This is a genomic window from Cupriavidus sp. 09_S30 (assembly GCF_056930435.1).
Window position 1 is genome coordinate 2,181,509 of record NZ_JBXOWI010000001.1, and the last position, 56,879, is coordinate 2,238,387.

General features: G+C 68.7%; 48 protein-coding genes (2 of these 48 running past the window's edge). 16 read left to right on the forward strand and 32 right to left on the reverse strand.

Features of this window, described 5'->3' with window-relative positions:
• Nucleotides 1–483, forward strand: the end of a protein-coding gene (locus tag AC1Z3O_RS10370; RefSeq protein ID WP_483517573.1) for a [protein-PII] uridylyltransferase. It extends 2,121 nt beyond the left edge of the window; the window shows 483 of its 2,604 coding nt (coding positions 2,122–2,604); the start codon falls outside the window, past its left edge; its stop codon occupies nt 481–483.
• Between the two features lie 23 nt (nt 484–506).
• Entirely contained in the window at nt 507–2,303 is a 1,797-nt protein-coding gene (locus tag AC1Z3O_RS10375) for a pseudouridine synthase (protein WP_483515637.1), read from the forward strand.
• Between the two features lie 42 nt (nt 2,304–2,345).
• On the opposite strand, the gene AC1Z3O_RS10380 is transcribed toward AC1Z3O_RS10375, so the two are convergent.
• From AC1Z3O_RS10380 to AC1Z3O_RS10390, 3 genes are all read right to left on the reverse strand, one after another.
• Entirely contained in the window at nt 2,346–3,896 is a 1,551-nt protein-coding gene (locus AC1Z3O_RS10380) for an AMP-binding protein (RefSeq protein ID WP_483515638.1), read from the reverse strand.
• A gap of 84 nt (nt 3,897–3,980) precedes the next feature.
• Nucleotides 3,981–5,102, reverse strand: a complete 1,122-nt coding sequence (locus AC1Z3O_RS10385) for a DUF5938 domain-containing protein (protein ID WP_483515639.1) — start codon at nt 5,100–5,102, stop codon at nt 3,981–3,983.
• 99 nt (nt 5,103–5,201) lie between these two features.
• Nucleotides 5,202–6,005: an SDR family NAD(P)-dependent oxidoreductase gene (locus AC1Z3O_RS10390; RefSeq protein WP_483515640.1), complete on the reverse strand. Its 804-nt coding sequence runs from the start codon at nt 6,003–6,005 to the stop codon at nt 5,202–5,204.
• A gap of 194 nt (nt 6,006–6,199) precedes the next feature.
• Between AC1Z3O_RS10390 and AC1Z3O_RS10395 the strand changes: the two genes are divergently transcribed.
• The 3 genes from AC1Z3O_RS10395 to AC1Z3O_RS10405 all read left to right on the forward strand — a co-directional run bounded on the left by AC1Z3O_RS10395 (nt 6,200) and on the right by AC1Z3O_RS10405 (nt 10,825).
• On the forward strand, nt 6,200–6,856 hold the full coding sequence (locus AC1Z3O_RS10395) for a TetR/AcrR family transcriptional regulator (protein WP_483515641.1): 657 nt from the start codon (nt 6,200–6,202) through the stop codon (nt 6,854–6,856).
• A gap of 132 nt (nt 6,857–6,988) precedes the next feature.
• Complete coding sequence (locus AC1Z3O_RS10400; protein WP_483515642.1) at nt 6,989–9,364, forward strand: DNA polymerase II; 2,376 nt, start codon at nt 6,989–6,991, stop codon at nt 9,362–9,364.
• Nucleotides 9,365–9,610: 246 nt separating this feature from the next.
• Complete coding sequence (locus AC1Z3O_RS10405; protein ID WP_483515643.1) at nt 9,611–10,825, forward strand: MFS transporter; 1,215 nt, start codon at nt 9,611–9,613, stop codon at nt 10,823–10,825.
• A 77-nt stretch (nt 10,826–10,902) separates the two neighbouring features.
• On the opposite strand, the gene AC1Z3O_RS10410 is transcribed toward AC1Z3O_RS10405, so the two are convergent.
• Together AC1Z3O_RS10410 and AC1Z3O_RS10415 are read right to left on the reverse strand one after the other, a co-directional pair.
• The gene (locus tag AC1Z3O_RS10410) at nt 10,903–11,358 is read right to left on the reverse strand and encodes a winged helix-turn-helix transcriptional regulator (protein ID WP_483515644.1); all 456 of its coding nucleotides are present in this window, start codon (nt 11,356–11,358) and stop codon (nt 10,903–10,905) included.
• Between the two features lie 121 nt (nt 11,359–11,479).
• Nucleotides 11,480–12,097, reverse strand: a complete 618-nt coding sequence (locus AC1Z3O_RS10415) for a class I SAM-dependent methyltransferase (RefSeq protein ID WP_483515645.1) — start codon at nt 12,095–12,097, stop codon at nt 11,480–11,482.
• A 412-nt stretch (nt 12,098–12,509) separates the two neighbouring features.
• Here AC1Z3O_RS10415 and AC1Z3O_RS10420 point away from each other — a divergent pair, with 412 nt between their 5' ends.
• Nucleotides 12,510–14,378, forward strand: coding sequence for an ABC transporter ATP-binding protein (locus tag AC1Z3O_RS10420; RefSeq protein WP_483515646.1), 1,869 nt, complete (start codon nt 12,510–12,512; stop codon nt 14,376–14,378).
• Nucleotides 14,379–14,412: 34 nt separating this feature from the next.
• On the opposite strand, the gene AC1Z3O_RS10425 is transcribed toward AC1Z3O_RS10420, so the two are convergent.
• From AC1Z3O_RS10425 to AC1Z3O_RS10435, 3 genes are all read right to left on the reverse strand, one after another.
• Nucleotides 14,413–15,057: a VC0807 family protein gene (locus AC1Z3O_RS10425; RefSeq protein WP_483515647.1), complete on the reverse strand. Its 645-nt coding sequence runs from the start codon at nt 15,055–15,057 to the stop codon at nt 14,413–14,415.
• A gap of 164 nt (nt 15,058–15,221) precedes the next feature.
• Nucleotides 15,222–15,500, reverse strand: a complete 279-nt coding sequence (locus tag AC1Z3O_RS10430) for a hypothetical protein (protein ID WP_483515648.1) — start codon at nt 15,498–15,500, stop codon at nt 15,222–15,224.
• A 143-nt stretch (nt 15,501–15,643) separates the two neighbouring features.
• Nucleotides 15,644–16,036: an ion channel gene (locus AC1Z3O_RS10435; protein WP_483515649.1), complete on the reverse strand. Its 393-nt coding sequence runs from the start codon at nt 16,034–16,036 to the stop codon at nt 15,644–15,646.
• A 149-nt stretch (nt 16,037–16,185) separates the two neighbouring features.
• On the opposite strand from AC1Z3O_RS10435, the gene AC1Z3O_RS10440 reads away from it, so the two are divergent.
• A complete protein-coding gene (locus tag AC1Z3O_RS10440; protein WP_483515650.1) occupies nt 16,186–16,440 on the forward strand; it encodes an RNA-binding protein in 255 nt (84 codons plus the stop codon).
• Nucleotides 16,441–16,444: 4 nt separating this feature from the next.
• Here AC1Z3O_RS10440 and AC1Z3O_RS10445 read toward each other — a convergent pair whose 3' ends face one another.
• The 8 genes from AC1Z3O_RS10445 to smc all read right to left on the reverse strand — a co-directional run bounded on the left by AC1Z3O_RS10445 (nt 16,445) and on the right by smc (nt 28,005).
• Entirely contained in the window at nt 16,445–17,065 is a 621-nt protein-coding gene (locus tag AC1Z3O_RS10445) for a hypothetical protein (RefSeq protein ID WP_483515651.1), read from the reverse strand.
• 2 nt (nt 17,066–17,067) lie between these two features.
• Entirely contained in the window at nt 17,068–17,958 is an 891-nt protein-coding gene (locus AC1Z3O_RS10450; protein WP_483515652.1) for an MlaD family protein, read from the reverse strand.
• Between the two features lie 44 nt (nt 17,959–18,002).
• Entirely contained in the window at nt 18,003–18,755 is a 753-nt protein-coding gene (locus AC1Z3O_RS10455; RefSeq protein ID WP_483515653.1) for an ABC transporter ATP-binding protein, read from the reverse strand.
• A gap of 2 nt (nt 18,756–18,757) precedes the next feature.
• Entirely contained in the window at nt 18,758–19,897 is a 1,140-nt protein-coding gene (locus tag AC1Z3O_RS10460) for an ABC transporter permease (protein ID WP_483515654.1), read from the reverse strand.
• 417 nt (nt 19,898–20,314) lie between these two features.
• The gene (gene def, locus AC1Z3O_RS10465; RefSeq protein WP_483515655.1) at nt 20,315–20,848 is read right to left on the reverse strand and encodes a peptide deformylase; all 534 of its coding nucleotides are present in this window, start codon (nt 20,846–20,848) and stop codon (nt 20,315–20,317) included.
• Nucleotides 20,845–22,977, reverse strand: a complete 2,133-nt coding sequence (ligA, locus tag AC1Z3O_RS10470) for an NAD-dependent DNA ligase LigA (protein WP_483515656.1) — start codon at nt 22,975–22,977, stop codon at nt 20,845–20,847. Before ligA ends, def begins: the two co-directional genes overlap by 4 nt.
• 14 nt (nt 22,978–22,991) lie before the next feature.
• On the reverse strand, nt 22,992–24,395 hold the full coding sequence (locus AC1Z3O_RS10475; protein ID WP_483515657.1) for a cell division protein ZipA C-terminal FtsZ-binding domain-containing protein: 1,404 nt from the start codon (nt 24,393–24,395) through the stop codon (nt 22,992–22,994).
• Nucleotides 24,396–24,486: 91 nt separating this feature from the next.
• Nucleotides 24,487–28,005, reverse strand: a complete 3,519-nt coding sequence (gene smc, locus AC1Z3O_RS10480) for a chromosome segregation protein SMC (RefSeq protein ID WP_483515658.1) — start codon at nt 28,003–28,005, stop codon at nt 24,487–24,489.
• Between the two features lie 418 nt (nt 28,006–28,423).
• Between smc and AC1Z3O_RS10485 the strand changes: the two genes are divergently transcribed.
• On the forward strand, nt 28,424–29,251 hold the full coding sequence (locus tag AC1Z3O_RS10485; RefSeq protein ID WP_483515659.1) for a ferritin-like domain-containing protein: 828 nt from the start codon (nt 28,424–28,426) through the stop codon (nt 29,249–29,251).
• Here the strand turns inward: AC1Z3O_RS10485 and AC1Z3O_RS10490 are convergent.
• On the reverse strand, nt 29,245–30,255 hold the full coding sequence (locus AC1Z3O_RS10490; RefSeq protein ID WP_483515660.1) for a DMT family transporter: 1,011 nt from the start codon (nt 30,253–30,255) through the stop codon (nt 29,245–29,247). The two genes, AC1Z3O_RS10485 and AC1Z3O_RS10490, sit on opposite strands and share 7 nt — an antisense overlap.
• 252 nt (nt 30,256–30,507) lie before the next feature.
• On the opposite strand from AC1Z3O_RS10490, the gene dapC reads away from it, so the two are divergent.
• The 6 genes from dapC to prmB all read left to right on the forward strand — a co-directional run bounded on the left by dapC (nt 30,508) and on the right by prmB (nt 35,734).
• Nucleotides 30,508–31,710, forward strand: a complete 1,203-nt coding sequence (gene dapC, locus AC1Z3O_RS10495) for a succinyldiaminopimelate transaminase (RefSeq protein WP_483515661.1) — start codon at nt 30,508–30,510, stop codon at nt 31,708–31,710.
• Between the two features lie 63 nt (nt 31,711–31,773).
• Nucleotides 31,774–32,601 (forward strand): 2,3,4,5-tetrahydropyridine-2,6-dicarboxylate N-succinyltransferase, encoded by an 828-nt coding sequence (gene dapD, locus AC1Z3O_RS10500; protein WP_483515662.1) that lies wholly within the window; start codon nt 31,774–31,776, stop codon nt 32,599–32,601.
• Nucleotides 32,602–32,692: 91 nt separating this feature from the next.
• On the forward strand, nt 32,693–33,049 hold the full coding sequence (locus AC1Z3O_RS10505) for a hypothetical protein (protein WP_483517574.1): 357 nt from the start codon (nt 32,693–32,695) through the stop codon (nt 33,047–33,049).
• A gap of 111 nt (nt 33,050–33,160) precedes the next feature.
• Nucleotides 33,161–33,508: an ArsC family reductase gene (locus AC1Z3O_RS10510; protein WP_483515663.1), complete on the forward strand. Its 348-nt coding sequence runs from the start codon at nt 33,161–33,163 to the stop codon at nt 33,506–33,508.
• A gap of 127 nt (nt 33,509–33,635) precedes the next feature.
• The gene (dapE, locus tag AC1Z3O_RS10515) at nt 33,636–34,787 is read left to right on the forward strand and encodes a succinyl-diaminopimelate desuccinylase (RefSeq protein WP_483515664.1); all 1,152 of its coding nucleotides are present in this window, start codon (nt 33,636–33,638) and stop codon (nt 34,785–34,787) included.
• Nucleotides 34,788–34,840: 53 nt separating this feature from the next.
• Entirely contained in the window at nt 34,841–35,734 is an 894-nt protein-coding gene (gene prmB, locus AC1Z3O_RS10520) for a 50S ribosomal protein L3 N(5)-glutamine methyltransferase (RefSeq protein WP_483515665.1), read from the forward strand.
• 48 nt (nt 35,735–35,782) lie between these two features.
• On the opposite strand, the gene AC1Z3O_RS10525 is transcribed toward prmB, so the two are convergent.
• From AC1Z3O_RS10525 to AC1Z3O_RS10570, 10 genes are all read right to left on the reverse strand, one after another.
• Nucleotides 35,783–36,853, reverse strand: coding sequence for a M14 family metallopeptidase (locus AC1Z3O_RS10525; RefSeq protein WP_483517575.1), 1,071 nt, complete (start codon nt 36,851–36,853; stop codon nt 35,783–35,785).
• Nucleotides 36,854–36,980: 127 nt separating this feature from the next.
• Entirely contained in the window at nt 36,981–37,778 is a 798-nt protein-coding gene (locus tag AC1Z3O_RS10530; protein ID WP_483515666.1) for a hypothetical protein, read from the reverse strand.
• Nucleotides 37,779–37,910: 132 nt separating this feature from the next.
• On the reverse strand, nt 37,911–38,744 hold the full coding sequence (locus AC1Z3O_RS10535; RefSeq protein WP_483515667.1) for a M55 family metallopeptidase: 834 nt from the start codon (nt 38,742–38,744) through the stop codon (nt 37,911–37,913).
• Between the two features lie 5 nt (nt 38,745–38,749).
• Nucleotides 38,750–39,850, reverse strand: coding sequence for a DmpA family aminopeptidase (locus tag AC1Z3O_RS10540; RefSeq protein WP_483515668.1), 1,101 nt, complete (start codon nt 39,848–39,850; stop codon nt 38,750–38,752).
• Nucleotides 39,847–40,758: a glutathione ABC transporter permease GsiD gene (gene gsiD / locus AC1Z3O_RS10545; protein WP_483515669.1), complete on the reverse strand. Its 912-nt coding sequence runs from the start codon at nt 40,756–40,758 to the stop codon at nt 39,847–39,849. Before gsiD ends, AC1Z3O_RS10540 begins: the two co-directional genes overlap by 4 nt.
• Nucleotides 40,759–40,769: 11 nt before the next feature.
• Entirely contained in the window at nt 40,770–41,690 is a 921-nt protein-coding gene (gsiC, locus tag AC1Z3O_RS10550; protein ID WP_483515670.1) for a glutathione ABC transporter permease GsiC, read from the reverse strand.
• Between the two features lie 84 nt (nt 41,691–41,774).
• Complete coding sequence (gsiB, locus tag AC1Z3O_RS10555) at nt 41,775–43,334, reverse strand: glutathione ABC transporter substrate-binding protein GsiB (RefSeq protein ID WP_483515671.1); 1,560 nt, start codon at nt 43,332–43,334, stop codon at nt 41,775–41,777.
• 85 nt (nt 43,335–43,419) lie between these two features.
• Nucleotides 43,420–45,318, reverse strand: a complete 1,899-nt coding sequence (locus AC1Z3O_RS10560) for a dipeptide ABC transporter ATP-binding protein (protein WP_483515672.1) — start codon at nt 45,316–45,318, stop codon at nt 43,420–43,422.
• A gap of 64 nt (nt 45,319–45,382) precedes the next feature.
• Nucleotides 45,383–46,384, reverse strand: a complete 1,002-nt coding sequence (locus tag AC1Z3O_RS10565; RefSeq protein ID WP_483515673.1) for an isoaspartyl peptidase/L-asparaginase family protein — start codon at nt 46,382–46,384, stop codon at nt 45,383–45,385.
• A 5-nt stretch (nt 46,385–46,389) separates the two neighbouring features.
• Nucleotides 46,390–47,451 carry a MurR/RpiR family transcriptional regulator gene (locus tag AC1Z3O_RS10570; RefSeq protein ID WP_483517576.1) on the reverse strand — a complete coding sequence of 354 codons (1,062 nt, stop codon included), beginning with the start codon at nt 47,449–47,451 and terminating at the stop codon, nt 46,390–46,392.
• Between the two features lie 326 nt (nt 47,452–47,777).
• Here AC1Z3O_RS10570 and AC1Z3O_RS10575 point away from each other — a divergent pair, with 326 nt between their 5' ends.
• Nucleotides 47,778–49,721 carry an ATP-binding cassette domain-containing protein gene (locus AC1Z3O_RS10575; RefSeq protein WP_483515674.1) on the forward strand — a complete coding sequence of 648 codons (1,944 nt, stop codon included), beginning with the start codon at nt 47,778–47,780 and terminating at the stop codon, nt 49,719–49,721.
• Nucleotides 49,722–49,816: 95 nt separating this feature from the next.
• Here AC1Z3O_RS10575 and AC1Z3O_RS10580 read toward each other — a convergent pair whose 3' ends face one another.
• The 4 genes from AC1Z3O_RS10580 to alr all read right to left on the reverse strand — a co-directional run bounded on the left by AC1Z3O_RS10580 (nt 49,817) and on the right by alr (nt 53,818).
• Nucleotides 49,817–50,302, reverse strand: a complete 486-nt coding sequence (locus tag AC1Z3O_RS10580) for a disulfide bond formation protein B (RefSeq protein WP_483515675.1) — start codon at nt 50,300–50,302, stop codon at nt 49,817–49,819.
• A gap of 239 nt (nt 50,303–50,541) precedes the next feature.
• Entirely contained in the window at nt 50,542–51,195 is a 654-nt protein-coding gene (locus AC1Z3O_RS10585; RefSeq protein WP_483515676.1) for a GNAT family N-acetyltransferase, read from the reverse strand.
• Entirely contained in the window at nt 51,192–52,553 is a 1,362-nt protein-coding gene (radA, locus tag AC1Z3O_RS10590) for a DNA repair protein RadA (RefSeq protein ID WP_483515677.1), read from the reverse strand. The genes AC1Z3O_RS10585 and radA overlap by 4 nt, the downstream gene beginning before the upstream one ends.
• Nucleotides 52,554–52,696: 143 nt before the next feature.
• Nucleotides 52,697–53,818 carry an alanine racemase gene (gene alr / locus AC1Z3O_RS10595; protein WP_483515678.1) on the reverse strand — a complete coding sequence of 374 codons (1,122 nt, stop codon included), beginning with the start codon at nt 53,816–53,818 and terminating at the stop codon, nt 52,697–52,699.
• Nucleotides 53,819–54,279: 461 nt separating this feature from the next.
• On the opposite strand from alr, the gene lplT reads away from it, so the two are divergent.
• Nucleotides 54,280–55,599, forward strand: a complete 1,320-nt coding sequence (gene lplT / locus AC1Z3O_RS10600) for a lysophospholipid transporter LplT (RefSeq protein ID WP_483515679.1) — start codon at nt 54,280–54,282, stop codon at nt 55,597–55,599.
• 99 nt (nt 55,600–55,698) lie between these two features.
• Here lplT and AC1Z3O_RS10605 read toward each other — a convergent pair whose 3' ends face one another.
• Nucleotides 55,699–56,879, reverse strand: the 3' portion of a protein-coding gene (locus AC1Z3O_RS10605) for a DUF1853 family protein (RefSeq protein ID WP_483515680.1). The gene runs 67 nt beyond the window's last position; only the last 1,181 of its 1,248 coding nucleotides appear in the window; its start codon lies off the right edge, out of view — the gene reads right to left on this strand; it ends in the stop codon at nt 55,699–55,701.

The window sequence follows — 56,879 nt, forward strand, 5'->3', positions numbered from 1 at the left end:
GACGCCAAGATCCACACGACGCGCCACGGCTACGCGCTCGACACCTTCCAGTTGATCGACCCGCGCATCGCGGGCACGCAGGCGGGCCAGCACGCCGGCGGCCAGGGCTACCGCGACATCGCCACGCTGGTCGAGCACGAGCTTACGGAGCGCCTGCATACGCTGACGGCTCTGCCGGAGCCGACACAGGGACGGTTGTCGCGCCAGTCGCGCAGCTTCCCGATCAAGCCGCGCGTGGATCTGCGCCCGGACGAACGCGGCCAGTACTACCTGCTGGCGCTGTCCGCCAACGACCGCACCGGCCTCCTCTACGCCATTGCGCGCGTGCTGGCGCAGCACCGCGTGTCGGTCCATACCGCACGCATCAACACCCTCGGCGAGCGTGTCGAAGACATGTTCCTGGTCGACGGCAGCCGTCTCACCGCCGACAACAAATTGCAGTTACAGCTTGAAAAGGACCTGCTGGCAGCGCTCGCCGTCTGAACGCTGCCACAGGCACCCACCCCATGACCGATAGCCATTCGCCCAAGCGCAAGACGCTGGGCCTGAAATCCACGGGCGCCGACGGCGCCCAAGCCGCCCCGCGCAAGCCTGGCGGCAACCGCCCTGTGCGCATCTCCGACCTGAACCGCCAGCGCGTGCGCGAGGTGGCCGAGGGCATCAAGCGTGTCCGCGAGGCAAAGGAAGCCGCCAAGCCTCGCAAACCGGCCGGTGAGGCCGACAGGGCCGCCGGCACGGCAAGACCCCAGCGCGCCGCCACCGCAGGCGGCCGCCCGCCGCGGCCGGCGGAAGACCGGCGCAGCGGCGAAGACAGGCGCGACACCCGGCCTCGCCGTTTCGGCGACGACGAGCGTGCCTCGCCTCCGCGCCGTTTCGGCGACGACGAGCGCGCCCAGCGCCCGCGCCGTTTCGGCGACGACGAGCGCGCCCAGCGCCCGCGCCGCTTCGGCGACGACGAGCGTGCCTCGCCTCCGCGCCGTTTCAGCGACGACGAGCGCGCCCAGCGCCCGCGTCGTTTCGGCGATGACGAGCGTGCCTCGCCTCCGCGCCGTTTCGGCGATGACGAGCGTGCCTCGCGTCCGCGCCGCTTCGGCGACGACGAGCGCGCCCAGCGCCCGCAAGGCGAGCGACGCCGCCCCGCACCGGGCGAGTATCGCGGCGAGCAAGCACGCCAGCCCGGCCCGCGCCGCTTCGGCAGCGATGACGCCGCGGCGCCACGCCGCCCCGCCTATGGAGACCGGGGCGACCGGCGCGACAGCGGCGAGCGCGCGCCGCGCCCACGCCGCGCCGGCAGTGAGGAAGCCGGCGGCCGCGCTTACGGCGAAGGCCGCCGCCCCGGCGCCGCGCCGCGCCGTAGCGAAGCCGAGTCTGGCGCACGCCCGCGCCGCTTCGGCGACGCTCCGGCCCGCCCGCGCGATGCGGCCAGCGAAACCCGCGCGCGCCGCTTCAGCGACAGCGCCGACCGTGCCAAACGCGTACGTGCCGCCGCGCCCGCACCAGCAAGCGCCTCCGACACGGCCGCCACGGACGCCAGCGGCCTGGTCCGTCTCTCCAAGCGCATGTCCGAACTGGGCCTGTGCTCGCGCCGCGAGGCCGATGAGTGGATCCCGCGCGGCTGGGTACTGGTCGACGGCGAGCCGGTGACCGAACTCGGCACGCGCGTGCGCCCGGACGCCGAGATCGAGATCCTGCAGGCGGCACGCTCCGAGCAGGGCGAGCGCGTAACCGTGCTGCTGCACAAGCCGGTCGGCTTTGTATCGGGACAGGCGGAGGACGGTTACGAGCCGGCAGCCGTGCTGTTCACCGAAGAAAATCACTGGCAGGACGATCCGACCCGCAAGCGCTTCGCCCCCTGGCAGCGCAAGAACCTGGCGCCCGCCGGCCGCCTGGACATCGACTCCACCGGCCTGTTGGTGCTGACCCAGGACGGTAGAGTGGCGCGCCAGCTGATCGGCGATGACTCGACCATCGAAAAGGAATACCTGGTGCGCGTGGTGTGGCACTCGCCGCAAGGAAGAGTCGAGCGCAACGTCGCCGAGGTGTTCCCCGCCGACGCGCTCGACAAGCTGCGCCACGGCCTGTCGCTGGACGGCGTCGAGCTCAAGCCGGCCAAGGTCAGCTGGCAGAACGAGGAACAGCTGCGCTTCGTGCTGCGCGAAGGCCGCAAGCGCCAGATCCGCCGCATGTGCGAGCAGGTCGGCCTGGAAGTGGTCGGCCTCAAGCGCGTGCGCATGGGCCGCATCGTGCTGGGCGACCTGCCGGCCGGCCAGTGGCGCTTCCTGGGGCCGTTCGAGAAGTTCTAAACGCTGCCCCGGGCCAGCGGGCCGCTCGCGGCGGCCCGCTCCTCAGGAACCCGCTTCCTTGCCGCGCGCCAGCAGCGCCGCGCGGATCTCCTTCTTCAGCACCTTGCCCACCTTGGAGCGCGGCAGGTCGGGCCAGATGTCCACCTGCTTGGGTGTCTTGACGCTGCCCAGGCGCGCCTTGACGAAAGCCTGGATCTCGTCAGCGGAGCACTGCTGCCCGGCATGCAACTGCAGCACCGCGACGACGCGCTCGCCCCACTTGTCATCGGGCAGCCCCACCACCGCGCTGTCCTGCACGGCCGGATGCTGCATCAGGGCCTGCTCGACCTCGACCGAATAGACGTTGAAGCCGCCGCTGATGATCATGTCCTTGGCGCGGTCGACGATGTAGAGGTAGCCGTCGGCATCCAGGTAGCCGATGTCACCGGTATGGTGCCAGCCATGGCGGGACGCCTCGCGCGTGGCCGCCTCATCCTTGTAGTAGCCCAGCATCACCAGCGAGCCCCGCACCACGACCTCACCGGTCTCGCCCGGCGGCAGCATCCGTCCCGCGTCATCCATGACACCCACCTGCACCAGCGGCCCCGGCCGGCCGGCGCTGGCCAGGCGCGCGTGCGCGATGCTGCCATCTGCGAGGAAATGCTCGCGCGGCGGCAGGCTTGAGATCATCATCGGCGCCTCGGTCTGCCCGAACAGCTGCGCCATCACCGGTCCGATCTTGTGCAGCGCCTCCTCCAGCCGGGCCACGGCAATCGGGGCTGCCCCATACCAGAAGCACTGCAGCGAATCCAGCCGCGTCGACGGCAGCGCCGGATGCTGCAGCAGCATGTAGATCAGCGTCGGCGGCAGGAAGGTGTGGGTGATCTGCTGCGCCGCGATCAGCCGCAGGAACTCGGCAGGGTCGGGCCGCGGCACGATCACGATGCACCCGCCCAGCGTCATCACCGGCAGGCACAGCACGCCCGCGGCATGCGTCAGCGGCGCCATGGCCAGGTAGCGCGGACGCCCCGCGAAGGGATAGCCCATCAAGGTCAGCGCCGTCATGCACTCCAGGTTGCGGCCCGAGAGCATCACGCCCTTTGGCTTGCCCGTGGTGCCGCCAGTGCCGGCGATCATCGCCACATCGTTCACGGCGGGCACCTCCAGCGGCGCATCGCTGTGCGGCGCCAGGCAGTCCCGCAGCGCGGGCGCGAACGGCAGCGCCTGGTCGAGGCAGATCAGCGCCGCGAGCTTGGGCAGGTCCGGGCGGATGCGCTCCACCAGTCCGGCGTAGTCGCTGTGGAACAGCAGGCAGCGGCAATCGAAGGCATCGAGCACGTAACGGTTCTCGGCGGCCTCGTTGCGCGGATTGATCGGGCACCACACTGCCGCCGCGCGCGCGATGCCGAATACGCAGGCGAAGGCGTGGGGATCGTTGCCCGCAAGGATCGCCACCTTGTCGCCGGGCTGGATGCCGGCGGCCTGCAGGGCGCGGGCCAGCTGGTAACTGAACTGCTGCACCTGCGCATAGCTCAGCTCGGTGTCGCCCATGGCCAGGCAGGGCGCGGCCGCTCCCAGCGTGGCTCCCTTGTCCAGGTAATCGGTCAAACGCATGTCTTGCTCCGCATGGCGCGGGCACAGGCGCACGCCCATGCCCGCAGGATGCCGCCGGACAGCGCCCGGCGGTGGCCCCGGGTCTCAGCGCTGGACGGTCAGCACGGGATCCATCACCAGGCCGAAGCTCCTGAGCGTGCCCAGCAGCTCGCGGTGGCCGAAGGCCTGGCAGGCCGATGCCAGGCCCACCCGCCGGGGCTTCTGCTGCAGCAGTGAATGCGCCGCATAGGCCTGCAGCAGTCCGGTCTGCTTGTAGTTGCAGTTGCCGTGGATCACGCAGTGCACGCGCGCCAGCGGGCCCGTTGCATGAACCGAGTCCAGCGAGATGTTCACGCGCGGATTCTCCCGTGGCGGCATGCCGGCCTGCACCGATGCGGCAACCTCGGCCAGCGCGGCCTCCTGCTGCTCGGGCGGCAAGGGCTTGATCTTCTCCTCGAACATTTTCTGCGTGGCGATCACCCCTTCCATCACCTCGCGCGAAAACACGCCGCCGACGACCTTGCAGTTCGACACACGCGGGTCGTCCTTGAACCAGACCGGATGGCTGGTGCCGCCCCAGGGCAGCGCCAGCGCCAGCGCGTGCTGGCCAGGCACGCTAACCTCGAAGGCCGCCCCCGGCGCCCATTCCACATAATTGTTCTGCTCCAGGTAGTACCACTTCGCCTTCAGGATGGTGAAGATGGTCTGGGTGGATGCAAAGGTGGGAAAGCCCTTCCACAGCACCAGGATGTCCAGCGTGTCCACGCCGGGCGTCTCCAGGCACAGGTTGGCCGCGATCTCGCCGGTGGTGTACATCTGTGCCACGCCGGGCGACAGCAGCAGTCCCTTCTCCGCGAACTTGGCACCCCAGCGCGCCTGCGCCTCGAGCACCCAGTCCTGCTCGCCGGTGGTATCGAGGTAATGGCAGCCGGCCGCCAGGCAGGCCTGCGCCACCTCATGCCCGTACTTGACGAAGGGGCCCACCATATTGCTGACGACGCTGGCGCCGTTGAACAGCTCGGCCAGCGCCTCTGCCTTGTGCTCGACGCCGACGACCTCGTAATCCGCCGTCTCGATGCCGGGGATCCTGTCCATCACCGACTGCACGCGGGCGGCATCGCGGCCCGCGGCAATGAAAGGGATATTGAATTCGCGCAGGTACTCGCACACGAGCCGCCCGGTATAGCCCGAGGCGCCGTAGACAACGACGGGTTTCTTCTTGCTCATCCTGGTTCTCCTGGAATGCTCCGATGCTCAGATGCTCAGATGCTCCGATGCCCCGATGCCCCGATGCTCCGATGCTGCGGTCGAGCCGGTGGCCCGCGCCTACATGCCCATGCCGCCATCGACCGGCACGCCCGCGCCGGTGATGAAGCGCGCTGCGTCGGAGCACAGGAAGACCGTGACGTCGGCCATGTCGCGCACTTCGCCCAGGCGCCCCAGCGGCGTCTGGCCGACCACCTCGCCGATGGCGGCCGCGGTGTCCGGCCACAGCCCGGCCTCCACCACGTCGCTGGCGAGCCGCATTCCCATATCGGTCGGCACCAGGCCCGGATAGATGCAGTTGACCCGCACGCCATAGCCGAGCTTGCCGGACTCCAGCGCGCCGACACGGGTCAGCCTGTCCACCGCCGACTTGGTGGCGGAATAGCCGGCGATGGCCGGAAAGGCGATGGTGGCCGCCACCGAGGAAATATTGACGACGGCCCCGCCCTGCCCGGCCCGGCCGCCGGGGCGCATCGCCGCGAAGGCGTGCTTGAGGCCCAGCAGGGTGCCCACCACGTTGACGTCCAGCATGCGCCGCAGGTCCGCCGCATCCTGGTCGATCACCAGGGACGAGATCTCGATGCCGGCATTGTTGACGAGGATGTCGAAGCCGCCGAACTCGGCCACGGTGGCACCAACGGCTTCGGCCCAGGCATCGTCGCGCGTGACGTCCAGCGGCACGAAGGCCGCCCTGGCGCCGTTGTCGCGCAGGCGCGCGGCGGTGCTCTCGCCGGCGTCGACCAGCACGTCGCTGATCATCACCGCGGCACCGGCCTGCGCCAGCGCCTGCGCGATGCCAGCGCCGATCCCGCGCGCGGAGCCCGTCACCAGGGCCTTGCGGCCGCTCAGCTGGAAGGGTGTCATCAATGTCTCCTTTATTGGTTTGTGCGTTGATGAACGAGGTTCATGCTAGGAATCGACTTGACAGGTGTCAAGATTATTTATGACAGCCGTCAAGATTTTCCTGGGCACTCGTCAAGATTTTGCGCAGCAGCTAGAATCCAGCTGTGATCCAACCGCCGGACAACGGCCCGCACCGGGCCGCCAGCCTTGCCAAGATGACGTCAGTCCTGCCGAAAACGCCGCGGCGCCCCGCCGGCGCGCCGCGCTCCAGCGTGGACAAGTTCGCCGAGCGCCGCGCCGAGCTGGGCGAGGCCGCCCTGCAGACGCTGGCCACCCTGGGCTATGCACGCACCAGCCTGCGCGAGATCGCGCAGAACTCCGAGTTCTCGCACGGGGTGCTGCACTACTACTTCCGCGACAAGACCGACCTGATCGTCTGCAGCGTGCGCCAGTACAAGGCGCGCTGCGTCACCCGCTATGACGAGGTCACGGCTTCGGCAAGCAGTTACGACGCCTTTATGCCGGCCTTTCTGGCGGTGCTGGGCGAGACGCTGCGCCATGAGGCGCACATGCACCGGCTGTGGTACGACCTGCGCGCGCAGGCACTGTTCGAGGAGGCCTTCCGCGCGGATGTGGCCGAGATCGACAAGCAGCTCGAGGACATGGTCTGGCGCATCATGTGCCGCTTCGCCGAACTGGCCGGCGTGCCGCTACGCCCATCGCCGGCGGTGATCTACGCATTGTTCGACGGACTGTTCCAGCAGGCCCTGCTCAAGCACCTGTCGGGCCAGGCTGACGCCATTGCCCGGCTGCAGGCGGACCTGCAGGCCACCATCGAGCAGATCACCGGCGTCGCCGCCCGCGCGGGCTGAGACCCCGCGGGCCGCGGCGGCGGCATCCTGACAAGACCTGTCAGGATGAACGCTCGCCGGCGCACCGGGCCAGCGCCCGTGCCGGCGCCAGGCAGTAAAATCGTGCTTTGCCCCGCTTCACTCGACTGCGCCTTGCTCCCCCCACAACCGGGCTTCATCCTCACGCGGCATTGGCGCGACACGCCATCCGGCACAGACGTGGAATTCTGGCTGGCCACCGACGCGGGGCCGCGCCACGTCCGGCTGCCGCCGCAGCCCTCGGTGGCCTTTATCCCCGCCGAGCAATCGGCGCGCGCCGAACAGTTGCTGAGCGCCGAGCGGCAGTTCGAACTGCGTGAGCTGCCGCTGCGCGATTTCCACCAGCGGCCGGTATGCGGCCTCTACTGCCAGCAGCACAATCAGTTGATCCGGCTCGAGCGGCTGCTGCGCGACGGCGGCATCGACGTCTACGAGGCCGATATCCGGCCACCCGAGCGCTACCTGATGGAGCGCTTCATCACCGCACCGGTCTGGTTCACAGGGGAGCCCGCGGGCGAAGGGCCGCTGCTCGACTGCCAGCTCAAACCCGCGCCGGACTACCGCCCTCGTCTGCAATGCGTGTCGATGGACATCGAGACCAGCGCCGACGGCGAGCTGTACTCCATCGCGCTGCACGGCTGCGGACAGCGCCAGGTCTTCATGCTCGGGCAGGCGCCCGATGACGCCGCCGCGGCAGCGGCATGCGACTTCGACCTCGACTACTGCGCCGACCACCCCGAGATGCTGGCGCGGCTGAACCAGTGGTTCGCCCGCCATGACCCGGACGCCATCATCGGCTGGAACATCGTGCAGTTCGACCTGCGCGTGCTCCACGCCCACGCCGAACGCTACCGGGTACCGCTGCGGCTGGGACGCGACGGCAGCGTGCTCGAATGGCGCGAGCACCGGCTCAGGCAAGGCCATCTGTTCGCCGGCGCGGCCGGACGGCTGATCATCGACGGCATCGAGGCGCTGCGCTCGGCCACCTGGAATTTCGCCTCGTTCAGCCTGGAATTCGTCGCGCAGGCCCTGCTCGGCGAGGGCAAGGCCATCGACAACCCTTACGACCGGATGGATGCCATCGACCGCATGTTCGCCAAGGACAAGCCGGCGCTGGCGCGCTACAACCTGAAGGACTGCGAACTCGTCACGCGCATCTTCGACAAGACGGAACTGCTGCCCTTCCTGCTGGAACGCGCCACCGTGACCGGCCTCGCGGCCGACCGCAGCGGTGGTTCGGTGGCAGCATTCACCCATCTGTACATGCCGCGCATGCACCGGCTGGGCTATGTGGCACCGAACCTGGGCGAGCTGCCTGCCGCGGCCAGCCCGGGCGGCTTCGTGATGGATTCGCGCCCAGGCCTGTACGACTCGGTCCTGGTGCTCGACTACAAGAGCCTCTATCCGTCCATCATCCGCACCTTCCTGATCGATCCGGTCGGCCTCATTGAAGGCATGCAGGCTGCCGATGCCGCCGGGACGGTGCCGGGATTCCTCGGCGCGCGCTTCTCGCGCGACAGGCATTGCCTGCCCGCCATCGTCGACCAGGTCTGGCAGGGACGCGAGGCTGCCAAGCGCGAGCAGAACAAGCCGCTGTCGCAGGCGCTGAAGATCATCATGAATTCGTTCTACGGCGTGCTGGGCTCCAGCGGCTGCCGCTTCTTCGATCCGCGCCTGGCATCGTCCATCACCATGCGCGGCCACGAGATCATGCGGCAGACCCGGGCACTGGTGGAGGCAAAGGGCTACACCGTGATCTACGGCGATACCGACTCCACCTTCGTCTGGCTCAAGCGTGAACATGCGGAGGAAGACGCCGCGCACATCGGACGCGCGCTGGTGGCGCATGTGAACCAGTGGTGGCGTGAGCACCTGGCCCAGGCATTCGGGCTGGAAAGCGCGCTGGAGCTGCAGTTCGAGACCCATTACCACCGCTTCCTGATGCCGACCATCCGCGGCGCCGAGCTGGGCAGCAAGAAGCGTTACGCCGGCCTGGTACGCCGTGCGGATGGCAGCGAGGAGATCATCTTCAAGGGGCTCGAGACGGTGCGCACCGACTGGTCGCCGCTGGCGCAGTCCTTCCAGCAGGAACTCTACCGGCGCATCTTCCGCCGCGAGCCGTATCGCGACTATGTGCGCGACTACGTCCGCCGCACGCTGGCCGGCGAGCTCGATGGGCAACTGGTGTATCGCAAACGGCTGCGACGCCAGCTTGGCGACTACCAGCGCAACGTGCCGCCGCACGTTCGCGCCGCGCGCATCGCCGATGACTACAATCGCCGCCAGGGCCGCCCGCCGCAGTATCAGAATGGGGGGTGGATCAGCTACGTGATGACCGTGGCGGGCCCCGAACCGCTCGAGCTGCGGCGCTCCGCCATCGACTACGAGCACTACCTGAGCCGGCAACTGCAGCCGGTGGCCGACGCCATCCTGCCCTTCACCGGCGACAGCTTCGACAAGGTGGTCAGCCGGCAACTGACGCTGTTCTAGTGCTGTTCTAACGCGCGTCTGGCGTGCCGCCCGCGGCCAAGCGCGCGTAGAATGTCGGCTCGCCGAACAGAACGACAACAACAACCTCCACTCCCCTCGCATCGCCCTGGCCCGGCCCCGTGCCTGCCGCGCTTGTGCGCATGTCATGGCAGGCCCGCCGCTTCCGGGGTCCCGCTATCGTGACGACAATTCGCTTTGCATCTACCGGCCGGCTTGCGCCCGGCCCGCGGCGCCAGGGGGCATACCTTGCCTGACGACCGCACCAGGCGCGCCTCCCACGGCATCGCCCTGCTGACCTTCGCCTTTGCCCTGAGCCAGTTCTACCGGAGCTGCCTGGCTGTGATGGCGCCCGAGCTGCAGCATGACTTCGGCTTGTCCGCCGCTGGCTTCGGCACCTTGTCTTCCTGCTTCTTCCTGGCCTTCGCCGCCGCGCAGATTCCCATCGGCATCGCCTTCGACCGCTATGGCGTGGGCAGGCCAACCGCCAGCCTGCTTGCGGTCGGGGCGGTTTCGTCCTTTCTCTTTGCCGGCGCGCCGAGCGGGGCCGCTGCCATGCTGGCGCAGATCGGCCTGGGCCTCGCCTGCGCGCCGGTCTTCATGGGGCTGATGCACTTTGCCTCGGAGCAGCTGCCCGAGACGCGGTACACCAAGGTCGTCAGCCGTTCCAATGCCACCGGCATGATCGGCGCATTGTGCGCGACGGCGCCGTTGGGCTGGGCCTCCGAACGGCTCGGCTGGCGCGTGGCGATGTCGTTCGCCGCCATCGGCATGGTCGCCGCCTGCTACGGCGTCTGGCGCTTTGTCCGCGATGAAGGGCACGCCGACGCCCGCCACGCACCGCTGGGTGCCATGCTGGCCCAAAGCGCGCGCCTGCTGGCATTGCGGCCCTTGTGGGCCCTGATCCCGATGTGCGTGGCCATGGCCGCAGGCACGACCTTCCGCAACGCCTGGGGCGGCCCCTATCTGGCAGACGTCTTCGGCCTGGATGCCGTTCACCGCGGTATCGCGCTCACGCTCGTCAGCCTCGCCGGCTTCCTGACCGCCTTCATGCTGCCGGTGCTGGTGTGGCGCAGCTCGCTCAGGACGACCGTCGCGGGCTGGTCCTGCCTGTCGCTGGCGGGTGGCGCCCTGTTGGCGCTATGGCCCGCGTTCGGGGTGGCCACCGGCGTGGGCCTGATGGCCCTGCTTTCCACCATCGGCATGCTGCATCCGCTGGTGATGGCGCAGGGCCGAGGCATGATCCCGCCCGCCGCCCGCGGCCGCGGGCTCGGCCTGCTGAACACCTTCGTCTTCCTCGGCTCCGCCGTGGCGTCCTCGGCCTTCGGCCTGATCGCCGACCACGGCCACCGGAACGGCTGGGCCGTCTCGCGGACCTATGCTGCCATCTTCCTGTCGGCCGTGGTCCTGGTGGCGCTGGCCGTGGGGGTCTACCTGTTCAGCCGGGCGGCCAGAAGGCACTGAAACACTGAGGCACCGCCGCGCACGGCGCGTGCCGGCGCGTGCCGGCACGGGCAGGCACAGGCAGGCACGGGCAGGCACTACGCCGGCACGTCCTCCTTGACTACCACCGTGTCCGCCGGGCCCAGCAGGCGTCCATCCTGCGCGTGCAATTCGAGACGGCGCACCGGCTGGCCGTGCAGGCGATCCACCAGGTGCACGCCTTGCCTTTCGCCATCGAAAAAATATGCCTCGCCCCACTGCCGCAGCGCCACCAGCACCGGGAACAGGCCCTGCCCCTTCGCGGTCAGCACGTACTCGTGATAGGCGCTGCCGTCCGAGGCCGGTGCGATCTCCAGGATGCCGTGCTCGACCAGGTTGCGCAGCCGCGCCGACAGGATGTTCTTGGCCAGGCCAAGGCTGCGCTGGAATTCGCCGAATCGGCGCAAGCCCTCGAAAGCGTCGCGCACGATCAGCAGCGACCACCAGTCGCCGATGGCATCGAGCGGCCGCGCGACCGGGCAGCGTGCTTCCTTGTGGCTGGTCCGTTTGACCATGCTCCTCTCCTGCTGGCCGAACGGGGGCGCGCCAACGGCAAACTGCCTCGCACGCCGCTCCCGGGGCCAAATAGTTGCATTTTAAAACTGTGATGGTGGGCGGGCAACGGGACGGCGCCGGCTATGCGGCGTCCGGCCGGGCAAAGGCCAGCACACTCCAATTGACGCCGTCCTGGAACAGGCTGGCGCGCGCGCCATGATGGCGCAGCAGGAGACCGCAGCGCTGCGCCAGCGCGATGGTTTCCTCCGCGCTCACCTCGAACATGCGGCGCTCCGGCGGCACCGGTCCGTGCCGCAGTGTCAGCACCAGCAGGCCGCCGGGCGCCAGCAGTTCCGCCACCGCGCGCATCGCAGGCGCACGTTCCGCCTCGTCGAGATGCATCCAGACGGCGATGCACAGGATCAGGTCGAATCGCCGCGCCTCGGGGCCGGCGGCATGCACGCGCGCCAGCGCCGGCAGATGATCGTCAAGCCATTCGATCGGCAGCCCGCCGTGCAGGCGCATGCCTTGCTCGCGCAGGCCGGCGGTCGGCTCGACTGCCAGCACCTGGTGCCCGCGCTGTGCCAGGGCGGCGGCGTCGCGGCCGGAACCCGCGCCGATGTCTAGCACCCGGCATGGGCGCGACGGGAAAAGATGCAGCACCTCGCGGTGGACCGCTTCAAAACTGACGCTTTCGAAGCGCTGGGCAAGCGCCTCGGCCTGGGCGTCGTAGCCGGTGGTGCCGGGAATCGAAGGCATGGCGATGGCAGCGATGGCGCGATCGGGCAGACCAGTCAGTGTAGCGCTGCCGCACGTCGGGCATCCACGGGCAGCGCCGCAAGCCCATGCGGCGCCTGTGTGTTGCCGGGCGCCGGCACAGCCTGCTAGAATCGTTTTACCCGGCGCGCGTATCGCGCGCTTCGTTTTTTCCACGCAACACTCACAGGGAGGCGTCCGATGTCCGTACCGCACAGCGCCGTCCCGCGCGTAACGCCCCGGCACCGCTAGGTCGCCGTCCGCGCGGCCCCGCCGACAGGCCCAGGCCTGCTGCGCGCCGCCGCGCCCGTTCCAGACAGCCCCCTTGCTTCACCGCCAGCGTTGCTGGCAATCCGGCCGTCTCCGTTCGACTCCTGTCCGACCATCCCGGCGCATCCCCGCCGGGCCGACGCAAATGGCTCGCAAGAAACCCGACTTCCGCGGACAAGCCTTCAAGGATGTCCTGCTCTTCTCCTTCCGCCACTGGGGCAGGCAGCCCTGGCGCATCGCCGTCATCGCGCTGCTGGCGCTGCTGTCGGCCTTCGCCGATGTGCTGACGCCGCTCTACGCCGGACGACTGATCGACGCGCTGGCTGGCGGCACCGCCGGCAACGCCGCCGCCTGGAGCGCCGCCATGACTGCCTTCTGGCTGCTGGTGGCGCTGGGCGTCGGCGGCACGCTGCTGCGCCAGGCGGTATTCCAGAACATCATCGCGCTCACGCTCAAGATGATGAGCCAGATCGCCGCCAACGCCTTCCACCGCGTGCAGCGCTTCTCAACGGACTGGCACGCCAACAGCTTCGCTGGCTCCACCGTGCGCAAGATCACGCGGGGCATGTGGGCGCTCGACCTGCTCAACGACACGCTGCTGATCGCGCTGCTGCCCTCGCTGACCATGCTTGTCGGCGCCACCGTGCTGCTTGGCATCCAATGGCCGGTGATGGGTGCGGTGGTGGGCCTGGGTTCGCTGCTCTACATCGCAGTGACGGTGGCCCTCTCACTCGGCTTCGTCGCGCCAGCGGCTCGCCTGGGCAATGCCTGGGATACGCGCATGGGCGGCGCCCTGGCCGACGCCGTCAGTTGCAATGCGGTGGTCAAGGCCTTCGGCGCCGAGACGCGCGAGGAAGCGCGGCTGGCCCGGGTGATCGACAAATGGCGGCAGCGCACGCGGCGCACCTGGGTGCGCGGCACCGTCAACGGCGGCGTGCAGGGCGCGATGCTGACGGCCATGCAGGCCGCCATCGTGGGCGTCGCACTGCTGCTGTGGGCGCGCGGGCGGGCCAGCGTGGGCGACATCACCTTTGCGCTGACCATGTTCTTCATGCTGAAGGGCTATCTGCGCGATGTCGGCATGCACATCCGCAACCTGCAGCGCTCGGTCAACGACATGGAGGAACTGGTCGCCCTGGAAGCCCAGTCTCTCGGCGTGGAAGACCGCCCCGGCGCCGGCCCCATCGCGATCCGCGCCGGCGGAATCCGCTTCGAGCGTGTCTCCTTCCGCTACGGCGCACACGAGGCGTCGCTCTATGCCGACTTCTCGGTGCGCATCGCCCCCGGCGAGCGTGTCGGGCTGGTCGGCCATTCCGGCTCGGGCAAGACCACCTTCATCAAGCTGATCCAGCGGCTCTACGATGTCGGCGGCGGGCGCATCACCATCGACGGCCAGGACATCGCCACGGTGCAGCAGGCCTCGCTGCGCAGCCAGATCGCCATCGTGCAGCAAGAGCCGCTGCTGTTCCACCGCACCCTGGCGGAGAACATCGCCTACGCCCGGCCGGGGGCGACGGCGGCCGAGATCGAGCGCGCGGCAAGGCTGGCGAGCGCGCACGACTTCATCATGGCGCTGCCGAAAGGCTATGACACGCTGGTGGGCGAGCGGGGCGTCAAGCTGTCGGGCGGGGAGCGCCAGCGCGTGGCGATCGCACGGGCCTTCCTCGCCGACGCGCCCATCCTGATCCTCGACGAAGCGACATCCAGCCTCGATAGCGAGAGCGAAGTGCTGATCCAGCAGGCGATGGAGCGGCTGATGGAGGGCCGCACCACGCTGGTAGTGGCGCATCGGCTGTCGACGGTGCGCGCGCTGGACCGGCTGCTGGTCATGGACAAGGGCAGGATCATCGAGGAAGGCAGCCACGACTCGCTGATCCGGCGCGAGCACGGCCTGTACCGGCGGCTGTTTGAACGCCAGGCACTCGAGCTGACCAAGGGACTCGGCGACGCCGCCGCAGGTGGCGGGCAGGCCGCCGCCAGCGCCGGTCGCCCGGAGCTGGTACTCGACAACTAGCTCGACAACTGGCGGCCGCGCGGCCCCGCGTCCGCTAGCCCGCGGGAGGCGTCCCGCCGATGACGAAGATTTCGCCGCGCTTGCGCATCCCCTCGCGGCACCAGAAGGTCCACGCGATCAGGCCGCCATAGATGGCATAGCCGATCATCGGCGACACCACCAGGTAGCGCTCGATCGGCCAATGCCATGCGAGCCAGGCGCGCAGCAGGTTCTCGGCGGTCAGGCCCAGGCCCCAGACCAGCGTCAGCAGGCGCAGCGACGCGCGCAGGCCGTCGCGTTCGTGCCACAGCGCCTCGAAGCGCGCCTGGCTGCTCTCGCCCTCGCGCGCAAAGGTAGCGCGCGCCAGGTAGAAGATGAGCGGCCGGCGCAGGATGAGCGAACCCAGGAAGACCACGCCGACGACGCCCGACACCAGAGACTCGCGCAACAACAGCAGGCGCGGGCTGCCGCCCAGGACAGTCGCAACAACGGAAAGGCCGATCCCGAGCAGCACCAGCGCGCTGACGGCATCGACGCGGCGCGACCTGGCGAACTCGAGCACGCTCCACGCCAGCGGCGGCGCCGCCGATGCATAGAGCGCCCCCACCATTCCCCAGTGGGGCAGCGCCAGGCGGTAAGCGAGCCAGGGGAGCAGAAGATTGGTCCCGAGCTCGGCGGCCGGGCCTGCACGCAGCCTCATGGTGGTTCCTCGCGGATCAAGGGAAGGAGCCTCCTGCCAGTATAGGCGGCAGGCAGCGGCCGGGCCCGCCCTTTGCGGAAAACCTTGCGTGCGCCGGGTCCCCATCATTGCGGGGACGGCCAGAGGGGAGGCCCGCTATAGGAAGGCCATCCTCAAATCGGCTTTCAGGAAGCCTGCGCCAGGCCGCGCTGGACCACTTCCGTGAGCAATCCGGTCATGCCTTCGGGATGCGCCTCCGCCAGCGTGTTCAGCTGCGCGACCAGTTCGCGGTCCAGCTTGCAGGCGAACGGCACCAGCCCCTTGGCCTGGTCGAGCTTGCGCTGCTCGCGGCGGTCGAGCACCGGCTGCGCCGTCTTGCCGAAGCGATCGGCCGAAGCCTGGTTCATCTTGTTAGTGAGCTTGAGCGCCTTGTTCTTCTCAAGGTCAGTCTTCTTCATCGCCATGGTGCTATCTCTGCGGGGAAAGGAAAGAAACCCCGCATTGTACGCATCGGCGAACGCCGCCCACAGCATTTCGCTGCATGGCCGCCGAGCCGCTTGCGCTCGGCCGTGAAACGAATCCGGCGGGCCCACGGCCCGGCGTCACGCTAGCGCGGCAGAATTCCCGCGCGGTGCGCCGCCGCCTGCACCCCGTACACCGCGGCGGCGGTGACTATGCCGTTGATCAGCAAGCCCTGCAGACCCAGGAGAATGGCAATGATCCGGCCGACTTCGGTCGTCGGCACCACGTCTCCATAGCCGATGGTCAGCGCCGTGATGGCACAGAGATAGGCGACTCTCCCCGCGGATGCCGGTTTGCCCGCCGCAATGTCGACGGCTCCTCCGAAATAGAACATGACGACGCAAAGCAGCGCGAAGACCAGAAGCAGCGTGCCCATTACCGCACGCAAGTGCCAGAGTATTCTGGAGAATTCGCTGATCGCGTAGCGGGGCCGGATCGTCACGCGGGGGTCGTCCTTTTGCGCGGCACTGTCCATCATGTGCTCCTCCTGAACTTTTTCTGTGCATTCGCATGCCGAGTGCCTAGACTCTGCTTCGATGGCGCTCCAAAGGCATCGCCCGCCAGCGAACGGCCGGCTTGTCAGTAGTCCAGTGGCGGGAGCCGGCCCCTGCAGGCGGAATTGAAATCATGTCACGCATGCTCTTGACGAACCTCGCGCCGGGCACCTCGGACGATGAAATCCGTGCCTTCCTCGGAAAATATGGCTTGCCGCCTTGCGACACCATCGAGCAGATGCCTGGCGACGGCTCGCGGCCGGCCGTGATGCTGACCTACAACGGCGCGGCCCCGGAAGCCCTGCGCAAGTATGCGGAGCGCATCCACCACATGTTCTGGAAGAACCGCGAACTCACCGCGCAGATCATGACCGAGCGCTTCGCCTGAGCCTTCATCGCTTCGCCACCCAGTTGAAGATCTGTTCGATCAGCTTGTCACTGGCATCGCCAAAGGCCTGGGCGCCGCCGGCAGCGTCGGCACTGGGCGCCGGTGCGCTGGCCTCGATCACCGCGCTGCGGACCCGGCCCGGGTTCACTTCACTGACGGTAACCACGGCGGCGATCCTCGCCTCGCTGACGCCAGGGCTGCGGAAGTGCTGCGAAAAATCGACGAGCCGGACACTGAGCGCCGCCGCGTGCTGCACGCTTGCACCAGGGTCGTCCGCCGCGGGACTCGACGGCGCCTGCCCGCTTGCATAGGCCAGCCGCATCAGGTCCTCGACCAGGATGGGAGGCCGGTCCACCCACTGGTTCTGGGCGTAGCTCTCGACCGTCCGGCCGGCCTGGTAGTCGAGCGAATAGAGGAAGCCGGTCTGATTGATCCAGGGCGCCGACGTCACGCGGATCTGCAAGCCGGGCGGCAGGCCGCTGGCGGCGGTGGTGGCGCGTTCGCCACCGACAATGGACCAGCGGGCGGGCTGCGTCGGCGCACTGGCGCAGCCCGCAAGCAGCCAGAGCATCAGCGCCGCCGCCAGCAGGCGTGCGCCGGCGATGCGTCTTATCGAAGTCAGCATGTTCATCCTCCGGATCCGTTTTCACCGGGGCCGGCCTTGCCGGGCTTCTTGCCGAACAGAAGCTGGCGGGGATCGTCCCGTTGCTGCACAGCCACTTCATTCAGTGTGCTGATCAGTTCGTCGACACCTTCCAGCGATTGCTCAAGTTGGGGCAGCACGTAGCGGTCGACTCGGGCGGCGGATCGATCCAGGTTCCCCGCCACGTCCTTGATGCCGGTAAGCGCGCCGTTGGCCTGGGCCTGCAGGCTGCGCACCTGGCCCCGCACATCCGCCGTCAGAACGCGCAGGTCGTGCGCCAGCTTGTCGATATTGCCAATGCTGCCGTGCGCCGACCGGACCAGGTCGGGAAACTCGGCGGAAGCCTGGCTGACATTGTGCATCGTGGTGTGCAGGTCCTCGCGCATGGCCGGGCTGAAGGTATCGGCCAGGGTCGCCGTGAGGCGGCGCAACTCGTCCAACGCCTCCGGCAAAGTCGCCCCGACGCGCTGCAACGACGATTGCTCGAGCGGAATCTGGGCGCGCTCCGGATCCAGCTCGCCGCTGCCGCCCTCGTCCTGGAGTTCGATATTGCTCAGGCCGGTGATGCCCTGGCTGACCAGCTGCGCCCTGGTGGCCGTGCTCAGCTTGAGCGGCTGCGTGAGCCGCGCGGTGATGACAACCTGCTTCTGGTTCTCAGGATTGATGCGCAGGTCGGCCACCTTGCCCACCGGGATGCCGCGGTACAGGACCGGCGCTTCGCGGTTCAGCCCGCTCACCGACTCCGAGGAAACCAGCGTCAGGTCCTGCCCGTAGGCCGCGCGATCGCGCGTCATCCATACCGCGAGCGCGCCACCGATGGCCAGCAGCACCAGGAAGAAGATCCCGGTAAAGAGTGCATAGGTCTTGCTTTCCATGACGCCTCCCGCTGGTGGAACTGGCGCGCCGGCCGGCGCGCCGCTTACGTCTTGTCGGTGAAAAAGTACCTGCGGATGAAGGGGTGATCGACCTTGCGCACCGCTTCCAGCGGGCCATTGGCGATCAGATGCTGGTCCGCCAGCACCGCCACCCGGTCGATCATCGGCTCCAGCCGGAAGATCTCGTGGGTCACGACGACGGCGGCCAGGCCGAGCAGGCGGCGCATCGCCAGGATCAGGTCGACGAACTCGCTTGCCGCGACCGGGTCGAGTCCGGAGGTCGGCTCATCGAGGAACAGCAGTTCCGGATCGAGGGCAATGGCCCGGGCCAGCGCGGCACGTTTGATCATGCCGCCGGACAGCTCCGAGGGCAGCTTGTCGGCGTCGCCCGGCATCAGGCCCACCTGCGCCAGCTTGAGGTAGGCGACGTCGCGCATCTCGGTTCGCGTCATGCCGCCGCGCTCCTGCATCGGCACCATGATGTTCTCCAGCACCGACAAGGCGCTGAACAGCGCGCCGAACTGGAACAGGACGCCCCAGCGTTCGCGCAGGCCGCGCTGGCGCAAGAACCTGCTGGCGAGGATCTGTTCGCCGAAGATCTCCACGGTGCCTCTGGACGGTTCGGTCAGCCCCATCATGTGCTGCAGCAGCGTTGTCTTGCCGCTGCCGGAACCGCCGACCAGGGCGACGACTTCGCCGGGTTTCACATCGAGATCCAGATCTCGGTGGATCACCTTGTCGCCGAACTGGGTCCAGATGCCGGTCATGCGGACGGGAAAGGGCGCCGGATCTGCCATGTCTACTTGCCTGCCAGTGAAAGCGCGACCGCAACGATGGCATCCAGCACGATCACCAGCGTGATCGCCGCGACCACCGACTTGGTCGTCGACGTGCCCACGCTGGTGCTGTCCGGCTTGACATTGATGCCGAAGTAGCACCCCACCATGCCTACAGTCAGGCCGAACAGCAGGCCCTTGCCAAGCCCGATGAACAGGTTCCGCGCGGGCACCACGTCGCGGAAGCGGTCGATGAACAGTGGGAGCGGGATCTCCAGTTGCATGGACGCTGCCACCGCGCCGCCGGCGAGCGCGAACAGATTTGTCCACAGCGTCAGCAGCGGGACCGCCAGGGCAAGCGAGGTGATCATTGGCCAATGCAGCCGCAGCCTCTGCGAAATGCCATGCACGCTCATGGCATCCAGCTCCTGGCTCAGCTTCATCGCACCGAGCCTTGCGGTCAGGGCCGAGCCCGAGCGCCCGGCGACCAGGATCGCGCACAGCAGCGGCCCGAGCTCCCGCAGGATGGCGATCCCCAGGAAATCGACGATGAAGATATTGGCGCCGTACTGCTGCAACTGCTGCGAGGAGAGGTAGCTCAGCACCATGCCGATCAGGAAGCCGACCAGCGCCGTGATGCCCAGAGCGGTCACCCCGGCCCGGTAGGTCTCCGCCGACAATTCTCGCCAGGGCAGCAGCGGCGGCCAGAAGACGATGACGAGCGTCGCGAGCAGGTAGCCGCCAAGCAGGCGGATGAAATTGCCGACCTGGGCAAGCGGGCTGAGCAAGGCCTCGCCGATGCCGATCAGCGTTTCGACAAGGACATGCCGCGCCGGCGGGGATGGGGCATCGCCCACGGCAACGATCTGTTCGAGCAAGGCGCGCTGGGTCTCGGTACAGACAAGGTCGGCCGGCAGCACACGGTTCCAGCGCCGGACCAGCACACAAAGCCCCGCCGTGTCGAAGCGCTCCACGCTGCTGATATCCCAGCGCTCGGGCCGGGCCTGGGCGAGTTCCCGCTCCACGGTGGAGCGCCGGGAACGCAGGCGGGCATAGGTCCACTGACCCTCGAGGCGCGCCGTGCCGTCCGCGATATGCCAGCGCGGCTCGCTTCCGGGCACCTCGGTCGAAGCCAGCGCCGCCATGGCGTGCCCCCTTTGCATCACTGCGCCCTTCTTCGGGGCGACCGGAGCCGGACCATGTGAGCCCGACATTTCCCCTAAAGATAGTGCATGGCGTGTCGCCGTGAGGATGGAATGATCAGGCGGCGCCGGCGGCTTCGGGAGGCGAACCGGGATAGGCAATCATCCGCGCCCGCAGGGGGATCGCGCCGGGTATCGCATCCGCCATAGTGGAGTCCGATGGCCGGCGCCGGTGTGCAGGGCGCGGCACGAAGCCCGGGGTTCAACGCGAATCGGCGGTGGAGCGGATGTGATGCAGACACGAGGCCAGCGGCCGCGCCGCCCTTGCCTGGCTACGCGAACCGGCGCCTGCTGAACATGTGTCCGTTTCCGCAGCGATACCCATCGGGGTGCCGCCGGGCCGGGCGCCCGCCCGGCGCCGGGTGCGCTGCGACGGACTCAGTCTTCCTCGCCAGACGGCAGGTCGGGGAACAGCACATCGGTGAAGCCGAAGCGCGAGAAGTCGCGTATGCGCATCGGATAGAGAATGCCCTGCAGGTGGTCGCATTCATGCTGCACCACACGAGCGTGGAAGCCTTCGACCTCACGCTCGATACGCTTGCCCTCCAGGTCGTAGCCAGCGTATTTCATCCGCGTGTAGCGCGGCACCACGCCGCGCAGCCCCGGCACCGACAGGCAGCCTTCCCAGCCATCTTCCTGCTCGTCCGACAGCGGCATCAGCTCGGGATTGATCAGCACCGTCTTGGGCACGGTGGGCGCGTCCGGATAGCGCGGATTTCGCTCGAAGCCGAAGATCACCACCTGCAGCCCCACGCCGATCTGCGGGGCTGCCAGGCCGGCGCCATTGGCATGGTCCATGGTCTCGAACATGTCCTCGACCAGCGCACGCAGCTCCGGTGTATTGAAATGAGCCACCGGTTGCGCCACCTGCAGCAGGCGCGGATCGCCCATCCTGAGGATTTCCTGGATCATGCCTGTTCTCCGGAATCGGGTTGTGCATCGGGTTGTGCATCGGCCAGCAAGGCCAGCATGCCGGCCTCGTCGAGCACCGCCACGCCCAGCGCCTGGGCCTTCTCCAGCTTGCTGCCGGCTTCGGTACCAGCCACCACGTAATCGGTCTTCTTGGAGACCGAGCCGGCCACCTTGGCGCCGGCGGCTTCCAGCCGTTCCTTGGCTTGATCGCGTGACAGCGTGGGCAGCGTGCCCGTCAGCACAAAGGTCTTGCCGGCCAGCGGCGCAGGCGCGCGCGCCTGCGGCTCGCTCTCAGCCCAATGGACCCCCGCGGCGCGCAATTGCTCGATTACCTCGACATTGTGCGCCTCGGCAAAGAAATTGACGATGGACTGCGCCACCACCGGCCCCACATCGTTGACCTCGAGCAGCGCCGCCTCGTCGGCCGCCATCAGCCCATCGAGCGAGCCGAAGTGCCGCGCCAGATCCTTGGCCGTCGCCTCGCCCACATGGCGAATGCCCAGTGCGAAGATGAAGCGGTTCAGCGTGGTCCGGCGCGCGGCGTCGACGGCCGCCACCAGGTTGGTGGCCGACTTGTCGGCCATGCGCTCCAGCGCCGCCAGCTTGGCCACGCCCAGCTTGAACAGGTCAGCCGGGGTGCGCACGATGCCCTGGTCCACCAGCTGCTCCACCACTTTGTCGCCCAGGCCTTCGATATCCATGGCGCGGCGCTGGGCGAAATGCAGCAATGCCTGCTTGCGCTGCGCGGCGCAGATCAGGCCGCCGGTGCAGCGGGCGATCGCCTCTCCTTCCAGCCGCTCGATGTGCGAGCCGCACACCGGGCAGGCGACAGGCATGACGAAGGCGCGCGCATCGGCGGGCCGGCGCTCCAGCACCACGGACACCACCTCGGGAATCACGTCGCCGGCGCGGCGCACGATCACCGTGTCGCCGATATGCACGTCCTTGCGCCGCACTTCGTCCTCATTGTGCAGCGTGGCATTGGTCACCGTGACCCCGCCGACAAAGACCGGCGCCAGCCGCGCCACCGGCGTGATGGCACCGGTGCGCCCGACCTGCACCTCGATGTCTTCCACCACCGTGCTCATTTCCTGCGCCGGGAACTTGTGTGCCAGCGCAAAGCGCGGCGCGCGCGAGACAAAGCCCAGCCGCTCCTGCTCAGCCAGAGAGTTGACCTTGTAGACCACGCCGTCGATGTCGTACGGAAGCTGCTCGCGCCGCGCGCCGACGTCCCGGTAGAACCCCAGCAGCCCTTGCGCGCCCTTCACGACCGCGCGCTCCTTGCACACCGGCAGGCCCAGCGCGGCGAGGCCGTCGAGCAGCGCGCTATGCGTGGCCGGGCGCTCCGCGCCCTGCAGCTCGCCCATGCCATAGGCGAAGAAGGACAGCGGCCGGCGCGCGGTGATGCGCGGGTCGAGCTGGCGCAGGCTGCCGGCGGCTGCGTTGCGCGGGTTGACGAAGGTCTTCTCGCCGGCCTCGGCCTGGCGTGCGTTCATCTTGTCGAAATCGGCGCGGAACATCAGCACCTCGCCGCGCACCTCCAGCACCGCCGGCGCGCCGGCCTTCAGCCGCAGCGGGATGCTCTTGATGGTGCGCACATTGGCGGTGACGTCCTCGCCCGATTCGCCGTCGCCGCGCGTGGCGGCCTGCACCAGCCGTCCGTTCTCATAGCGCAGCGACATCGCCAGGCCGTCGAACTTCAGCTCGCAGGCATACTCGACGGCCGCCGCGGCCGAGAACAGGTCGAGCGCGCCCTCGCCGGCAGCTTCCAGGCCCAGGCCCTGGGCGCAGCGGCGGTCGAAGGCGGTCACATCCCCGTCCTCGAAGCCGTTGTTCAGCGACAGCATCGGAATGGCATGGCGCACCGTGGCGAAGGCCGGCAGCGGCGCGCCGCCCACGCGCTGCGTGGGCGAGTCGGGAGTCTGCAGTTCGGGATGCGCGGCCTCGATCTGCTGCAGCTCGCGGAACAGGGCATCGTACTCGGCATCGGGCACGGTGGGCGCGTCCAGCACGTAGTACTCGTGGTTGTAGCGCTCCAGCGTCTCGTGCAGCCACTGCGCGCGTGCGGCAGGCGAAGCGCCCTCGGGCGCGGAGGCCTGGGCCTGCGCGCCGGGTTGGGATCCGGTCATGATGGGGCTCCGGACTAGATGCTGAACAGGCGCAGCGCCACCGGCGAGCCCGCAGGCATGCCGCGCGCCTCCAGCTTGTCGTACAGCACTTCGAGCTGGCCGAAGATGGCGATGAAGGACGCCTCAGTCAGCGGGTGCATATTGTCGTCGACCAGCCGCGCGCCCATGCGTTGCGCCAGGCTGTGGCCATATTCGCAGACGGTCTTGAACGGCTTGGTGGCGCGCGCCACCTGCGGCACGTCGAGCAGCAGCGTGATCTGGCGGCCGGCCTTGACTGTCAGGTCATCGCGCAGGAAGTTGGTGTCGCCGAACTGCAGCGTGAACAGCGCGCGCTGCACGCCGTCCGCGCCGGCCTGGTAGCGCGTGAAGCGCGTGCCGTCGCGCGACAGCACGAGGCCGTCCTGGGTCGCCACGGTTTGCACGTAGGCGGCCGACCAGGGCGCGCCGTCGGAGATCACGTTGACGCCGAGCTGCACGTCGCAAGCGGCGGCGAAACTGTCCAGCTCGCGGCCGTTGGCCACGTTCTCGCTCATGTCGGGCAGGTCCGCCGAGGCATCCAGCGCCTCGGCCAGGCCTTCCACGGCGTTGACGAACTCGGAGAATTCCAGCGCATTGAGCGGGCCGCCGCGGTTGGCGATCTGCACCGCGACCTGCAGGTCATCGTACTGGTGGCCGGCGGTGACCGCCTCCCAGGCGTTGGCCTCGACACGCAGGCCTTCGATATGGACCTGCTTGGTGCCGGCGCGGCGCAGCCGTCCGGTCAAGGGCAGGATGCGATCGCCGGAGGCCTTGCGCTCCAGATGCATCGGCACGATGCAGTCGATCAGCGGATCGATGAGCGCGGGCATCGGCTGGCCTTCGAGGACTTCCGGCCTCATGCCTTCATCGTGGCTGGGCGGCTCGGTCGGGGCCGCTTCCTGCTCCGGGGTTTCGGCCTCGGGCTGGGCATCGGCAGCGGCTTGCTGAACATCCTCTTCGGCCACGCTGGCCGCCACCGCCACCTCGTCGGCGAGCGCCTGGTCGGCATCGGTCGACGCGGCCGCACCGATGGCCGCCGCCGCGTCCAGCGGCGAGGCCGACAAGGTCGGCTCGCGCCGCAGCGCTGCCGGGGCGGCCGCCGGTGTGGGGGCTGGGGCCGGGGCCGGCACCTTGGCCTTGGCGGGCACCGGCTTCACCGCCGGCTGCGCGTGAGCGGACTGGCCCTGCCCGGCGGGCTCGCCGGACTGGGGGTGTTCGGAATGGTCGGGATAGTCGGCGCCGGGCGGCAGTTCAAGGCCCGGTTCGCGCATCGGCGGCAGGCCGTCGTCGGGTTGCAGCGCATGCGGCCGGCGGGCCTTGCGGATCTGCCACTGGTTATAGGCCACCACCAGCAGCAGCAGGACGAGACCGGCGACGATCAGAGCGGTTTGCAGGTCCATTTATGCTGCGGCTCCCTTGTGGATGTTGTTGTTCATTGATTCTAAGAATTCTAGCTCCGACCCGGCCGGCATGCGCCGGGTCGGACGATGATCAGGCCGCTTCTTCCACCATCGACATCGCGGCGTCCATGTCCACCGCGACGATGCGCGACACGCCCTGCTCCTGCATCGTCACGCCGATCAGTTGCTGGGCGATCTCCATCGCGATCTTGTTGTGCGAGATGAAGACAAACTGCGTCTTGTCCGACATGCGCGCCACCATCTTGGCGTAGCGGTCGGTGTTGGCGTCGTCCAGCGGTGCGTCGACCTCGTCCAGCAGGCAGAACGGCGCCGGGTTGAGCTGGAACATGGCGAACACCAGGGCGATCGCGGTCAGCGCCTTCTCCCCGCCCGACAGCAGGTGGATGGTCGAGTTCTTCTTGCCCGGCGGCTGCGCCATGACCTGCACGCCGGCATCGAGGATCTCCTCGCCGGTCATGATCAGCCGCGCCTGGCCACCGCCGAACAGCTGCGGGAACAGCTCGCCGAAGTGCATATTGACGTGGTCGAAGGTGCCCTGCAGCAGCGTGCGGGTTTCCTGGTCGATCTTGCTGATGGCGTCTTCCAGCGTCTGGATCGCATCGTTCAGATCGGCCGATTGCGCATCGAGGAAGGTCTTGCGCTCGCGCGCCGCCGCCAGTTCGTCGAGCGCCGCCATATTGACGGGGCCCAACGCGTTGATGGCGTTGTTGATGCGCGTGACCTCGCCCTGCAGCCAGGACGGCTTCAGGTCGGCGCTCAGCTTGCCGGCCAGCGCCGCCTCGTCGACCTCGGCAGCGGTGAGCTGCTCGGCAAACTGCTCCTGGTTCAGGCGCGCGGCCTGCTCCTTGAGCTGACACTCCGTGATGCGGTCGCGCAGCGGCTGCAGGCTGCGCTCGGCGGCCAGGCGCTGTTCGTCGAACTGGCGCAGCTGGGCCGACAGCGTATCGAGCTCGATGCGCGCGGCATTGAGCTTCTCTTCCTTGCCGGCGCGCACTTCGAGCGCTTCCTGCAGCCCCGTGTGCGCGGTCTGCTCGTTGATGGTCTCCAGCTCGGCGCGCGCATTCTCCAGCGATTCGGCGATGCGCTCGCTTTGGTCGGCGGCCACCTGGATATTGCGGCGCAGTTCCTCGATGCGGTTGCCCAGGTTGCGCTCGGAAAACACGGCTTCCTGTGCGCCACGCTCCAGTTCGCGCAATTGCTGGCGGGCCGCTGCCAGGCGGCCGTCGAGCGCCTCGAAGGCGCCCTGATGGGCCTCGTGGGCGGCCTGCTGGTCGGCCAGCGTGGCGTCGTGCTGCTCGAAGCTGGCCTCGGATTCCGCGCGGATGGCGCGCTGCTCCTCGACCTGCGCCGCGATCTCCTCGAGCTCTTCGCGGATCTGGCCGCTGCGCGCGGCGTAACGCTCCATCGCCTGCGACAGCTTGAGCACGTCCATCTGCAGCGCGTGCACGCGCCGCGTGGCCTGCTCGCTGCGCGTGCGCGCCTCGATCAGCACGCGGCTGGCATGGGTGTAGGCCGTCTCCACGCGTACCGATTGCGTCTTGGCCTCGTCGGCCAGCAGGGTCTGCGCGCGCACCTGCTTCTGCAGGTTCTCGATCTCCTGCGCGCGCGCCAGCATGCCGGCCTGCTCGGAATCCGCCGCGTACAGCTGCACGGCATTGCGGCCGACCAGGTGACCCTCTGCCACCACGAAGGTGGCGCCCTCGGGCAGCGCGGCGCGGCCTGCCAGGGCGGTGGCCATGTCGGCGGCGGTATAGACATTGGCCAGCCAGTCCTGCATCACCGCGCGGATGCCCGGCTCGGCAATCTGCACCAGCGCCATCAGCGGGCGCAGGCCGGGCGGGGTCTCTTGCGGCCGCGCAGCCACGGGCGGCGCATAGAAGGCCAGCTTGGCCGGCGGCGCATCGGAGAGGAAGGCCTTGACCCAGTCCAGGTTGGAGACTTCGAGCGCGGCCAGCTTCTCGCGCAGCACAGACTCCAGCGCGTTCTCCCAGCCGGGTTCGATATGAATCTTCTTCCACAGCCGCGGCAGCTCGGCCAGGTCGTGCTGGGCCAGCCAGGGCTGCACCTTGCCCTCGGTCTGCACGCTGTCCTGGAGCTGCTTGAGCGCCGACAGGCGCGCCTCCAGCGTGGCGATGGCGGCGGCCTCGCCCTGCACGCGCTCCTGCGCGGCGCGGCGCTCGGCATCCAGGCGGGGCACGCTTTCCTCGGCCTCGCCCAGGGCCGCCTGGGATTCCTCCAGCATGGCTTCCTGCTCGGCCAGTTCGGCGCGCAGTTCTTCCAGGCGGACGTCATCGGGGCGATCCAGCCCTTTTTCTTCGCCGGCCAGGCGCTCGCGGCGCTGTTCGAGCTGCTGCAGCATCTGATCGGCGCTGCGCTGCTGCGCGGCCTCCAGCTTGAGCGCCTGCTCGGCCTGGATGATGCCGGCGCGCTGCTCGTTGAGCAGCTGCTGCGCCTCGCGCCACTGCCCTTCGAGCGCGGGTAGCTCCTCGCTGCGCTGGGCCAGCGTATCCTGCGCCTCGATATTGCGGCCCTCGGCCAGCGCGAGTTCTTCCTCCGCCTGTGCCAAGTCATCCGAAGCCTGCTCGGCCTTGTCGCGCCACTGCTCGCCCTGGGTGGTCAGTGCGGCGATCTGCGCCTGCACCCGGTTGCGCGATTCCACCACGTAGCGGATCTCGGCCTCCAGCTTGCTGACCTCGGCGTTGGCCTCATACAGCGCGCCTTGCGCGGCGTGCATATTGTCAGAGGCGCCATAGTGCGCGGCGCGCATGGTCTCCAGCTCCGCCTCGACGTGGCGCAACTGGGCCGTCTGGGCCTCCAGGTCGATCTGGGCCTGCTCGATGGCGCGCTGGTGGCGTTCCTGCTCGGCCAGCGCCTCGCGCTTGCGCAGCATCCACAGCAGGTGCTGCTTCTCTTCGCCGTCGGACTGCAGCGCCTTGTAGCGCTGCGCCACTTCGGCCTGGCCTTCGAGCTTCTCGAGGTTATTGCCCAGCTCGCGCAGGATGTCCTCGACGCGGGTCAGGTTCTCGCGGGTGTCGGAAAGACGGTTTTCGGTCTCGCGGCGTCGTTCCTTGTACTTGGAGACGCCGGCGGCTTCCTCCAGGAAGATGCGCAGGTCCTCGGGCTTGGCCTCGATGATGCGCGAGATCATGCCCTGGCCGATGATGGCGTAGGCGCGCGGGCCCAGGCCCGTGCCCAGGAAGATGTCCTGGATGTCGCGCCGGCGCACCGGCTGGTTATTGATGTAGTAGGACGAGGTGCCGTCGCGCGTCAGCACGCGCTTGACCGCAACCTCGGCGTATTGGCTCCACTGGCCGTTGGCGCGCCCTTCGGCATTGTCGAATACCAGCTCCACGCTGGCGCGGCCCGCCTGCTTGCGCGCAGTCGAGCCGTTGAAGATGACGTCCTGCATGGACTCGCCGCGCAGCTCCGAGGCGCGTGACTCGCCCAGCACCCAGCGCACCGCGTCGATGATGTTCGATTTGCCGCAGCCGTTGGGACCGACAATGCCGACCAGTTGGCCAGGCACTTGAAAATTGGTGGGATCGACGAAGGACTTGAAGCCCGCCAGTTTGATCGAGGACAGTCGCACGGTTGGTCGTGTGGAATCGGCGTAGGAAAGCGTTCGAGGAAACGGGCAGTCGCCGAGCCGCTGGCGAGTGGTGCGGCGCCGCACTCAAGTGCTCCTTGCGCCTCCCGCAGCCCTGGCGTGCCCGATGGCTGGCGCTAATCATACCATCGCCCATCCCGCATCCGGCCGCCTTTTCGCGCAGGCCAGGCATCACTTTCGCTGCAAGATCCGCCGTTTACAGGCGTGGTTGCAAGCACTTTCTCACAAGCTGCGCAGAAGCTGCCGCCGCGCTCCCCCGCCCGACACAGCCCGATACAAGGTGAACGAGAAACTTATCAGGGTTGATGCTAGTCTCTGAATGACAGCGTGACCCCTTATGCCCACCCCTGGCCGGAACCCATGCGAAGCGTTTTCGCGTCCTTTCCTGGGAGGATCGAGCATGACCGCATCATCTCCGCCCCGCCTGCCGTGGTCCGTCGACGAGATCGACTACGGCGCCATCGACATCGGGCGGATGCGTCCCAACCGCCTGCTGTTCTACCTGTTGACGGCGTCGTCCTTCATTGAAAGCGGCTCCGACACCTACGCAGGCAACCTGGCCACCTACTATGTCGACGCGCCGGAAACCGCGACCTGGCTGACCGAGCACTGGGAAGCCGAGGAACTGCAGCACGGCCTCGCCCTGCGGCACTACGTGGAGCGCGTGTGGCCCGAGTTCGACTGGGAACGCGGATTCGCGCGCTTTTTCGACGAATACCGCGCCACCTGCTCCATCGACAATTTCGAACGGACTCTTGCGCTGGAGATGGCGGCACGCTGCGTGGTGGAAACCGGCACCGCGGCGCTGTACCGCGCCATCGAGCAGGCCTCGGACGAACCGGTGCTGCGCAAGCTGAGCCGCCGCATTGCCGACGACGAAGTGCGCCACTACAAGCATTTCTACCGCTATTTCAATGATTTCCGCGGCCGCGAGGGCGTCGGCCGCACCCGCGTGCTGGGTGCGCTGGTACGGCGCCTGGCCGAGATCAAGAACGAGGATGCCGAGATTGCCCTGCGCAACGTCCTGCGCGTGGAGCGGGGCATCGAGGCCGTGTCCGAGCGCGAGGTACGGACCTTGCACTCGAGAGTCAGCGGCATTGTGCGGCGCCACCTGCCGGTCGATATGGCAGTCAAGATGCTGTTGCGCCCCCTGCGCCTGCACAGCGGCGTAGAGCGCACCCTCCACCGCCCCCTGATCGCGCTGGTGTCACGCGCGATGCTTCACTGAGCGGGGCTGTCCCCCGCCGCCCCCGCCGCCCCCGCCGCCCCCGCCGCTCTCGCCGTCTCGGCAGCCCGTCCGGGTGCACGCGGCCGCGCACGGTGCACCAGCCCCGACAGCGCGCCGGCCGCCACGATGCACAAGCCGCCCGCCCCCTCCTTCCAGCTCAGCGTCTCCGCCGCCAGCCACCAGGACGACAAGGCCGCCACCACGATCTCGAACAGCATCAGCAGCGACACCCGGTTGGCCGGCAGGCGCTGCAGCCCGTACTGGACCACGGCATTGCCCAGCACCAGGGTGCCCGCCAGCGCCACCGCCAGCAGCAGCACGGCGCCGTCGCGGCCGGCGGCCGGCCCCGCCAGCGCGGGCTCCAGCCACAAGGCGCAGGGCGCGCTGACGGCCACGCTGCCCAGGAAGACGGCGACCGTGCGCACGCGCGCGTCAACCTGCGGCAGGCGCTGGCCGGCGTGGCGGGACAGCACATTATTGACGGCGAAGCCCATGCCGGCGACCAGCCCCGCCCATTCCGCGAGGTTGGCCGGCACCGGCAGGCCGGCCTCGGGCGACCACAGCATCAGGCCCGCGCCGCCCAGCGCCAGCGCCACCAGCGCCAGGCCCATGGCCGACAGGCGCTCGCCCAGCCACAGCCGGGCGAACAGTGCGGTCCAGACCGGGGTCAGGTAGAAGAGCAGCAAGACCCGCATGACGTGGCCGTTGACGCTGCCCCAGACGAAGCCGGCATTGGTGATGCCTGCGGCCAGCCCGATCGCCAGGAAAAGCCAGGAGCGGCGCAGGCCGCCCAGGTGGCGGCGGAAGGCCAGCAGCGCGATCAGCGCGGCGATCAGGCTCACCAGCGCCGCGGCACGCAGGCCGCCCAGCCCCCAGCCGGCCAGCACGCGGTAGGGAAACCAGGCGATGCCCCAGACCGAGGCGCCCAGCAGGATGGACAGGGAGGATTTGACCGGGTTGAGGTCGGCAGCGTCGTGCTGCAATGCAATGGAAGAGGCGCTCATCGGACCCGAAGGCAAGGGATAGGGGCGAACAGGGCAAAAACTGCGTGAACAGGCCGGACCGGGCGCAGGCGAGCACGGGCATGAGCGGGCACGGTCGTGATCGCCGCCCGCCACGCAGCGCGCAGCAGGCACCGGCATCGGCACTGGCATGGGCCCCGGCGCACCCGGGGCGCGCCGAAAGCCCCGCGCGGTACGCGGCAACGCGCCCTGTTCCTCTATAATGCTCGGTTTCAACCGGCCCTGAACCAGAACGTGAATCCGCGCCTCGACCTGCTCCAGCCCTACCCGTTTGAGAAACTGCGGGTGCTCTTCGCGGACGTGAAGCCCAATGCCGCGAAGCCGGCAATCAGCTTCGGCATCGGCGAACCCAAGCACCCGACGCCTGAGTTCATCAAGACGGCGCTGGCCCAGTCGCTGGCGGGACTGGCGAATTATCCCACAACGGCAGGCTCCGACGCGCTGCGCCAGGCCATCGCCGCCTGGCTGGAGCGCCGCTACAGCCTGCCCAAGGTCGACCCGGCCAGCGAGGTACTGCCGGTGACCGGCTCGCGCGAGGCGCTGTTCGCCTTCGCCCAGACCGTGGTCGACGGCAGCAAGCCCGGCGCGCTGGTGCTGTGCCCGAACCCCTTCTACCAGATCTACGAAGGCGCGGCCCTGCTGGCCGGCGCCACGCCGTTGCTCGCCAACAGCGACCCGGCGCGCAACTTCGCGCCCGCCTTCGACCGCCTCGATGACGCCAGCTGGTCGCGCGTGCAGCTCGCCTATGTGTGCTCGCCGGGCAATCCGACCGGCGCGGTGCTGTCGCTGGAAGACTGGAAGCAGCTGTTCGCGCTGTCCGATCGCCATGGCTTCGTGATCGCCTCGGACGAGTGCTATTCCGAGATCTACTTCGACGAAGGCCGCGCACCGCTGGGCGCGCTGGAGGCCGCCCACAAGCTGGGCCGCGGCTTCGAGCGCCTGGTGATGTTCTCCAGCCTGTCCAAGCGCTCCAACGTGCCCGGCCTGCGCTCGGGCTTCGTGGCCGGCGACGCCGCGCTGCTGAAGAAATTCCTGCTCTACCGCACCTACCATGGCGGCGCCATGAACCCGGCGGTGCAGGCGGCCAGCGTGGCGGCCTGGAACGACGAGGCGCACGTGCGCGACAACCGCGCCGCCTATGTGCGCAAGTTCAACGAAGTGACGCCGATGCTCGCCGAGGTGCTCGACGTGGCGCTGCCCGATGCCGGCTTCTACCTGTGGGCCGATGTGTCGCGCACCGGCCTCGCCGATACCGAATTCGCCGCGCGCCTGCTGGCCGAGCAGAATGTCACCGTGCTGCCCGGCAGCTACCTGGCACGCGAGGCCGGCGGCATCAACCCGGGCGCCGGGCGCGTGCGCATGGCCCTGGTGGCCACCCCCGAGGAATGCCTCGAAGGTGCCCGCCGCATCGTGGAATTCTGCAAGGCGCTGGGCTGACCGCCCGGCTCGTCCAGAGACCAGAGACTGTTGTAGACAACGCTTAACCATCAAGAAACGCATATGACGCAAGCACTGCAAGCCCTGATCGACCAGGCCTGGGAAGACCGCGCCAGCCTGTCGCCGAAGTCCGCCCCCAACGATATCCGCGAAGCAGTGGCCAGCGTCATCGGCCAGCTCGATGCCGGCACGCTGCGCGTGGCCGAGAAGCAGGGCAAGGACTGGATCGTCAACCAGTGGATCAAGAAGGCCGTGCTGCTGTCCTTCCGCCTGGAAGACAACGCGCCGATGGCCGCCGGCGGCTTCACCCAGTTCTATGACAAGGTGCCGAGCAAGTTCGCCGACTGGAGCGCCGACGACTTCGCCAAGGGTGGCTTCCGCGTGGTGCCCCCGGCCGTGGCGCGCCGCGGCTCCTTCATCGCCCGCAACGCAGTGCTGATGCCCTCCTACGTCAACATCGGCGCCTACGTCGATGAAGGCACCATGGTCGACACCTGGGCCACCGTCGGCTCCTGCGCGCAGATCGGCAAGAACGTGCACCTGTCCGGCGGCGTCGGCATCGGCGGCGTGCTGGAGCCGCTGCAGGCCAACCCGGTCATCATCGAGGACAACTGCTTCATCGGCGCGCGCTCCGAGGTGGTGGAAGGCGTGATCGTCGAAGAGAACTCGGTGATCTCGATGGGCGTCTACCTGGGCCAGTCGACCAAGATCTACGACCGCGAAACCGGCGAGATCCACTACGGCCGCGTGCCGGCGGGCTCGGTGGTGGTGGCGGGCAACCTGCCCTCCAAGGACGGCAAGTACAGCCTGTACTGCGCTGTCATCGTCAAGAAGGTCGACGCGCAGACGCGCGCCAAGACCAGCCTGAACGACCTGCTGCGCGGCGACTGAGCGACGGCGCGCGACACGCCCGCCACCGCCCCGAAGGGCGGCGCGGCGGGCGCCGCGCGAGATGATCGTGTCCTCCCTACGCAAGCGCATCATGGCCCTGGATCCCGCCACCGTCAGCACCGTCCTTTCGCTGCTGCCGACCATTCTCGAGCAGGCCAACAAGACCATCGAGAAGATCAAGAAGGGGCGCCGCCGCGAGGATGACGGCGGGACAGGCGCCGGCGCGCGCGACCCGGCCGCGCGCATCGCCGAGCTGGAATCCGCTGCCATGCAGCAGGCCGAAGCCGTCAAGCTGCTGGCCGAGCAGCACGCTATCACCATCGAGGCGCTGCGCAAGGAAGCCGCACGGCTGGATCGCCGGCTGCGCCTGATGACGGCGGTGGCAATGGCCGGCGTGGCACTCGGCATCGGCGCCCTGGTCGTCTCGCTGAACCTGCTGCTGCGCTGAGCGCGGCACGCCCGGATTTCCCGCATTCCCCGCTTTCCCGATCGCGGGCCGCCCGCAGGGCCGGCCCTCCCCGCACAAGCACCACACGCAGCGTAAGCTGAGGCAAGCTCCATGACCGTCCTGCTCTACGGCATTCCCAACTGCGACACCGTCAAGAAGGCCCGCACCTGGCTCGACAGCAACGGCGTCGCCTACACCTTCCACGATTTCAAGAAGCAAGGCGTCAGTGAAGCGCTGCTGCGCGGCTGGCTCGCGCATGTGCCGCTGGCCACGCTGCTCAACCGCAAGGGCACCACGTGGCGTGCCTTGTCGGATGCAGACAAGGCACGTGCCGAGGACGAGGCCGGCGCCATCGCGCTGATGCAGCAGAGCCCCTCGCTGATCAAGCGCCCCGTGCTGGAGCAAGCCGGCAAGGTCGCGGTGGGATTCTCTGCCGACAGCTACGCGGCCCTGTTCTGAAGCCAGCCTGAAGCAAGCGCGCCGCCGCCACGGGCGGCGCGGCACAAAGGCGTAAACTACCGCCCAATATGCCCCCGCGCCCGCCGCGCTTCGCGGCCCGGGCGCAACTAGCCAAGCGATTTACCCCATGACCACCACCCTCGCCCTCACCGAAGACCTGATCCGCCGCCGCTCCGTTACGCCGGCCGACGAAGGCTGCCAGGCCGTGCTGGAGACCCGCCTGAAGGCGCTGGGCTTCACCTGCGAATCCATTGTCAGCGGCCCCGACGAATTCCGCGTCACCAACCTGTGGGCAGTGCGCCGCGGCGCCAAGGGCAAGGAAGGCAAGCTGCTGGTGTTCGCCGGCCACACCGACGTGGTGCCGACCGGTCCGCTCGAACAATGGCATTCGGACCCCTTCGCGCCCACGCATCGTGATGGCAAGCTCTATGGCCGCGGCGCGGCCGACATGAAGACCTCGATCGCCGGTTTCGTCGTCGCGGTCGAGGAATTCATCCAGGCCCACCCCAACCACGCCGGCTCGATCGCCTTCCTGATCACCAGCGACGAAGAAGGCCCGGCACACGACGGCACCGTCAAGGTGGTGGAAGCGCTGGCCGCGCGCGGCGAACGCCTCGACTACTGCGTGGTGGGCGAACCGACCTCGGTCGACACGCTGGGTGACACGGTCAAGAACGGCCGCCGCGGCTCGCTGTCGGGCAAGCTGGTGGTCAAGGGCGTGCAGGGCCATATCGCCTACCCGCACCTGGCCCGCAATCCTATTCACCTGGCCGCGCCGGCGCTGGCCGAACTGGTGGCGGAGCGCTGGGACGAGGGCAATGAGTACTTCCCGCCCACCACCTGGCAGATGTCGAACATCCACGGCGGCACCGGCGCGACCAATGTGATCCCCGGCCACATCACCATCGATTTCAACTTCCGCTTCTCGACGGCCAGCACGCCCGAAGGCCTGAAGGCACGCGTGCAAGCCATCCTCTACCGCCACGGCCTGGACTTCGACCTGGCCTGGACCCTCGGCGGCGAGCCCTTCCTGACCCCGCGCGGCGAGCTCTCCGACGCGATGGCCGCAGCCATCGCCACCGAGACCGGCGTCACCACCGAGCTGTCGACCACCGGCGGCACCTCGGATGGCCGCTTCATCGCCAAGATCTGCCCGCAGGTGGTGGAATTCGGCCCGCCCAATGCCAGCATCCACAAGATCGACGAGCACGTCGAGGTGCGCTTTATCGAGCCGCTGAAGAACATCTACCGCGGCGTGCTGGAACGCCTGGTCGCCTGAGCGCGGCTCCCGTCCCACTGACCACATCGCGCGTTCAACCGAGAACCAAACCCATGCCAACCCCTTCCCCGCTGCGCACTGTGCGCGACCTGCTGCGCCTGGCCGTGTCCCGCTTCACCGCGGCCCAGCTTTCCTTCGGCCACGGCAGCGCCAACGCCTATGACGAGGCGGCCTATCTGGTGCTGCACACGCTGCGCCTGCCGCTCGACACCCTGGACCCCTTTCTCGACGCACGCCTGCTGCCCGAGGAAATCGAGGCCGTGCTGGCTGTGATCGAGCGCCGCGTCAAGGAACGCGTGCCGGCCGCCTACATCACGCATGAGGCCTATATGCACGGCCTGCGCTTCTATGTTGACTCGCGCGTGATCGTGCCGCGCAGCTTCATCGGCGAACTGCTGCAGGAAGGCCTGGAGCCCTGGCTGGGCGACATCGCCGGGATCGGCCCGGTGCTGGAGCTGTGCACCGGTTCGGGCTGCCTGCCCATCCTCGCCGCGCACGTCTGGCCGCAGGCGAAGATCGATGCGGTCGACATCTCGCCCGACGCGCTGGCGGTGGCCCGGCGCAATGTGGCCGACTACAAGATGGGCGAGCGCATCCATCTGTTCGAGGGCGACCTCTACGCCCCGCTGCCACACGGCGCCACCTACGACGTGATCCTGAGCAACCCGCCCTACGTCAACGAAACCTCGATGCAGGCGCTGCCGGCCGAATACCTGGCCGAGCCGCGCATCGCGCTGGCAGGCGGGGACGACGGCATGGACGTGGTGCGCCGCATCATCGCCGGCGCGAAGGCGCGCCTGAACCCGGGCGGCGTGCTGGTGATCGAGATCGGCAACGAGCACGCCAACGTGGAGGCCGCGTTCCCAGATCTGGAGATCGTCTGGCTGCCAGTCAGCGCCGGCGATGACCAGGTTTTCCTGCTCACCTACGACGCGCTGCCGGACTGAGCCGGCGGCCCAGCGGGGCCCCGGGGCCCATGGCCCGCGCTGCGCCGGTCACCAGCCGGCCAGCGCCTTGACCGCGGCCTCGCGCACCTGTTCGAGCACGCCCTCGCGCCATTCGTCGGTATCGCCGTAGAAGGCGCGCCACATGGCCTGGTGGATCAGCTGGCGCTGCCCCTCGTCGGCTTCCGGATGCTGGTGCAGCCAGTGGTCTCCGCGCAGGGCATCCAGCACGTCGCCGACCGGCAGCGTGCCGAACTCCAGCGCGATGCCGGCGAAGTCGATGGCGGGCAGGGTTTCGGGCACGGCCAGCCAGGCCATGCCCGTGAGGCTGGCGGACGTCGAGGAGCCGTCGTAGATCGAGGTCACCGCGCTGCCCCAGATGGCCTGGGTCCGTGCAAGCTGGCGCGCCTGGTCCGGTCCCATGTAGATCGGCTCGCCGTAGCCCCAGGGACCGAGCCCGGTATGGATGTCCAGCCAGCGCAGGCTGTCGCGGCCGGCGCCGAAGCGTGCCAGCAGCCGGCGCAAGGTGTAGTTGCTCCAGCTAGCCTTCTGCCCGCCGAAGAACAAGCCGTCCGGAAATGCGTACTGCCCGGCGCTGACGGCGGCCTGGTACCAGGCCAGCCCCTTCTCGGCCACCGTCTTCAGCAGCCTGCATTCGTCCTCCTGCGAGGCGGGCCAGCGCGCCGGCAACAGCAGGGGCGCCAATTCCGCATAGGCTGCGTTGTCGGGCAACGGCTTGCTGAAATCCATGAAGTTGCGATTCAGGTCGACGTTGTCCTCGTTGACTCTGCGCAGGTGCGAAAAGCCGTAGGGATTGAGCGCATGCACCAGCAGCAGCGCCGCATCCGCCGCACGCACCTGCGCTAGCAGCGCGGCGTCGCGCAGCAGGGCGATCTGCGCGCCCGATCCACAGAAGCCTTCCACCCCGTGCATGCCCGATGTCACCAGCAGGCAGTGCCGCGCCGACTCAGCGCCGGCCCAGGCCGCATCGATGGCCAGGTCCTCGCCCTCGGCACCGATCCGCGTCGGGTGCGGAAAGGTCGACACCTGTGCGCCGGCATCCCGCGCGGCGTCGAGGAACTTCTGCCGGGCTTCGGCATAGCTGCGCGAGAAGGCTGACATGGTGTCGGCGGGCGAGTGGGAACGCTTCATTAGACGCCAATTCAGACGCCGATTCCACCGCGCCCCCTTCCCCCCGCACCTCCGGCCTGCGGGGCCGGCCCGGGCATTGCGCGCCGCGCGGGCGCCGTCAGAAATCCGGCAGCCGGGCTTGCGCGGCGCGCGGTTCAGGAGCGAGGAAGGCGGCCGGGTGCAGCGCCAGCCCGCCGCTCTCGATCTGCGCTGGTGTCAGCATCAGGTGGCGCGCCAGCCAGTCCTCCAGCCCGCGCAGGAAGCGCTGCTCCGAAAGGCTGCGCGATTGCGCCATGCGCCACAGCAGCTTGGTATGCGCGGTGTAGACATCCAGCAGGTTGACGCTCTTCAGCTTGTACGGCGTGGTAGGACTGCTCTCGATGGCAAGGATGCGGCCGACCTGCGCCGCCGTGAGCCGGCCGCTGCGCTGGTAGGCGGCATACAACTCTTCGAGCGGCGCAAAGCGTACCGTCGGCTGCACTCTCGGCACCGCCGCCACTTTTTCCACGCGCAGCACCAGGTAGCGCAAGGCGAGCGCGTGGCGGCGCGCCTCCTCCTGCAAAGCGGTCCGGGAAGCCGCCCTGGCCCGCGCGCGCGGCGCCCCGGCGGCCGGCGCCAGGCCACCGCCGCCCGTTCCAGGCCCGGCCGCCTCCGGCAGCAGCGTAGCCGGCTGCCGGCCGGCGTCCCGCTCGGTATAGTCCGGCACCAGCATCAACGCGGCAGGATCGGCCAGTACTGCACGCGCGCAGGCCTCGCCGAAGGGGTGTTCGAGGCCCTGCTCATCGCACAGGATATAGGCCTGGCCGTTGCCGAAGCCGTGGTGCTCCGCCTGTGCGGTGTGCTCGTGGCAGCGCGTGGCCGGGTCGACGAAATCCTTGCGCACGGCGGTCCAGCCGCCTGCTTTGACTGCATTCATGGTTCGGGGTGGTGCACGTATTGCGGGTGATACCGGTAGCGCGGACGTGCCGGACCGCGCCGGCCGCACGCCAAGCCGCTATTTTCCACCATCGGGGCGCCGAACCGCCTACTTCATCGCCTACGTCATCGCCTACTTCAGCATGAAGGACATCGCGGACAGGCAATTGAGCATGCGCACGGCCGACTGCGCCGAATCCGCCTCGAACGAGAGCGTCACGCCGTCCTCGCGCTCCAGCGCGGGCCATTGGCAGAACAGGTCCGCATGCGCGGGCGTCTGGGTCTGCAGCCGGCACCGCAGCGGCCCGGCCAGCCGCCACGGACGCGCCTCGCGCTGCGTCGCCGTGCCGGCCAGCCGCACCGCCGCCTCGGCGCCTTCCGCAATGGCCGTGCGCGCCGCCGCGGGCGACAAGGTCGTGCCGCTGCCCTGTCCCTGCGCCACCTTGGTCTGCACATAGCGGACCCAGGGCATCAGCGCAAGAGTCTCGGCCACGAACACGTCGTCGCCGCTGGCCATCAGTACAGGCACGCCGAGTTCACCGGCCAGCGCGCCGTACAGGCCCGCTTCGCCCAGTTCCTGGCCGCCCAGCCACACGCGCGCAAAGGCGCTGCTGTTGATGGTGTGCGCCAGGATGCCCCGCCCCTGCGCCCGGCCGTGGTAGCCGACCATAAGGACACCATCGCAGCCCTGCTCGAGGCCCGACATCATGCCCAGGTAGCGCGGCTTGCCCAGCACCAGCCGGGCGCGCGGATCGAGCTGGTCCGGCAGCAGGTTGCGGAAGCCGCCATGCGAATCGTTGACCAGCACCTCCGTGGCGCCGCCGGCGAAGGCGCCCTGCACGGCGGCATTGGCCTCGCCGGTCATCCAGGCGCGCGCACGCTCGTATTCGCCGTTGCCGGGACGGGTCTGCTCCGCGTGGAATACGCCCGCCACGCCCTCGATATCGGTGGAAACCAGGATCTTCATGCGATCTATCCATGCCGCGCATGCAAGCGCAGCGGCAGTTCAGGCATCAGCGTGCGCAGCGCCAGGCGGCGGTGGCCGTCGCGCCCGCTGACATCCTCGGCGCGCCACAGCGCATGCAGGATGGCCTGCTCCACCGCATCGGCGGCGGCCTGGAACAGCGGGTCGAGCCGCGTCTCGTGCAGCATGGCCACCGCGGGCATCGGCGCTTGCGCGTCGTGCGGCACGGTGTAGGCGGTGGTGAAGGCCAGCGCGATGTCGCCCGAGCCGTGCCCGAACACCGAGCCTGTGCGCGCCAGTCCTGCGCCGGCACGCAGGGACAGGCGGCGCAGCTGGCGCGCATCGAGCGGCGCGTCGGTGGCGAGCACCATGATGATGGATCCCTTCTCCGGCCCGCTCGCAGACGTACTCTCCGGCCCCTTCGCAACGTCGCCGGCCCGCGCCTGCAGGCGCAGCGCGAGCGCCTCGCCAACGCGCAAGCCGTCGATGCACAGCGACGGCAACGTGCCGAAGTTCGCCTGCACCAATGCCCCCAGGTGATAGCCGCCGACCCGGCGCGACGCCGAGCCGATGCCGCCCTTGATGCCGAATGCGGATACGCCGCGCCCCGCCCCCACCGCCCCCTGGACAAACCCTGTGCCGGCCGCGGCGCAAGCCTCAGCGTAATGGGCTGCCTGCACGGGCATTGCCTGGATGTCATTCAGGTAGCCATCGTTGCATTCGAACACCAGCGGATTGACGGTCGGCCAAGCGCGGCCGATCTCGGGGTTGGCGGCGATGGCGGCGCGTATCTGCGCCTGGGCCAGCGCCCCCACCGCAAAGGTATTGGACAGCGAGATCGGCGTTTCCAGCACGCCCAGTTCGTCGAGCTGGACCAGCCCGACGCTCTTGCCGAAGCCGTTGAGCACCGTGGCGGCAGCGGGCACCTTGTCGGTATAGAGATTGCCGCTGTGCGGCTGCACCACGGTGACACCGCTCTGGACGCTACCGTCGGCCAGCGTGCAATGCCCGACGGCCACGCCCGGCACGTCGGCGATGCTGTCGAGCGCGCCCGCCGGCAGCGTGCCGACGTGGCACAGCGCATCGCCGTTCTGCAGGGCGGACATCATCGGCGGTCGATCTTCGGGTCGAGCGCGTCGCGCAGCCCGTCGCCCAGCAGGTTGAAGGCCAGCACGGTCAGGAAGATGGCCAGGCTGGGGAAGAGCGCCACATGCGGCGCGGTGGCCATGTCGGCACGCGCCTCGTTGAGCATCGCCCCCCACTCCGGCGTGGGCGGCTGCGCGCCCAGGCCGAGAAAGGACAGGCTCGCGGCAGTGATGATCGAGGTGCCGATGCGCATAGAGAAATAGACCACGATGGACGAGATCGTGCCGGGTAGGATATGGCGCATCAGGATGGTCCAGTCGGAGGCGCCGATGCTGCGCGCGGCCTCGACATAGGTCAGGTGCTTGAGCATCAGCGTATTGCCGCGCACCAGCCGGGCAAAGGCCGGGATGCTGAAGATGGCCACGGCGAAGATCACGTTGGCCATGCCGTTGCCGAGGATGGCGACGATGCCGATCGCCAGCAGGATGCCCGGAAAGGCGAACAGCACGTCGCAGATGCGCATCACGATGCGGTCCCACCAGCCTTCGTAGTAGCCGGCGAAGAGGCCCAGCACCGTGCCGATCACCGCGCCGATGACGACCGAGAAGAAGCCCGCCGCCAGCGAAATGCGGGAGCCCGCCAGGATGCGGCTGAAGATATCGCGCCCGAGCGAATCGACGCCGAACCAGTGCGCGGCGGAGGGGCCGGCATTGAGCGCGTCGTAGTCGAAGTAGTTCTCCGGATCGAAGGGCACCAGGTGCGGCGCGAGAATCGCCACCGCCACCAGCAGCAGCACGAACACCCCCGCCCCGAGGGCCAGGTGCTGCTTGCGGAATTTGCGCCAGAACTCCGACCAAGGGGTGCGCACGGGCTCCCGGGAAGAGTCGAGCGTGGCGGCGCTGCCGCCGGCGGGCGTGGAAGACTGGTTCATGCCGGCCTCTCTTACTTGTAGCGGATGGCAGGATTGATGATGGTGTAGAGCACGTCGACCACCAGGTTGATGAGAATGAACTCGAGCGAGAACAGCAGCACTTCGGCCTGGATCACCGGGTAGTCGCGCATCTCGACGGCATCGACCAGGAGCCGGCCCAGGCCGGGCCAGTTGAAGACCTTCTCCACCACGATGGAGCCGCCCAGCAGGAAGCCGAACTGCAGGCCCATCATGGTCACCACCGGGATCATGGCGTTGCGCAGGCAGTGCTTGGCCACCACCACCCACTCGCCCACGCCTTTGGCACGCGCGGTGCGCACGAAATCCTCGTGCAGCACCTCGACGAAGGAGGCCCGGGTGAAGCGCGCCATCACCGCCGCCACGGCCGCCCCCAGCGTGATGGACGGCAGGATGTAATGCCGCCAGCTATCGGCGCCGATCGACGGCAGCCAGCCCAGTTGCACCGAGAACACTTCCATCAGCAGCATGCCCAGTGCGAAGGCCGGGAAGGAGATGCCCGACACCGCCAGCGTCATGCCGAGGCGGTCCGGCCATCGGTTGCGCCATACCGCCGAGGAGATCCCGATCACCATGCCGAACACGACCGCCCACACCATCGAAGCCAGGGTCAGGTACAGGGTGGGCATGAAGCGCTCGGCGATCTCATCGCTGACCGGCCGCTTGCTGCGCAGCGAATTGCCGAATTCCCAGCGCAGGGCGTGCGAGAAGAACTGCACGAACTGCTGTGGCAGTGGCTTGTCCAGGCCGAGATCGCGCCGCACCAGCTCCACCGTGTCCTGGTCCGCCTCGGGGCCGGCCGCGAGCCGTGCCGGGTCACCCGGCAGCAGGTGCACGAACAGGAATACCAGCGAGGCCACGATCAGCAAGGTCGGGATCACGCCCAGCAATCGTTTGAGGAAGTAGTTCAGCATGGCAACACCGCAAGGAAAAGGCCTCGGGCCGTGCAAGTCAGGCCGCGCGCCGCGCCGGCCCCGCGGCCGGCGGCGCGCACGGCATCAGTGCTTGATGTCGATCTCATCGAAGTTGAACGAGCCATCGGGCATCACGTAGGCGCCCGACAAGCGCTTGGCGCGCGCGTACAACACCTTCTCCGTCACCAGGAAGGCCCAGGGCGCGTCCTTCCAGATGCGCTCCTGCGCGTCCTTGTACAGCTTGGACTTTTCGCCGCGGTCCGTGGTGCGCAGTGCGGCGGCGATATCGTCGTCGACCTGCGCGTTCTTGTAGTAGGCGGTGTTCAGCAGCTTGGGCGGCATCGACTCCGAGGCCAGCAGCGGGCGCAGCGCCCAGTCGGATTCGCCGGTCGACGAGGACCAGCCGGTGTAGTAGATGCGCACGCCGGCGTCTTCCGGCTTCTGCACGCTCTCCACGCGCTCCACGCGCTGGCCGGCCTCGAGAGCCTGCACCTGCGCCTTGATGCCGACCTGCTGCAGCTGCTGCTGCACGAACTGGATCACCTTCTGCGCGGTGGTGTGGTTGTAGGCTGACCACAGCGTGGTCTCGAAGCCGTTCGGATAGCCGGCTTCCTTCAGCAAGGCGCGCGCCTTGGTCGGGTCATAGGGCCACGGGCCCAGCTTCTCGGCATAGTCGACGCCGTGCGGCACCACGCCGTCGGACGGCACGGCATAGCCGGCGAAGGCCACCTTGGCCAGCGCGTCCTTGTTGATCGCGTAGTTGATCGCCTGGCGCACCTTGGGATCATTGAACGGCTTGACCATGGTGTTCAGGCTCAGGTAGCGCTGGATGATGGACGGCGCGGCGATCAGGTCGACCTTGGCGCTGTTCTTCAGCACATCGGCCTGCTCGAAGGGAATGCTGAAGGCAAAGTCCGCCTCACCGGTCTGCATGACCGCCGCGCGGGTATTGTTGTCGACCACCGGCTTCCAGGTGATGGTGTCGATCTTGGGGTAGCCGGTGCGCCAGTAGCCGGCGAATTTCTTGCCCTTCAGGTAGTCGGTCTGCTTCCACTCGACGAACTCGAACGGGCCCGTGCCGACCGGATGGAAGGCGATCTCCTTGCCGTACTTGTGCAGCGCCGCGGGCGAGATCATGACCGCCGAGGGGTGGGCCAGCACGTTGATGAAGGGCGAGAACGGCTCCTTCAGCGTGACCTTCACCGTGCTCGGATCGATCACCTCGGTCTTGGCGACCCGGTTGAACAGCGTGTAGCGCTTCAGCTTGTTGGCGGGGTTGGTCACCCGGTCCAGGTTGGCCTTGACCGCGGCCGCGTCGAAGGTGGTGCCGTCATGGAACTTGATGCCCTTCTTCAGCTTGATGGTGTAGGTCAGGCCGTCCTTGCTGACCTCGTAGCCATCGGCCAGCACGTTGACCAGCTTCATGTCCTTGTCGAAGCCGAACAGGCCCTGGTAGAAGGACTTGGCCGCAGCCTGGGACAGAGTGTCGTTGGCATCGTACGGGTCGAGCGTGGTGAAGGTGGAACTCACCGCCATCACGGCATCCTTGGCGGCAAAGGCCGGGCCTGCACCAAACGCAGCCAGCGCGGCCAGCGCCAGGCCGCCGCTGATGAGCCCGGACGGGGCCAGTCGGATCATGTTCATGGACTCTCCTTGGTGGATACGCTGGGCAGTGCGCCGGTAACAGGACGGTGCAGCGGCCCGGGGCTGTGGCATGGGTAAGGCAGCATCAATAGGCACCGCCGATCGCATGGCGGGCGACGAAATGGCGCGAGGCGGCATCGCCCACCGCGACCAGGGGCTCCACCCGCGGCTCATCGCCGAGCGCGCGGATGGGGCTTGGAATTTCCTCGGTCAGCGGCTCACGTTTGAGGTGGCGGCGCGCCGGGTCCGCGACCGGCACAGCGGCCATCAGCTTCTTCGTATAGGGGTGCTGCGGGTTCTCGAAAATGGCGCGGCGCGGGCCGATCTCGACGATCTGGCCCAGGTACATCACGGCCACGCGATGGCTGACCCGCTCCACCACGGCCATGTCGTGGGAAATGAACAGGAAGGCGATGCCCATCTCGCGCTGCAGGTCCAGCATCAGGTTGACGATCTGGGCCTGGATGGAGACGTCCAGCGCCGACACCGACTCGTCGGCGACCGCCACCTTGGGGTTCAGCGCCAGCGCGCGCGCGATGCAGATGCGTTGCCGCTGCCCGCCCGAGAACTCGTGCGGATAACGCGCCGCATGGTCGGCGGGCAGGCCCACCTTCTCCAGCAGCCACGCCACGCGCTGCTCGGCTTCCTTGCCGCTCGCGGCCTTGTGCACCAGGAGCGGTTCCATGATCGAATAGCCGATCGGGACGCGCGGATCCAGCGAGGCGAACGGGTCCTGGAAGATGAACTGGATATTCCGGCGCAGAGCCTGCAGCGCACCGCCGCGCAGGCTGCTGATGTCCTGGCCATCGAACTCGATGCTGCCGCTCTGGCTTTCGACCAGGCGCAGCAGCGAGCGGCCGGTGGTGGACTTGCCGCAGCCGGATTCGCCCACCAGGGCCAGCGTCTCGCCTGGGTAGAGATCGAAGCTGACCTTCTCCACGGCATGCACGCGGCGCTGCACGCGGCCGAGGATGCCGCCCGGCACGTCGAAGCGCGTCACCAGGTCGCGCACCCGCAGGATCGGGCGGGCCCCGGCGGGCACCGTATCCTGCGGCGCCGGCTCGACCGGCCTGGTGTCCTGGTCCAGCTGCACTAGCGGAAACTTGGCGGGGCAGTCCGTTCCGTGCATCGCGCCGAGCCGGGGCACGGCCGACAGCAGCGCGCGGGTATAGGGGTGCGCCGGAGCGGCGAAGACCTGCTCCGAGGTGCCTTCCTCGACCTTCTCGCCGCGGTACATGACCAGCACGCGGTCGGCCACCTCGGCCACCACGCCCATATCGTGGGTGATGAAGACCACCGCCATGTTCATCTCGTCCTGTAGCTTGCGGATCAGCTGCAGGATCTCCGCCTGGATGGTGACGTCCAGCGCGGTGGTGGGCTCGTCGGCGATCAGCAGCGCGGGCTTGCACGACAGCGCCATGGCAATCATCACGCGCTGGCGCATGCCGCCGGAAAGCTGGTGCGGATAGCGGTCCAGCACGCGGCGCGCCTCGGGGATGCGCACCCTCTCCAGCATGTGCAGCGCCTCGGCGCGCGCGGCCGCGCGGCCCTTGCCCTGGTGCAGGCGGATCGACTCGGCGATCTGCTCGCCAACGGGGAACACCGGGTTGAGCGAGGTCATCGGCTCCTGGAAGATCATCGCCACGTCCGCGCCGCGCACGCCGCGCATGGCATCGGCGCCGGCGCTCGCAAGTTCCAGGACCTGGCCGTTGCGCCTGCGCAGTGCGATGCTGCCGCCGACGATCTTGCCGCCGCCATGCTCCACCAGCCGCATCACCGCCAGCGAGGTCACTGACTTGCCCGAGCCGGACTCGCCCACCACCGCCAGGGTCTCGCCCCGGTCGACGTGGAAAGACAGGTTGCGCACGGCCTCCACGGTGCGTTCCGAGGTGGAGAAGCGCACGGTCAGGCCTTGCACGTCCACCACGCGCTGCGGCGGCAGCGCGATGGCAGCGGGCGGGTTGTGGGAGGGGGTTGCAGCCATGGTAGCCCTCAATACTGGGTTGTCGCCGGCAGATTCCCGGGCGATGCCGGATCGGAATGCGACGCTAGCCGTAGATCCATACGTTGGCAGGCTCGCCTGGGCGGGCGAAGCCGCGGTACATGCCCTCGGTGTTGAAGGGCAAGGTGACATTGCCCGCACGATCCACCGCGACCAGTCCGCCACGGCCCTGGATGGCCGGCAGCTTCTCCATCACCACCCGGCGCGCCGCTTCTTCCAGCGACAGTCCTGCGTAGCGCATGCGCGCGGACACGTCGTACGCGGCCACGGCACGGATGAACATCTCGCCGGTCCCCGTGGTCGACACGGCGACCAGGTCGTCGGCATAGCAGCCGGCACCGATGATCGGCGAGTCGCCGACTCTTCCGGCCTGCTTGTTGGTCATGCCGCCGGTGGACGTGGCCGCAGCCAGCCGGCCCTGCGCATCGCAGGCGACCGCGCCGACGGTACCGAACTTGGTGTCCGGATCGATCGGTGCTGCGGCCGGTGCAGCGACAGATTCCGCGGCCAGTGCCGCGGCGTCGTGATCCAGCAGCACGCGGCCCGGCGCCATCCCCGGGGTCATGCCGGTGCCGGCCAGCGCGCGCTGCCATTGCTCATAGCGCGCCTGCGTGTAGTAATACTCGGGGCCGACCAGTTCCAGGCCCTGTGCCTCGGCAAAGGCCTCCGCGCCATCGCCGGCGAACAGCACATGCTCGCTCTTCTCCATCACCGCGCGCGCGGCCAGCACAGGGTTGCGCACCCGCCTGACACAGGCCACCGCGCCAGCGCCCAGGGTGGCACCGTCCATGACGGCGGCGTCCAGTTCATAGGTGCCAGCGTGAGTCAGCACCGAACCGTGCCCGGCGTTGAACAAGGGGCAGTCCTCAAGCAGGCGCACGGCCTCCGTGGCGGCGTCGAGCGCGCTGCCGCCCGCGGCCAGCACGCGCTGGCCGGCCTGCAGCACACCGTGCAACGCGGCGGTATATTCGGCTTCCTTGGCCGGATCCATGGCGGCACGGCTGATGGTGCCGGCCCCGCCGTGGATGGCGATCACGGGAGTGGTCATTCGGTTCACGATGCGTCCGGAGATGGTTTCTTGCGGCGCACGCGGATGCCGGCCGGCTCAGCCGCCCCCGCCGTGCCCGCCGTACGTGCGGCAGTGGTGCCAGGCTCAACGCCATTGCGTGTGTCGCCGCCGGAACCGGCGGGCGCACCGTGCAGCCACGGCAGCAGGAATTCGGTCATGTCCGCGGCCGACTTGACCGTGTGCTCGGCGCGATGGGCGACGGCGCCGCACAGCGCCTCGACCAGGGCCAGCACGGCGGCGTCGGAGTTGGCCGACAACTGGCGGCCGGTCTGCGCGTAGAGAGCGATGTCCGCCAGAGGTGCCAGCGGCGAGGTGGGCCCGTCGGTGAGCGCCAGGATTCGGCAGCCCTGGGCGTGCGCGCGGCGGGCGATGGCGACGGTATCCGCCACATAGCGCGGGAAGCCGATCACGATCAACAGGTCCTGCCGGTTCAGCTTGTACAACTGGCGCGCGGCCGTCGACGCGCCCCCCGCGCCCGACACCGAGATCACCGTGCGGCAGGACACGTCGAGCCCGTGCTGCAGCAGGCCGGCGAGGAAGCCGCTGGCACCGAAGCCGACCACGAATATGCGCTCGGCCCCGACGATGGCCTGCACCGCGCGCTCGCAGGCCTCGGCATCGAGCGTGCGGCGGGTCGCTTCCAGGTTGCGCATGTCGGCCTCCAGCGAAGCAGCGAACACCTCCGCGGCCGTGGCCGGCCGCTCCAGTTCAGTGCGCAGGCTCTCGACCGGGGCCAGGGTCGCCTCGAAGCCGCGCACCAGTTCGGCGCGGAACTGCGGATAGCCCTCGAAGCCCAGCGCCCGGGCGAATCGGTTCGCGGTGGCCACCGAAACCGCCACGGCATCCGCGAATTCGTCGATCCGCATGGTGGCAGCCCGAAACGGATTGGCCTGCACGTAGCTGGCCATGCGCCGGTGCGCCGGCGTCAACGCAGGCAGGGCGCGCGCGATGCGCGCGGCGATGTTGGGACCGCCGGCGCCGTCTGGCCCGGGACTGGGGCTCGACTGGCCTGGCTGACCTGGCTGGCTTGGTGTCTCGTCGGACATGCGTGCATGGCTATGCAGACGCGACAGCGCCGTGGAGTGGTTCACGAGGCCCGCATCGATGTAAATGAATTTACACACAAGATGCGCGCCAGAAAATAGAGTTTTACGAGAGGGCGGGTATTCCCCAGCATCGCCCCCCTCAACGCCCCAGCCCACCGCAGCCCGCCGCAGCAGCGATGCCCAGGCTCCGGCCCGCAGCGGCTACAATGCCGGGTTATCCCTGCCAGCGGCCGGCCTCGGCACTGGCGTGCGCACCTGCGCACTTCCCCAAACGCCCCCAGGCCGCGCGGCGCGCCTGCCGCGGGGCCCTTGCATTGCATCCTGTCGTGATCCGAATCGACCAGCTAGTCCTCCAGCGCGGCACCAAGGTGCTGTTCGACCATAGCAGCGTGACCCTGAACCCCGGCGAACGCGCCGGCCTGGTCGGCGCCAACGGCAGCGGCAAGTCCACGCTGTTCGCGCTGCTGCGCGGGGAACTGCACCCCGACGGCGGCGAGCTGGCCATCCCGCCCACCTGGCGCATCGCCCACGTCGCACAGGAAACGCCCGCGGTGCAGCGCAGCGCGCTGGACTACACCATCGACGGCGACACCCGCCTGCGCGAGATCGAAGCGCGCATCGCGGCGGCGCAGGCGAGCGGCGACGGCTCCGCCGAAGCGGAAGGGCACGCCGCCTATGCCGACGCCGACGGCTATACCGCCGCCGCGCGCGCCGAGACCCTGCTGCTCGGCCTGGGCTTCACACTGGCCCAGGTCACCCAGCCGGTGGCCGACTTCTCCGGCGGCTGGCGCATGCGCCTGAACCTGGCGCAGGCGCTGATGTGCCCGTCCGACCTGCTGCTGCTCGACGAACCGACCAACCACCTGGACCTGGACGCCATCGTCTGGCTCGAAGACTGGCTGGCGCGCTACCCGGGCACGCTGGTGATGATCTCGCACGACCGCGAATTCCTCGACGCGATCTGCAACGTCACCGTGCACATCGAGAGCCAGCAGCTCAAGCGCTACGGCGGCAACTACACCTTCTTCGAGACGCAGCGCCTGCAGCAGATGGCGCAGCAGCAGGCCGCCTATGCGCGCCAGCAGAAGCAGATCGCCCACCTCGAGTCCTTCATCACCCGCTTCAAGGCCAAGGCCACCAAGGCGCGCCAGGCGCAGAGCCGGGTCAAGGCGCTGGAAAAGATGGAGCGGCTGGCGCCGGTGCATGCCGCGGCGGGCTTCTCCTTCGAGTTCCGCGAGCCGGATTCCGCACCCAATCCGATGATGGTGCTGGACACGGTGGACTGCGGCTACCCGCCGGCAGACGGCAGCGATACGCCCAAGGTCATCCTGCGCAGGCTGATGCTGTCGATCCAGAACGGCCAGCGCATCGGCCTGCTGGGCGCCAATGGCCAGGGCAAGTCCACCCTGGTCAAGACGCTGGCCGGCAGCCAGGAGGCGCTGGCGGGCACGCTGCGGCTGGGCAAGGGGCTGCAGATCGGCTACTTCGCCCAGCACCAGCTAGAGACCCTGCGCGACCACGACTCGCCGCTGCAGCACCTGGCCCGCCTGGCGCCGGACACGCGCGAGCAGGAGCTGCGCGACTTCCTCGGCAGCTTCAATTTCCGTGGCGACATGGCCACTGCGCCGATCGAACCATTCTCCGGCGGCGAGAAGGCGCGGCTGGCGCTGGCGCTGATCGTCTGGCAGAAGCCCAATCTGCTGCTGCTCGACGAACCGACCAACCACCTGGACCTGGACACCCGCGAGGCGCTGACTCTAGCGCTGGCGCAGTTCGAGGGCACGCTGATCGTGGTCTCGCACGACCGGCACCTGCTGCGCGCCACCACCGACCAGTTCATGCTGGTCGCCGAGGGCACGCTCAAGCCCTTCGACGGCGACCTCGACGACTACCGCGACTGGCTGCTGCAGCAGGCCGCCGCCAAGCGCAACGCCGCCCTGCCCGAGCGCCAGGCGGCCGAGGGCGAGGCCGCGCCCGCCGCGCTGAACCGCAAGGACCAGCGCCGCGCCGAAGCCGACGAACGCCAACGCCTGGCGCAATTGCGCAAGCCGCTGACCAAGGAACTGGAGAAGGTTGAGAAACGCATGGCCGAACTGCAGCAGGCCAAGGTGGAGATCGACGGCTTCATGGCCGACGAAAACAGCTATGCGGAAGCCAACAAGCCGCAGTTGATGACGATGCTCAAGCGCCAGAGCGAGGTCGAGGGCGAACTCGGCACGCTCGAGGAGCGCTGGCTGGAACTGCAGGAGCAGATCGAGCAGATTGCCTGACCGCAGGCGCGGGCGGCGTCGGGGCCCGCTCGCCGCGCGGGGGGCGCCGCCCGGCGCAGGACCCGCGCTGGAGCGGCGGGAGAGTCAGCGGAAGTTCAGCGGAAATTCTTCTCCCGGCGGATCAGCCCGACCGCCAGCGTCAGCGTCAGCACGAACAGCCAGATCAGAGACCATGCCGGGATCGACAGCCCGAGGATGGGCGGCAGCGGCGCCGTGCACAGGCCGTCCGAGTAGAACACCTGCGGCAGCAGCTTGGCAGTGGGCAGCGCATTGACCCAGTTCTCCAGCGGATCGATGCCGCAGGTAGCCTTGGGATTGAGCAGCAGCGAGACGTGGTAACCGGCCACCGCGATGCCGGCCACGCCCGACAGCATGCCCAGCCCCTGCCACAGCGTGCGCGTGTTCTGCGCCGCCGCGGCAAGCAGCGAGAAGCAGCCGATGCCAACGAAGGCGAATCGCTGCATCACGCACAGCGGACAGGGCTGGTAACCATCGACGTGCTGCAGGTACAGCGCATAGCCGACCAGCCCGAAGGAAATCGCGGCGATCAGCAGGAAGTAGGCGCGAGAATTGGCTTGCATGGAAAATAAAGAGGAAATCAAACAAGGCGCGTGAATCGAGCCAAGCGGGCCGCGCGGGCCGAACCGGCCGCATGCGCATCAAGCGCATTATTACCGATTTTCGTGACGCGACGCCGCCGCCATTGCACAGTGTGCAAGTCTGGCTTGCAGTGGATCGACGCAGGCGGCACCCATGCCGCGGTGCGTGCGCGAGCCGGCGCGGCAACCGGCCTTGCCGACGCTACCGCGCGTTACCAGCATCAAGGCCCGGCCCGGCGTGCTCCTGCACCCCCGTCCGGCGCGGCGCCCTGCCCCGCCATCCACTCCATCCATTCGCCGCGCGTGATGCGGTAAAGACAATGCCGCCGCAGCGGGCTGCCCTCGGCCAGCGCCGGATGATCGAAATCCTCGCCGCTATCCGTCATGCCGATACGCCGCATCACCTGGCGCGAGCGCAGGTTGGCCAGCACCGTGAAAGAGACGATGCGGTCGAGGCCAAGCATGTCGAATCCCGCCTGCAACGCAACGCCCGCGGCCTCGCTGGCATAGCCTTGACCCCAGTGGGGGCGCGACAGGCGCCAGCCTACTTCCACGCAGGGTGAGCACGGCAGTTCGGGCGCCGGCACGTGCAGGCCGACCATGCCGACGAAGGCGCCGTCTTCGCGCCGCTCCACCGCCCAGAAGCCCCAGCCCCGTGCGGCGATCAGGTCGCGGCAGCGCGCCAGCATGGCATCGCTGGCCGCGCGTGTCAGCGGCGCCGGGAAGTACCGCATCACCTCGGGGTCGGCATTGAGCGCGGCAAAGGGGGCAGCGTCGCCGTCGCGCCACTGCCGCAGCCGCAGCCGCTCGCTCTGCGGCTCGAGCAGCGCCGGCAGCACGGGGACGGCGAAGGACCCGGCAGCTTCCCCGCTCATTCCAGATGGCGCACGCGGTCGATGGCCTGCTCGATGCGCTCCACCGCGATCACCTCGAGGCCGTCGATCGCCTGGCGCGGCGCGTTGGCCTTGGGAATCACGGCCTGGGTGAAGCCGAGCTTGGCGGCCTCCTTGAGCCGCTCCTGCCCGCGCGGGCTGGGCCGGATCTCGCCGGCCAGGCCGACTTCCCCGAACACCACCAGGCCGCGCGGCAGCGGCTTGTTGCGCATCGAGGAATGGATGGACAGCAGCACGGCCAGGTCGGCCGCCGGCTCGGTGATCTTGACCCCGCCTACGGCGTTCAGGAACACGTCCTGGTCGAAGCAGGCGATGCCGGCGTGCCGGTGCAGCACCGCCAGCAGCAGCGCCAGCCGGTTCTGCTCCAGCCCCACCGCCAGCCGGCGCGGGTTGGGCACGTGCGCGGTATCGACCAGCGCCTGGATCTCGACCAGCAGCGGCCGCGTGCCCTCCTGCGTCACCAGCACACAGGAGCCGGGCACGGTCTGCTCATGCTGCGACAGGAACAGCGCCGACGGATTGCTGACCCCGCGCAGGCCGCGCTCGGTCATGGCGAACACGCCCAGCTCGTTGACCGCGCCGAAGCGGTTCTTGAAGGCACGGATCAGGCGGTGCGAGGAATGGGTATCGCCCTCGAAATAGAGCACGGTATCGACGATGTGCTCCAGCACTCTCGGCCCCGCCAGGCTGCCCTCCTTGGTCACGTGGCCCACCAGGATGATGGTGGTGCCGCTGCTCTTGGCGATGCGCGTGAGCTGCGCCGCGCACTCGCGCACCTGGGCCACCGAGCCCGGCGCCGAGGTCAGGGCCTCGGAATACAGGGTCTGGATGGAGTCGATCACCGCCACCTCGGGCCGCTCCGCCTCCAGTGTGGCCTGGATCTTCTCCAGCTGGATCTCGGCCAGCAGGCCGAGCGCCGGGCTCTCCACGCCCAGCCGCTGCGCGCGCAGCGCGATCTGGGCGCCCGACTCTTCGCCGCTCACATAGAGCACGGGCCGCTGCGCGGCGAGATTGGCCAGCGCCTGCAGCAGCAGGGTCGACTTGCCGATGCCGGGATCGCCGCCGATCAGCACCACGCCGCCGGCCACCAGGCCGCCGCCGAGCACGCGGTCGAATTCGTCGATGCCGCTGGAGAAGCGCGGCACGTCGGCCGCCTCGATGTCGGCGAGCTTGCGCACCTGGGCCGAGACGGCCAGCGGCTGGAAGCGCTTGGCGGCCGGGCTTTCCGCCACGCTCTCCACCAGCGTGTTCCATTGCTGGCAGTGCGGGCACTGGCCCTGCCAGCGCGGCGCGGTGCCGCCGCATTCGGTGCAGGTATAGACGGTCTTGATCTTGGCCAAATCGGCAGTCCTTGCTGTAGCGTGCGGCCGCGCGGCAGACCGGCCGCACGGGCGGCGGCCCGGGCCGGCAGGTGCGACAGGCTGGCGCGGCCGGCAGTCAATCAGTGATCGTTGGATGGCAGCCGGCGCGTGGCCGGCGGCGCTCAGCCCGCGGCGGCGGCGTCCTCGGCCGGCGCGGTCAGCATGGCAACCGTGGTCGGCACGCGCGGGGCGAGTGCGCACATCAGCTCATAGCCGATCGTACCGCTGGCTTCCGCCACGTCGTCGATCGGCAGCCCCTGGCCCCACAACGTGACCGGCGAGCCGACTCTTGCCTTGGGACAGGGGGTCAGGTCGACGCTCATCATGTCCATGGAAACGCGGCCGACCAGCCGCGTGCGCACGCCGTCGACCAGCACGGGCGCCGGCTTGTCGCCCCAACCTGCAGCGTGGCGCGGATAGCCGTCGGCATAGCCGCAAGCCACCACGCCGATGCGCATCGGCTTCTCGGCCGTGTACAGCGAGCCATAGCCCACCGTATCGCCGGGCTGCAGGTCCTGCACCGCGATCAGCTCGCTTTGCAGGGACATGGCTGGCTGCAGGCCCAAGCTCGCGACGTCGGCCTCGCGGCCCGTCGGCGAGCCGCCGTACAGCACCACACCCGGGCGCACCCAGGCACGGTGCGCCTTCGGATGCCACAGCGTGGCGGCCGAGTTGGACAAGCTGGCCTCGCCGGGCAGGTTGGCGGTGGTGGCGTCGAAGACGGCCAGCTGGTGCTCGATGCCGCGCGGGCCGTCGGCGTCGGAGAAATGCGTCATATGGACGATGGTGCCCACGCCCGACAGCGTACGCGCGCGTTCCCAGGCCCCGCGGTACTGGTCGGGCAGGAAGCCCAGCCGGTTCATGCCGGTGTTGAGCTTCAGGTGCACCGCCAGCGGTCCCTTGGGCCGGGCCAGCTCCAGCATGCGCATCTGTTCTTCGCAATGCACGACGGAAGTCAGGCGGTACTGCTCCAGCAGCGGCACATCCTGCGGCTGGAAGATTCCCTCTAGCAGCAGGATGGGGCCCTGCCAGCCGAGGTCGCGCAGCAGCACGGCCTCATCCAGGTCCAGCAGGCCGAAGCCGTCGGCGGCACGCAGGCCGGCGAAGGCGCGGCGGATGCCGTGGCCGTAGGCGTTGGCCTTGACCACCGCCCAGAGGCGCGAAGTGGGCGCGCTGCGGCGCACCACCTCGAGATTGTTGGCAAGCGCAGGTTGATGGATGACTGCGTGAATGGGTCTTGGCATGGAATCGGGCTACTCAAGCGGAGAAGGCGGCACAAACTGCCGCCTTTGTGATCTCACTGCGACCAGATGGCGTCCGGCCATGCACCAGATCGGGGAATACCCGGTCGGCGCGCAACGCCTCTCGGGCGTTCACAGGCGATATTTGAACACATCCAGGGCACAGCACCGGGAATCGAATTGCAATCGCGTGGTCCAACTGGCCTCGTGCCGATGCGCCGAAATGTCTTATTTTCATGATATAAAGCCGGACGCTCCGGCCATGTTTCACTTCTGATGCAAAGTCGATGACGACAAGACGGACACAACGGCGGCGGCCAGCCGCCGTACACACGCATCACTTTGACACGCCGGTGTCGCCGGGTTCCCTGCCGGCGGCACCGATTGTCGCGGGGGCGCCGGCAAGCGGCGTAAGCGGGATAGCGAAAGAAAGCGAGAGCAGCCATGGAGACACAGTCCACAGTATGAAGAAGGGTTTTTACACCATCATGGCCGCGCAGTTCTTCTCTTCGCTGGCCGACAACGCACTGCTGATCGCCGCCATTGCCCTTCTTGCCGAACTCCACTCGCCGCAGTGGATGACGCCGCTGCTCAAGCTGTTCTTCGTGCTGTCCTATGTCGTGCTGGCTGCCTTCGTCGGCGCCTTCGCCGACTCCATGCCCAAGGGCCGGGTGATGTTCATCACCAACGCGATCAAGATCGTGGGCTGCGCGATCATGATGTCCGGCCTGCACCCGCTGCTGGCTTACGGCATCGTCGGCTTCGGCGCCGCGGCGTATTCGCCCGCCAAGTACGGCATCCTGACCGAACTGCTGCCGGCCGAGAAACTGGTCGCGGCCAACGGCTGGATCGAGGGCCTGACGGTGGGCTCCATCATCCTCGGCACGGTGGTCGGCGGCGCACTGATCTCGGTGCACGTGTCGCGCCTGCTGCTGAGCATCGACATCCCCTTCATCGACACCGGCATCACCACGCCGGCCGAGGCCGCCATGGTGGTGATCATGCTGTTCTACGTGGTCGCCACCATCTTCAACCTCTTCATCCCGGACACCGGCGCGCGCTACCCCCAACAGGAAAAGAATCCGATCAAGCTGATCGCCGAGTTCGGCGACTGCTTCACCACCCTGTGGCGCGACAAGCTGGGCCAGATCAGCCTGGCGGTGACCACGCTGTTCTGGGGAGCGGGCGCGACGCTGCAGTTCATCGTACTGAAGTGGGCAGAAAAGTCACTCGGGCTGAACCTGTCGCAAGGGGCCCTGCTGCAGGCGGTGGTGGCCGTTGGCGTGGCCGCTGGTGCCATTCTGGCCGCGGTGCGCATACCGCTGCGCAAATCGCTGTCGGTGCTGCCCTTCGGCGTGGCGATGGGAGCGGTGCTGATGCTGATGGCGTTCTACACCAAGGACGCAGTGCCGGCCCTCACCCTCAGCCTGGCGGGCATGCACATGCCGCTGCACATGCTGATCGCCTATGTGTTCCTGATGGTGGTCGGTGGCATGTCGGGCTATTTCGTCGTACCGATGAACGCCCTGCTGCAGCACCGCGGGCACGTACTGCTGTCGGCAGGCCATTCGATCGCCGTGCAGAACTTCAATGAGAATGTGTCGGTGCTGCTGATGCTGTGCCTGTACGCCCTGCTGGTCAAATTCAATGTGCCCATCGGCGTGGTCATCATCGCTTTCGGCACCTTCGTCTGCGCCACCATGCTGCTGGTGATGCGGCTGCACCAATACAATGTGCGTACGTTCGACTCCCTGGCGATGATCTGGGAAGACAAGCACCACTGAGCAGCATCACTGAGTCGCGCCACTGATCCGCGCGGGGCGATCCGCCCCGGCCGGGTCTGCGGCAGGCCGGCCTGCCGCGGCGTGGGCGCTCAGTCCCGCTCAGTCCGATGGCGCGACATCGGCAGCCAAGACACCGCTGGTGCCGTTGCAGTTGCCGTTGCCGTTGTCGCCCTCCGCCTCTTCGGCAGCCTCCCCGCCATTTGTACCCTGGGTGCCCTGCGAGCCTTGCGCTTCGCCTGTGCGCACCCTGGCGCGCTGCTCCCAGTCGGGCGGCACTACAAATCCCCGTGACACTTCGCGCCACATCCCGGGCGCCCCCGGTCCGGCCGGCTCCATCTCACACACCATGACGGGCGATTCGCGCCGCCAGTGCCGGTCATCGCGCGGATCGGCGAAGCGTGCGGCCAGCCCGGCCTGCAGCGTGGCCGCGTCCTCGGTCTGCTGCGCCGGGACCAGGGCACCCGACAGCCAGCGCGAGCGTGGCAGGCGACACCAGCGCACACCGCCGCGACCCGCTGCCCACGCCGACCACGACGGCAGCGTCGACCACCAGCCGCGCTGGTGGTCCGGGGCGAAACCCGCGCCCTCCAGCCAGTCTGGCTGCCGACCGTCGCGGTAGAACAGCCAGCCCAGCAGGTAGGCCTCGCTGCGCGCCGGCGACTGCCCGAGCAGCCCCAGCGCCTCCGGCGAGTGGCCGAGCGGCAACTGGCGGCGCACGATATGGTCGAGCTTGTCGGCCAGACGGTCGACCAGGTTCGGGCCGACGAAGCTGCGCAGGCGGGCCGCCTCGCGGGCTTCCGCGCCCACGCCGCCGGCGCCGCTTTGCGGCGCAGCCGGCTCCACCAGCAGGTAGAACTTTGCCGCCATCTCCCAGTGGACCAAGGCGCCGTCGGACAGGTCGCGCCAGACGAAGTCCAGCTCCCCCAGCGTCTGCACGCCGCGCGGCGAGGTGCGGCGTACCGGCAGGTTGGCCGCGATCAGCTCCAGGCCCGCGCAGCGTTCCAGCGCGAAGTGGAGCAGACGCTCGGCATGGCGGCCCAGCCGCAGGCTGCGGCCATCGCGTTCGCCGGCAGCCAGTTCGTCGACGGTGGGTGGGAGACCGTCCGGGTCGGCGGCCTGCAGCCAGTGTTCCCAGGCTGCCTGCGACCGGGCAGGCCAACGCGCGGGCACGGCGCCGGCCGGATTCCCCGGCGCGATGCTGGCGGCCGGCAGCCTTGCCAGCAAGGGGGGCGACAGCGTGCACCAGGCCAGGTCGCGCAGCCGCTGCGAGGCGGCTGCGC

Excerpts from the sequence above, each read along its gene's own strand:
- AC1Z3O_RS10490 (WP_483515660.1), bottom strand. The coding sequence starts at position 30,255 with ATGAGCGCCTCTTCCATTGCATTGCAGCACGACGCTGCCGACCTCAAC.
- AC1Z3O_RS10530 (WP_483515666.1), bottom strand. The coding sequence starts at position 37,778 with ATGAATGCAGTCAAAGCAGGCGGCTGGACCGCCGTGCGCAAGGATTTC.
- def (WP_483515655.1), bottom strand. The coding sequence starts at position 20,848 with ATGATCCAGGAAATCCTCAGGATGGGCGATCCGCGCCTGCTGCAGGTG.
- alr (WP_483515678.1), bottom strand. The coding sequence starts at position 53,818 with ATGCCAAGACCCATTCACGCAGTCATCCATCAACCTGCGCTTGCCAAC.
- gsiC (WP_483515670.1), bottom strand. The coding sequence starts at position 41,690 with ATGCTGAACTACTTCCTCAAACGATTGCTGGGCGTGATCCCGACCTTG.
- gsiB (WP_483515671.1), bottom strand. The coding sequence starts at position 43,334 with ATGAACATGATCCGACTGGCCCCGTCCGGGCTCATCAGCGGCGGCCTG.
- AC1Z3O_RS10375 (WP_483515637.1), top strand. The coding sequence starts at position 507 with ATGACCGATAGCCATTCGCCCAAGCGCAAGACGCTGGGCCTGAAATCC.
- AC1Z3O_RS10415 (WP_483515645.1), bottom strand. The coding sequence starts at position 12,097 with ATGCCTTCGATTCCCGGCACCACCGGCTACGACGCCCAGGCCGAGGCG.
- AC1Z3O_RS10445 (WP_483515651.1), bottom strand. The coding sequence starts at position 17,065 with ATGCTGACTTCGATAAGACGCATCGCCGGCGCACGCCTGCTGGCGGCG.
- prmB (WP_483515665.1), top strand. The coding sequence starts at position 34,841 with ATGCCAACCCCTTCCCCGCTGCGCACTGTGCGCGACCTGCTGCGCCTG.
- AC1Z3O_RS10475 (WP_483515657.1), bottom strand. The coding sequence starts at position 24,395 with ATGGACCTGCAAACCGCTCTGATCGTCGCCGGTCTCGTCCTGCTGCTG.
- AC1Z3O_RS10385 (WP_483515639.1), bottom strand. The coding sequence starts at position 5,102 with ATGAGCAAGAAGAAACCCGTCGTTGTCTACGGCGCCTCGGGCTATACC.
- AC1Z3O_RS10580 (WP_483515675.1), bottom strand. The coding sequence starts at position 50,302 with ATGCAAGCCAATTCTCGCGCCTACTTCCTGCTGATCGCCGCGATTTCC.
- AC1Z3O_RS10380 (WP_483515638.1), bottom strand. The coding sequence starts at position 3,896 with ATGCGTTTGACCGATTACCTGGACAAGGGAGCCACGCTGGGAGCGGCC.
- AC1Z3O_RS10535 (WP_483515667.1), bottom strand. The coding sequence starts at position 38,744 with ATGAAGATCCTGGTTTCCACCGATATCGAGGGCGTGGCGGGCGTATTC.
- AC1Z3O_RS10565 (WP_483515673.1), bottom strand. The coding sequence starts at position 46,384 with ATGACCACTCCCGTGATCGCCATCCACGGCGGGGCCGGCACCATCAGC.
- AC1Z3O_RS10450 (WP_483515652.1), bottom strand. The coding sequence starts at position 17,958 with ATGGAAAGCAAGACCTATGCACTCTTTACCGGGATCTTCTTCCTGGTG.
- AC1Z3O_RS10440 (WP_483515650.1), top strand. The coding sequence starts at position 16,186 with ATGTCACGCATGCTCTTGACGAACCTCGCGCCGGGCACCTCGGACGAT.
- ligA (WP_483515656.1), bottom strand. The coding sequence starts at position 22,977 with ATGACCGGATCCCAACCCGGCGCGCAGGCCCAGGCCTCCGCGCCCGAG.
- AC1Z3O_RS10395 (WP_483515641.1), top strand. The coding sequence starts at position 6,200 with ATGACGTCAGTCCTGCCGAAAACGCCGCGGCGCCCCGCCGGCGCGCCG.
- AC1Z3O_RS10540 (WP_483515668.1), bottom strand. The coding sequence starts at position 39,850 with ATGATGTCCGCCCTGCAGAACGGCGATGCGCTGTGCCACGTCGGCACG.
- AC1Z3O_RS10525 (WP_483517575.1), bottom strand. The coding sequence starts at position 36,853 with ATGTCAGCCTTCTCGCGCAGCTATGCCGAAGCCCGGCAGAAGTTCCTC.
- AC1Z3O_RS10410 (WP_483515644.1), bottom strand. The coding sequence starts at position 11,358 with ATGGTCAAACGGACCAGCCACAAGGAAGCACGCTGCCCGGTCGCGCGG.
- AC1Z3O_RS10420 (WP_483515646.1), top strand. The coding sequence starts at position 12,510 with ATGGCTCGCAAGAAACCCGACTTCCGCGGACAAGCCTTCAAGGATGTC.
- AC1Z3O_RS10510 (WP_483515663.1), top strand. The coding sequence starts at position 33,161 with ATGACCGTCCTGCTCTACGGCATTCCCAACTGCGACACCGTCAAGAAG.
- AC1Z3O_RS10425 (WP_483515647.1), bottom strand. The coding sequence starts at position 15,057 with ATGAGGCTGCGTGCAGGCCCGGCCGCCGAGCTCGGGACCAATCTTCTG.
- AC1Z3O_RS10560 (WP_483515672.1), bottom strand. The coding sequence starts at position 45,318 with ATGGCTGCAACCCCCTCCCACAACCCGCCCGCTGCCATCGCGCTGCCG.
- AC1Z3O_RS10570 (WP_483517576.1), bottom strand. The coding sequence starts at position 47,451 with ATGTCCGACGAGACACCAAGCCAGCCAGGTCAGCCAGGCCAGTCGAGC.
- dapE (WP_483515664.1), top strand. The coding sequence starts at position 33,636 with ATGACCACCACCCTCGCCCTCACCGAAGACCTGATCCGCCGCCGCTCC.
- AC1Z3O_RS10505 (WP_483517574.1), top strand. The coding sequence starts at position 32,693 with ATGGCCCTGGATCCCGCCACCGTCAGCACCGTCCTTTCGCTGCTGCCG.
- AC1Z3O_RS10455 (WP_483515653.1), bottom strand. The coding sequence starts at position 18,755 with ATGGCAGATCCGGCGCCCTTTCCCGTCCGCATGACCGGCATCTGGACC.
- AC1Z3O_RS10435 (WP_483515649.1), bottom strand. The coding sequence starts at position 16,036 with ATGATGGACAGTGCCGCGCAAAAGGACGACCCCCGCGTGACGATCCGG.
- AC1Z3O_RS10460 (WP_483515654.1), bottom strand. The coding sequence starts at position 19,897 with ATGCAAAGGGGGCACGCCATGGCGGCGCTGGCTTCGACCGAGGTGCCC.
- lplT (WP_483515679.1), top strand. The coding sequence starts at position 54,280 with ATGAAGAAGGGTTTTTACACCATCATGGCCGCGCAGTTCTTCTCTTCG.
- AC1Z3O_RS10430 (WP_483515648.1), bottom strand. The coding sequence starts at position 15,500 with ATGGCGATGAAGAAGACTGACCTTGAGAAGAACAAGGCGCTCAAGCTC.
- AC1Z3O_RS10585 (WP_483515676.1), bottom strand. The coding sequence starts at position 51,195 with ATGAGCGGGGAAGCTGCCGGGTCCTTCGCCGTCCCCGTGCTGCCGGCG.
- AC1Z3O_RS10390 (WP_483515640.1), bottom strand. The coding sequence starts at position 6,005 with ATGACACCCTTCCAGCTGAGCGGCCGCAAGGCCCTGGTGACGGGCTCC.
- dapD (WP_483515662.1), top strand. The coding sequence starts at position 31,774 with ATGACGCAAGCACTGCAAGCCCTGATCGACCAGGCCTGGGAAGACCGC.
- AC1Z3O_RS10485 (WP_483515659.1), top strand. The coding sequence starts at position 28,424 with ATGACCGCATCATCTCCGCCCCGCCTGCCGTGGTCCGTCGACGAGATC.
- gsiD (WP_483515669.1), bottom strand. The coding sequence starts at position 40,758 with ATGAACCAGTCTTCCACGCCCGCCGGCGGCAGCGCCGCCACGCTCGAC.